Genomic DNA, 56,379 nt, shown 5'->3' on the forward strand with positions numbered 1-56,379 from the left:
TTGTCCATCGGCCCGCAGCTTCGATCCACGCTTCCTCCCCACGGTCGGTCGCCCTTCCGCAGTTGCGCTTCACTTCGTTCGCTGTGACCAGCTTACGGAGGGACTTCCACCCTCAAGAACGCGCCCATGCTGGGCGCACAACGCAAAAGGCCCGGCACTGGGCCGGGCCTTCGCAAGGTCGTGATGCCTTGCCGTCGCGATGCCTGGGATCAGGCGGCGACCGGACGCATCATCTTGTCGACGGTCTGCTGGAAGCGCTCGTTGAGCGGCTCGAAGGTCTCCTTCGACAGCTTGGTCGACATCTCGCCCAGCTTGGTGGACTGCTGCATCATCGCGTCCATGCTGGACTTCATGTAGTCGTTCTGCAGGTCGTACAGTTCCTGCAGGGTCTTGGCGCCCATCATCGCCTTGGCAGCGGCGACGGTGTCGTCGACCTGCGCCTTGGTGAAGGCGAGATGCTCGGCGTTCATGTTCTCGAACAGCTTCGCCGCGCTGTTGCTGGCCTGCACCCAGGCGTCGAAATTCTCGCGCCCGAAGCTGCCGAAGGTCTCGAAGCTCTTCATCGCGGCGTCCATGCGCTCGCGGCCGGCGCTGACGAACTGCTCGGCGGCGTCGGTCTGGGCCTTCATGATCTTGTCCATATTTTCTTTCCCAACGTTGACTGCGTCCTCGATGGCGACGTTCGCCGTTTCCTTGGCGGTCTTCGCACTGCTCTTCGCTGTGGCCATCACTCGCTCCTTGGTCGCTTCCGATCCGCGCCGGGATGCGCCCGGCATGGATCCTTTCTGGTGTCGACCGCATGGCAGGTGCCGGGCACTGCCGTTTGGCGGTCGCGACAAGACCCGCAGCCCCACCCCGGCTGAGCCGGCGGCGGATGCGCAACGGGCCGCACAAGGAGGGTGCCCTCTCTGCGGGACCGCTCATCGCAAAGTCATCGCGATCCCTGTGGCGGTGCGCCTGCCCGAAATCGAACGCAAAACCTATGCGGGAGGCGCCGCACCCTCATGCTGCACTGCAACATATTGGCAAAGTACGCCGCGCCGTCCAGGGGGTCAAGGCAATTTTTTTGCACTGCACAATGACGCCGCAACCTGCCGTCGCGGCGCCGCCCCGGCGAGCCCTTTACGCAGCGTCAGCCTCAGAACTGGGGGCCGATATCCAGCCCGTCGCCGTCGACCTGCAGGCGGAACCCACCGGCGTTGAAGCCCCGGCTGCCCCAGGGCGGCAGGGTCTGGCGCTGCGGCGGCGCATAGGGCACGCCGGTCGCGTCGGCCTTGAGCAGGTAATCGACGAAACGCACGCGGGCGATGTAGTTCGGCGAGCCGCGCGACCAGTTCGATGCCCAGGCGTTCCAGTGATAGGCGCCGTCGATGCAGGCGGCGGCCACCCAGTAATAGGCATCGGACCGCAGGAAGTCGCCATCCGGCGGCGCGTCGCGGAAACCGCTTGCCAGCAGCGCCCCCACCAGGTCGGCGAAGCTGTCGCGGTCGATGCGGTCCACGGCCTTCTGCGCATCCCAGGGGGCCAGCAGGTTGAAGCCCTCGACCATCACGTTGGCGAGATTGCCCTGGCCCATGACCCGGGCCTCGACCTCCGCCCCGGTGGCCGTCTGCGTCACGTCATAGCTGCGGACCTGGCTGTCCCAGGTGCCGTTGTAGACGAACCGCAGCCGCGACGGCGTGCCGGGCGCGCAGGCCGCCTTGATGTCCTGGCCGTCCAGATAGCTAAACCAGGTCAGCCGCTGGGCCACAGGATTGTCGACCGGCCCGGACGAGGCGCAGGCCGCAACCATGGCTACACCGAGGCAGGCGGCGAGCAACCGCCGGAGGATGGGCAGGCGGAAGACAGGCAGACCGGACAGCGCGACACGATGCGCTGCGGCAGCGAAGATCTGTGCGACACGGAACATGCTTGGCCTCACCGTTGGACGCAGCCCCCCCGACCCGAAGAAGTCCTAGCAGCCCGGCGCCGCGTTGGCCAACGCGATGGCGGTTCAGGCGATTCGTCCGAATCGGTGGCGACTCGCCGGCGGGCGCGCGGTAGCGGGCGACCATTTCGACTCCTTCTGGTCGCTTTTCGTTCCCTGTTCGTTTTCATAAACAAGAGCGATCTGGACTTGAGCGCCGATTCCTTTTTATTGTCAAAGTGTTGCTTGGGGATCTTGATGCATGAGTCCCAGGCAAGGCCGGAACGTCCGCGAATTGCGCGGGAATCCGGTATGCGCTCGGGTGAGTCGGTGGCGGCGGACCGGGCCGAGGGGGATAGACGCTGCCCATGCCTGCTGCGCGACCGAGTCGCGTGCAAGGCCGGGCGGCACGGCCGAATTGCGAATGGGGACCCGCCATGCGTCTGATCCGAGCGGCTGCTGCCGTGACCGCCGTGTTCCTGGTGACCGCGGTGTTCATGTCCGCGCCGGCGCAAGCCCGGAAATACGCCTCGATCATCGTCGATGCGGAAACCGGCGACGTGCTGCACGAGCGGCATGCCAGCGACCTGCGCTATCCCGCCTCCCTGACCAAGATCATGACCCTGATGCTGGCCTTCGACGCGCTGAAGTCCGGCAAGCTGAAGCTGGACCAGCGGCTTCGGGTCTCCCCCCATGCCGCCGCGCAGCCGCCGTCGAAGCTCGGCCTGCGGGCCGGGCAGAGCGTGAAGGTGCGCGACCTGATCCTGGCGCTGGTGACCAAGTCGGCCAATGACGCCGCCGTGGTCCTGGCAGAGGGGCTGGGCGGCACCGAATCCGGCTTCGCCCGCAAGATGACCGACCGCGCGCGCGGCCTGGGCATGTCGAAGACCACCTTCCGCAACGCCTCCGGCCTGCCCGATCCGCGCCAGCGCACGACGGCGCGGGACATGGCGAAGCTGGGCATCGCCATGATGCGCGACTATCCGGAGCAGTACCGCTACTTCTCCGTCCAGCGCTTCACCTGGAACGGCCGGACCTACAAGAACCACAACCACCTGCTGGGCCGCTACGAAGGCACCGACGGCATCAAGACCGGCTATATCCGCGCGTCCGGCTACAACCTCGTCGCCTCGGTGGAACGCAACGGCCATCGCCTGGTCGGCGTCGTCTTCGGCGGCCGTACCGGCGCCTCGCGCGACAAGCACATGATCAAGCTGCTGGACCGCGGCTTCGACCACTACAAGGGTGGCGACAGCCTGATCCAGGAGGCCTTCAAGTCGATCGAGATGCCGTCGCTGATCGCCAGCGCCCATGCCGCCACCCCGGCCATCGTGCCGGTCCCGCGGCCGCGGCCGACCTCCGGCGTCGGCCTGCTGGCCCATGCCCTGTCGCCGCGCGGCGAGATGGCCGACGGCTCCGCCTTTTCCGCCGGCATGAACCTTGGCCGCGAGGCCGCGGTCGGCCAGGTCGCGCAAGGCGACGCAGAGGACAGTCCCGGCCCCACCCGCCTGGTCGGCGTGCAGGCCGGCGGCGAGGCGGCGGCCATCGAAGCCGAAGCCTGGGCAATCCAGGTCGGTGCCTTCCGGGTGGCCGACAGCGCCCACCGCCGGGCCGCGGCCGCCGCCGCCCGCGCGCCGGGCCTGCTGACCAGCGACCAGGTGCGGATCATGCCGCTGGAGACCGGCAAGGGCCGGCTCTACCGCGCCCGCCTGGTCGGCCTCGACCGCAATGCGGCGATCAAGGCCTGCCGTCACCTGGCCAGCCGCGACTTCTCCTGCATCACCCTGGCACCCGGCGCCTCCTGAGAGGGGCGCGTCCTGAGAGACAGGCTAATGCGCTCCAAGAACTGGTCGAAACGGTGCTGCGAGACCAGGCCATCATCCTAGGCCTTGAGCCTAGGATCCATTCCGCCGAATGCGAGGTATGTCACGGCTTGCGGAATGGGTTCTCGGGTCAAGCCCGAGAACGACGAGTTTCCATCTAAGAGGGAACGCTCTGGGGCTGCGCTGCCAGGGCTACCGCCAGGGCGCCGCCAAGCCCGGCATTGGCGACCGCCAGCGCGGCATTCGTGGCCGTGGTGCGGCCGCCGGAGAGGCGATCCATTTCCGCCAGCAGGAAGGGCGTGACCGCGGGCCCGGCGATGCCCTCCGCCGCGGCGCGCGCCAGCGCGGCGGCGATCCAGCCGTCGAGCTCGGCCATCGCGATCCGCACCCCTTCCGGCGGCGGCTGCACCACCAGCACCGCAGCCGGCAGGGCCAGCAGGCGCTGTGCGCGCACCACGCCCGCCAGCTCGCCGATCTCCGCCACGGTGCAGGGCAGCGCGATGCCGCTGTCGGCGGCATGGAAGGCGGGAAACTCCGCGGTCCGGTAGCCGACCACCGGCACGCCGAACGCCTCCAGCGCCTCCATCGTCGCCGGCAGGTCGAGGATCGACTTGGCGCCGGCGCTGATCACCGCGATCGGCGTGTCGGCCAGCGCCGGCAGGTCGCCGGAGAGGTCCGGAAAGGCCGGCGGCGCCCCGTCCAGGTGCCGGTGCACCCCGCCGATGCCGCCGGTGGCGAAGACGGCGATGCCGCAGCGCGCCGCGGCCCAGGCGGTGGCGGCGACCGTCGTCGCCGCCAGGCTGCCGCCGGCCAGATGCATCGCCAGGTCGCGCCGCGACGCCTTGCGGGCCGCACCGGGCGCGCACAGGCGATCCACCAGGTCCTGCCCCGCGCCCACCTGCAGCCGGCCGTCGGCCACGGCGATCACCGCCGGTACGGCGCCGGCATCGCGCACGGCGGCGCGCATCTCCGCCGCCAGCTCGCCGTTGCGGGGATGCGGAAAGCCATGTGCGAAGATGGTCGATTCCAGGGCCACGACCGGCCGACCGTCGGCGAGCGCGGCGGCCACCTCCTCCGCCACGGCGAAGCCGTCCGGCCCCTGCGGCCGCGCCTGCCAGTCGTGGCCCGGCCGGCCGGCCTCCCCCGGATCGGTGGCCTGTCGGTGATGCACGGTCATGGGCGAGGTCCTATAGTGCGGCCGACCCTGCCATCGCCAGAACCGGTACGCACGTGCGTCTGACCCAGTCCCGCCTCCGGCAGCTGACGACCATTGCCATCATCGTCGTCCTATCCACCGCCGGCGGCGCCGTCTACGGCATTCTGGTGTCGCGGGCCGCCGGCGGCGATGCCGCCATCATCCTGGCCGGCGCCCTGCGCGGCGGCCTGACCGGCTTCACCATCTCGCTGCTGGCCTCCGTCCTGGAGGTCTACGTGGTGGGCGGCCCATTGGGCCGGAACCTGCGGCAGCTTCCCTTCCTCGCCTTCCTGGCGATCAAGAGCCTCGGCTACCTCGCCGTGATCGTGCTGGGCCTGCGGCTGGGCCAGGTGCTGGTGCCGATCGACGGCGACGAAAGCACGACTGCCTCCGGCTGGCTGCAGCAGATCCTCGTCTCCTTCCTGATCGGCTTCGTCTTCACAACGATCCTGGCGATCAACGAGCTGCTGGGCCCCGGCGTGCTCGGCCGGCTGCTGGCCGGGCGCTACCACCGGCCGAAGAGCGAGGAACGGATCTTCCTGATCGTCGATATCCGCGGCTCCACCCGGATCGCGGAGCGGATCGGCGACCATGCCTTCCTGTCCTTCCTCGATGCCGCCTTCTACGACATCACCGACCCGCTGCTGGAGCAGCGGGCGGAGATCTACAAGTATGTCGGCGACGAGATCATCGCCACCTGGCGGCTGGCGGACGGGTTGCGCGACGCGCGCTGCGTGCGCGCCTGCTTCGCCGCCGCCGACCGGCTGCAGCTCTATGCCGAAGCCTATCGCCGGCTGCACGGCGAGGTGCCGGCCTTCCGTGCCGCGCTGCATGCCGGCCCGGTGGTGACCGGCGAGCTGGGCCATGTGAAGCGCGAGATCGCCTATCTGGGCGACACCCTGAACACCGCCGCCCGGATCGAGCAGGAATGCAAGACCCGCGACCGCTTCTGCCTGATCTCCGGCCCGCTGCTGGAGCAGCTGCAGCTGCCGGAAGGGATCACCGCGACCCCGATCGGCGAGACGGCGCTGGCCGGCCGCACCGCGCTGCTGCCGCTGTTCAGCCTGGAGAAGAAGGTGCCGGGATCGTGAGCGCGGAGAACGCGGCATCGGACAAGACCGTATTGCTGCATGGCGGCACCGTCCGGACGATGGTTCCGGACGCCGGGCCGGCCGCGGCGATCCTGCTTCGCGACGGACGGGTTGCGGCGACCGGCACGGCCGAAAGCCTGCGGCGCAGCCTGGACGCGCCCTGCCGCGAGGTTGCGCTGGAAGGCCGCACCGTGTTGCCGGGCCTGATCGACAGCCACCCGCACCTGCTGCACTACGGCACCCTGCAGGCGCCGCTGGTCGACCTGGCCGACGCCACCTGCCATGCCGAGATCGTGGAGCGGATCGCCGCACGGGCCGCGGAGGTGCCGGCCGGCGACTGGATCATGTGCAGCCCGGTGGGCGAAGGACATTACTTCGTCGCCCGCTCCTGGCGCGACCTGGCGGAGGGCCGCCTGCCCGACCGCGCGGTGCTGGACCGCGCGACGGCGGCGCATCCGGTGATGATCCAGGCCTGGGCGCCGGTCACGCCGAACGTCATCGCCTTCAACTCCGCCGCCCTGGCCCGGCTGGAGATCGGGCCGGAGACCGCCGACCGGATCGGCGATGTCTGGATCGAGAAGGATCGCGACGGCCGGCCCACCGGCCTGCTGACCGGAAGCCTGACCAACTATTTCTGCAACGACGCCTTCGGGCAGGAGATCTGGCGGCGGATCCCCTTCCTGCAGGCGGAACTGATGCTGCCGGCCACCGAACGGGCGATGCACGACTACAATGCGCAGGGGGTCACCGCGGTCTACGAGAACCACATGATGGACCCGCCGCTGCTGGACGTGTACCGCCGGCTGCGGCGGGAGGACCGGCTGACCCTGCGGGTGATGCTGGCGCAGGAGGCGGAATCCTACGGCATGCCGTGGAGCCGGCCGCGGGCGCCGGCGGAATTCGTGCATCGGATCGAGGAGTCGGCCGGCCAGGTGCAGCTGACCGACCCGCTGCTGCGCTTCGACGGGGTGACCTTCACCCGCGACGGTTCCTGCTGGCCCGGCGGCATGCAGATGAAGGAGCCCTATCTGGGCCCCTATGGCGAGATGACCTCGGGCCGCGCCTATATCGCGCCGGAACGCGCGGAACAGGCGATGCGGCTCTGCGCCGGCCTGGGCATGCGGCTGAACACGATCGCGCTGGGCACCGCCGCGCAGGAGCAGAACCTGGCGCAGCTGGAGGCGGTGGCCGCCGATGCCGACATCGGATCGCTGGACTGGCTGCTGGTGCATGCGATGTTCGTGGAGCCGGAGCAGGCGCGCCGCTATGCCCGCCTGGGCATGAATGTCACCACCTGCCCCTCCTTCGTCTACGGCAAGGGGGAGCTGTTCCGCCGGCGGATGAAGGAAAATGTCCTGGCCGACCTGCTGCCGCTGCGCCGCTTCCTGGACAACGGCATGACGGTGGCCTGCGGCAGCGACTGGGGCCCGAAGAACGCCTTCCGGCAGATCGAGATCTCGCTGACCCACGCCTTCGGCGGCAGCGACCGCAACAATCTGGGCCCGGCACAGCGGATCACGCGGGAGGAGGCGCTGGCGATGTGGACCCGCGACGCCGCCCGGCTTCTGCGCTGGCAGGGCATCGGTGCCCTTGCGCCGGGCGACCATGCGGACCTTATCGTCGTGGACCGCGACCCCCTCACCTGCCCGGTGGAACAGATCGGCGGCACCCGTGTCGACCTCACCCTGCTGGGCGGCGAACCGGTCTACCGCTCCGGCGGCTTGCCGTTCTGAGGGGGCCGGATCCTGGTGGCGTACCGGCGTCCCCGGACCCGTTTCGTCGATGGCGTCCACACACCGCGTCGACGAATCTTCACTGCCGCCGTCGTCCTTGGGCGCGACCCAAGGACCGTGACGATACGGCGACGCTGCGCAGCATCACCGTCCTGCCACGATCCTCGGGTCGCGCCCGAGGACGACGGCGGCGGGGAGCCGCGGCGAGAAGATGTGTGATTGCCGTAGGGTCAGGCCCGAGGGCGACGGCAACCGGGGAGAACGGCAGGGAGGTACCGGCCTCCGGCGGCGAAAGCGAGCGCCCGCCCCCTCAGCCGCGCATCTCCTGCGGCAGGTCGATGCCGACCGCCTCCAGCGCCGCGATCATGGCGTTGCGCACCGCGGTCAGGGCGGCGTCATCCTCGGCCTCGCAACGGGCGACCAGCACCGGCTGGGTGTTGGAGGCGCGTAGCAGCCACCAGCCCTTGTCCAGGGTGACGCGGACGCCGTCGACGTCGGAGACATCGGCCCCCGCCTGGCGCAGATGGGCATCCAGGCGGGCCACCTTCTCGAACTTCTCGGTATCGTCGCAGGGGAAGCGCAGCTCCGGGGTGTTCGCCGGCTGCGGCAGGCTGCGGCGCAGATCGGCGACCTTGTCGGTGCCGGCGGCGACCTGGGCCAGGAAGCGCAGCGCGACATAGAGACCGTCGTCGAAGCCGTAGAAGCGGTCTGCGAAGAAGATATGGCCGCTCATCTCGCCGGCCAGCGGCGCCTTCATCTCCGCCATCTTCTGCTTGATCAGGGAATGGCCGGTTTTCCACATCACCGGTTGGCCGCCCAGCCGCGCGATCTCGTCGAACAGCACCTGGCTGGCCTTCACGTCGGCGATGATCGGCGCGCCGGGGGCCGCCTGCAGCACCTCGCGCGCCAGCAGGGCGACCAGCTGGTCGCCCCAGATGATCTCACCCCCGCCGTCGATCACGCCGATCCGGTCGCCATCGCCGTCGAAGGCGAAGCCGAGGTCCAGCCCCTCCCCCGTCACCGCGTCCTGCAGCTGCCGCAAATTGGCCGGCACCGTCGGGTCGGGATGGTGGTTGGGGAAGGTGCCGTCGATGGTGGCGTTCAGCAGGCGCTGAACGCCCGGCAGGCGCGCCGCCACGGCGCTGACCGTTTCCGCCGTCGCGCCGTTGCCCGGGTCCCAGGCGACCTTCAGCGGCCGCTTCAGGTCGATGTCGCGCAGCAGCCGGTCGATATAGGCGTCGAACACCGGCGCGTCGGCAGCGGAACCGCTGCCGCTGGCGAAATCGCCCGCGGCGATGCGGCGGCCCAGGTCCAGGATCGCCTGGCCGTAGACCGGCCCGCCCTTCGGCGAGCGCGGCCCGCGCATCATCTTGAAACCGTTATGGTCCGGCGGATTGTGGCTGCCGGTAACCATCAGCCCGGCATCGGCGTCCAGGTGATAGACGGCGAAATAGAGCATCGGGGTCGGGCCGCGGCCGATGCGCAGCACTTCGGCGCCGGCGGCGATCATGCCGTCCTCGACCGCGGCGACGAAATCGGGCGAGCTGAGCCGGCCATCATAGCCCAGGCAGATCCGGGGCGACGCCTTCTCCTCCGCGGTGGCGCTGGCGAAGGCGCGGCCGATGCTGCGGGCATCCTCGACCGACAGGGTCTCCCCCACCACGCCGCGGATATCGTATTCCCGCAGGATGGTGGGATGCAGCGCCGCGCCGCTCATTGCGCGGCCTCCGTATTGCCTGCCGCCGGGTCGACCTTCGGCCGGCCGATGGAGTGGTAGACGAAGCCGGCCTCCCGCGCCTCGTCCAGGGTGTAGATGTTGCGCAGATCGACCAGCAGCGGCACCCGCATCAGCTCACGCACCCTGGCCAGGTCGAGCGCCCGGAACTGATTCCATTCGGTGACGATCACCAGGGCGTCCGCATCGGACATCACCGCATAGGCATCGTCGCACCAGGCGACCCCGTCGATCAGCTTGCGCGCCTCCTCCATGCCCTCCGGGTCGAAGACGCTCACCTCCGCCCCGGCATTCACCAGGCCGGGCACGACCTCCAGGCTGGGGCTCTCCCGCATGTCGTCGGTGTTCGGCTTGAAGGTCAGGCCCAGCACGCCGATCTTCCGGCCCCGCACCGAGCCGCCGCAGGCGGCGACCACCTTGTCCACCATCTGCCGCTTGCGGGCATCGTTCACCGCGACCACCGTCTCCACGATCGACAGCGGTGCCTCCGCCCGCCGGGCCAGCGCCACCAGCGCCCGGGTGTCCTTCGGGAAGCAGGAACCGCCATAGCCCGGCCCCGCATGCAGGAACTTCGCGCCGATCCGCTTGTCCAGGCCGATCCCCCGGGCGACGTCCTGGACGTTCACCCCGACCTTTTCGCACAGGTCCGCCACCTCGTTGATGAAGGTGATCTTGGTCGCCAGGAAGGTGTTGGCGGCGTACTTGATCAGCTCCGCCGTCTCCAGGTCGGTGAACAGGACCGGCGTCTCGTTCAGGAACAGCGGGCGGTAGACCAGGCGCATCGCGTCGCGCGCGCGCTGGCTGCGGACGCCGACCACCACCCGGTCGGGCCGCATGAAATCCTCGATCGCGGAGCCCTCGCGCAGGAATTCCGGATTGGAAGCGATGTCGACATCGGCATCAGGCCGCGTCCTGGCGACCACCCGCGCGACCTCCGCGCCGGTACCGACCGGCACCGTCGACTTGGTGACGATCACGGTATAGCCGTCGACCGCGCGCGCGACCTGTTCCGCGGCGGCGTAGACATAGCTCAGGTCCGCCTCGCCATCGCCGCGGCGGGACGGCGTGCCGACCGCGATGAAGACCGCGTCCGCCTGCGCCACCGGTTCGGTCAGGTCGGTGGCGAAATGCAGCCGGCCCGCCTTCGTGTTGCGGGCCACGACCTCCTCCAGCCCCGGCTCGAAGATCGGGATCCGGCCCGCCTCCAGCGCGGCGATGCGGCTGGCATCGGTATCGACGCAGGTGACGTCATGGCCGAACTCGGAAAAACAGGCACCGGAGACGAGTCCGACATAGCCGGTGCCGATCATCGCCACGCGCATTGTGGCCCCCCAAGATTCTGCGCCGGACCCTGCCGCCAGAGCGGACGGCGCCGGGTTCCGACGCTGGTTGCCCCGCTACCTGCCGTACTTGCTGCCGTACAGCGCGTGCAGGCGCTGGCCCAGGAATTCCGCGACGGACGGGCCGATATCGGACCGCGCCAGGCCGAAGGCCAGGTTGGCGCAGAGAAACCCGGCCTTGTCGCCGCAGTCGAAGCGCTCGCCTTCAAACGCCAAAGCGTGGAACGGCGTCTCGCCGATCATCGCCGCCATCGCGTCGGTCAGCTGGATCTCGCCGCCGGCGCCGGCCTGGGTCTGCGACAGCCGGTCGAACACCTCCGGCTGCAGGATGTAGCGGCCGATCACCGCCAGGCGGGACGGCGCCTCTTCCGGGGCCGGCTTTTCCACCAGGGCCTTCACGCCGACCAGTTCGCCCGGCGCCGCGGCGGCACGCCCGCCCTCGGCGGTGATGATGCCGTAGCGGCTGGTCTCCTCCTGCGCGACTTCCATGGCAGCGACGATATTGCCGCCAACCTCCTCATAGGCCTCGACCATCTGCTTCAGGCAGGGGGTCCGGCTCAGGATCAGGTCGTCCGCCAGCAGCACGGCGAAGGGCTCCCGCCCCACCAGATGCGCGGCGCAGGCCACCGCATGCCCCAGCCCCAGCGGCTGCATCTGCCGGGTATAGGCGACCCGGCCGGGCGGCGGCACGAAGGCATCCACCTGCTGCAGGGCGCTGTCCTTGCCGCGCCGGCGCAGGGTGTCTTCCAGCTCGTAGGAATGGTCGAAATGATCCTCGATCACCGCCTTGCCGCGGCCGGTGACGAAGACGAAATGGTCGATCCCGGCGGCCTGCGCCTCTTCCAGCGCATACTGGATCAGCGGCTTGTCGACGACCGGGAGCATCTCCTTCGGCATCGCCTTGGTGGCGGGAAGGAAACGCGTCCCCAGGCCACCGACCGGGAACACCGCGGTACGGACCTTCTGCTTCATTGGCGTGGCGGCATTCCTGCTGGCGGGCCTGACGGCTGGATGGGCCTGGCGGCCGGTGGGTCTATCGGACCGGACGGTACCGGATCCGGATACGGGTGGCCACGCGGCCAACGGACCGCAACGCCCCGGCACGAACGGTTTTTACGCCCCCGCCCAAGCCCGTTGCAAGGTCGAAACCGTCAACGCATGCGGCCGCTTCAGGTTCCCAGAAGGACATCCTTCGCCTCGTTGATCTTGCCGGCCAGGTAGTTGGAGCCGCCATGGTCGGGGTGCAGCTTCTTCATCAGCCGGCGATGCGCCTCGCGGACCTCGTCCGGCCCGGCATCGGTTCCCAGGTTCAGGATCTCCCGCGCCTCGGCCGGCGACATGCGGCCGCGGCGGCCCCCGTCCGCACCACCGCCCTTCGCGCCGCCCCGGCTTCCGGACCGGTCCCGGTCCCCGGCCTCCGACCGATTGCCCGTACCGCCCCCGTCGCCCGCACCGCCATGCATGTGCCGCCAGTCGGGCCCGACCATGCGATCCAGATAGGCCTCCAGCAGGCTGACCGAGTCGGGATCCTCCACCTCGCATTCGCGCAACAGGACGATCAGTTCGTCGGCCTGCAGCGCCTCGATCCGGCGGCCGCGGAAGCGGCCCTGCAGCACCGTGCCCGACATCTCGCCGGTGTCATGTTCCAGGGTCATGCGCAGCCAGGCGGTCTGTACCTGCGACGAATTGCCGGCGCCGCCGGCGGCATCGTGCCAGCGCGGACCGCTGCCCGGCGCACCGCCTGCGCCTGGCCAGGTGCCGCCCGCCCCTGGCCGTCCCTGCCCGGCGCCGCCGAACAGGCTGCCCAACATGCCGAACAGGCCGCCGCCCATGCCCAAACCGCCCGGCGCCTTGCCGAAGGCCAGCAGCGCCCCCATGCCCAGAAGCCCGGCCAGCATCGGCCGGCCGAAGGCCAGCAGCGCCAGCGCAGCCGCGCCCAGCAGGGTGCCGCCGGTGATCCGGATCACCTTGGCCAGCTTCTTCGGGTCGGCGGTCAGCAGCACGCGCCCGGCCAGCAGCAGGGCGCCGATCAGGCAGAGGGCAAGGATGAACCAGGCCATGGGCGGGCCGCTAGCGCAGCTGGCCGGTCAGCAGCGCAACGTCGCCGCCATGCGCCTTGGCGAAATCCTCCAGCGCCGGGCGGCCGCCGGCGGCATAGACCGCGACCGCCGACAGCAGGTCGCGCAGCGCGCGGGCCGAACTGGCGTCGAAGCTGCAATAGGCGCCGCCGCTCAGATGAGCGATCTGCTGGAAGCCCATCCGGGCATAGGGCTCCGCGCCCTCCTGGAAGACGAAGCAGGGCACGCCCAGCACGCCCAGTTCGCCGGCCAGGTGGGCCAGGTCGTCGACCTTCTCCTCCATGCAGTCGCCGACATAGACCAGGGCGTTGACCCGGCGGCGGCGTGTTTCCGCCGCGCAATGCTTCAGGATACGGCCGATCTGGGTATAGCCGCCACGGCAGGACACCTTGCCCATATAGTCGACCAGCCGGGCGCTGTCGGAGACCCAGGGCGAAGACTTGCATTCGCTGTAGCCGCGGAAGAAGACCAGCTGGACGTCCAGCCCGCCCAGCGCGGCGGTTTCCAGGAACATCCGGTTCTGCAGGTGGCTGGCGCGGTCCCAGGTCGGCTGCCGGCTGGCGGTCGCGTCCATGCCGAATATCAGGCGGCCGCGGGTGCCGGCCGGCTTGACGTTCGGCGTGCGCGCCAGCTTGTCCAGGAAAGCATCGACCTCCGCGCCGCCGCTGTCGCGGCCACGTGTCGCGGCACCGTCGCGCCGCCGGTCGATATGCCGATCGCTTCCGGACATCCGTCACACAATCCAGGTCAAGCTGCGCCGGCAGCAGCCGGCCCTTCCAGACCTATTAGATTGGTACGATACGGACCCTGTCCAGTCGGTCAGGCTGCGCCTCTCTGGGGTTCCTGTTCGCCTGCGGAATCGAAGGCATTCTGCGCCACCGGCAGCTTGAGCCCGCGCAGCAGCGCGCGCACCTCGGATCGCGCGGCGACATGGCTCATCGTCATGTTCATGCCGGCCTCCGGCTCCGCCAGGTCGGAAAGGGTCAGGCCGGACAGGAACATCTCGCGGAAGATCACCCGCTCGCCGAAGCCCGGCACCAGGCGGAAGCCGATACGCTTCGCCAGCTTCTCCAGCACCCGGCCGACCCGCCGCTTGTTCTTGGCATCCAGGTTGGACAGCCGGTTGCGGATCACGATCCAGTCCAGGTTGGTGCCGGTGCGCAGCATGCGCTGCTTGCGCTGTTCGAAGACCATCTCGGAATAATGGCTCAGCTTGCTCTGCGCGATCTCCCGCGGGTTGACCTGCGCCAGCAGGTCCAGGTCGATGAAGCTGTCGTTCATCGGCGTCACCAGGGTGTCGGCATAGGAATGGCCAAGCGCCGCCAGGTAGGTGTGGTTGCCGGGACAGTCGACCACGATGAAGTCGTGCCGGTCGCTGAAGCGGGCGTGCCATTCCTCGAAGCGAGCGCCCTCCTCCGCCTCCGCCTCCGCCCGGTCCTGCGCTTCGGACCGGCGGATCGACACCCAGTCCGGCATCGGCAGCCGGACCTGCATCTGATCCATATAGGCCTGCCGGTTCTCCAGGTAGCGGCTCAGGGTGCGCTGCCGTCCGTCCAGGTCGATGGCTCCGACCCGGTAGCCGGCATAGAGCAGGCCGACCACAAGATGCACCGCGGTCGTCGACTTGCCGGAACCGCCTTTCTCGTTCCCCAGAACGATGGTATGCGCCATGCGACCGGTGCACCTCGCTTGATTTTCGCCCCGCCGGCGCCCGCACCGGATGGTGCCGCCGCGGGCGGGGCCGTCTGTGACAAAGCATTGCCGGCAGCCCGCAGACCCGGTCAAGTACCCGGCCGCAACGGGCGGTTTCACGCGTTTCCGCGGCGTCCGGGCGGCTGCCGGCAGAATCGGTGCACATTCCCGGCAGGCCTCGAATCGCACCGGCAAGAACAGTGCAGGTGCCGCAGGTTGGAGACAGGAATGGACGAAGTTGATGCCGTCGTGGTCGGTGCCGGCGTGGTGGGGTTGGCCGCGGCGCGGGCGCTCGCCCTGCAGGGGCGCGAGGTGATCGTGCTGGAGGCGGAAGATGCCATCGGCACAGGCACCTCGTCGCGCAACAGCGAGGTAATCCATGCCGGCATCTACTATCCCACCGGCAGCCTGAAGGCGGCGTCCTGCATCGCCGGGCGCCGCCGGCTCTACGCCTATTGCGACAGCCGGGGCATCCCCTACCGCCGCTGCGGCAAGCTGATCGTCGCCGCCGATGACGAGGAACTGCCGAAGCTGGAGGCCCTGGTCGTGAAGGCGGAGGAGAACGGCCTGACCGGGCCGGACGAGGCGCTGCGCATGATCGGCCATAACGAGGCGCTGGCGCTGGAACCTGAACTGGCCTGCATCGCCGCCGCCGTCTCGCCCTCCACCGGCATCATCGACAGCCACGGCCTGATGCTCTCCTACCAGGGGGAGATGGAGGCGTGCGGCGGCATGATCGCCTTCAACACGCCGCTGCTCCGTGCAGAAGCCACCGGCGGCGGCTTCGAGATCTCCGCCGGGGGCGACGATTTCCGCCTCCGCACACGGGTCCTGGTGAATGCCGCCGGGCTGCATGCGCAGGAGGTGGCGCGCCGGATCGACGGCCTGGCGGCAGGTACCATCCCGCCCGGCTACTACGCGAAGGGCTGCTATTTCAGTCTGGCCGGCCGCGCGCCGTTCAGCCGGCTGGTCTATCCGATGCCGGTCAAGGCGGGGCTGGGTGTCCACCTGACCATCGACCTGGGCGGCCAGGCCCGCTTCGGCCCGGACGCGGAATATGTCGACAGCCTGGACTATGACGTCGACCCGCGGCGCGCCGACAGCTTCTACGCCGCGATCCGGCGCTACTGGCCGGCTTTGCCCGACGGTGCCCTGCAGCCGGGCTATGCCGGCATCCGGCCGAAACTTCAGGCGCCGGGCGAGGATCCGAAGGACTTCCTGATTCAGGGCCCGGCGGACCATGGCCTGCCCGGGCTGGTCAACCTCTACGGCATCGAGAGCCCGGGCCTGACCGCCTCGCTGGACCTGGCCGACCGGGTGACCGCGGCGCTCGACTAAGGGCAGGTCGGCCCGGAAGCCAGGTGACGAACCGCTACGCTCGCTGTAGACCCTTGCAAAAGGGACGATGACACGGACAGGGGCGGACCATGGGGCGACCGGGCGGGGGAACCACCAGGCGGCGTTTCCTGCAGGGGCTGGGCGCGCTGGGCGGCGCGGCGGCGGTCTATCACGGCGCCGGCGCCCTGGGCCTGCTGAAGATGAAGAGCGCGCAGGCCGCGATGGCGGACTATCCCGCCGGTACCGGCACCGGCCATTCGGTGGTCGTGATCGGTGCCGGGGTGGCCGGCATCTGTGCCGCCTGGCATCTGGCCCGGGCCGGCTTCGCCGTCACCGTGCTGGAGGCGAATGCCCGCCCCGGCGGGCGCAATTTCACCATCCGCGACGGCGACAGCTTCGCCGAAGTGGGCGGCCCGGTGCAGACCGCCCGGTTCGTCCAGAACAGCTATCCGGACGGCACGCCGGTGCCGGTGCCGACCTACGCCAATTGCGGCGCCGGCCGCATCGGCGCCCACAGCGCGCTGGTGCTGGACTATTGCCGCCGCTTCGGCACCCGGCTTGAGCCCTACCAGTTCTACAGCGCCAGCGCGCTGCTGCAGAGCGATCGCGCCTTCGGCGGCCGGCCGATGCCGATGCGCCAGATCCGCCACAACCTGCGCGGCGAGATCGCGGAGATGCTGGCCACGAACGTGCAGCAGAAGGGCCTCGACGCGCCTCTGACGAAGGAGGACCGTGACCGCTTCCTGGCTATGCTGCAGCAGTTCGGCGACCTGCGCAGCCTGCCGGACGGCCGCTACCTGTTCGACCAGACCGAGCGCGCGGGCTTCCTGATCGACCCGATCGCCGGCCTGGAGGCGGGCGAGCCGATGCCGGCGGTGAGCCTGAGGGAGATCCTGCAGTCCGACTTCTGGAACCATAAGCTGTTCCAGCAGCTGTCCTACCGCTGGCAGGCCACCCTGGTGCAGCCGGTCGGCGGCATGGACATGCTCTGGCGCAACATGCTGCGGCAGGAAATGCCGGACGGCCGTATCCTGGCCGACAGGATGCGCCTGCAAAGCCCGGTTGCGGAGATCCGCAACCGCGACGACGGCGTCACCGTCGTCACCGAGGCCGGCGAACAGCTCGACGCGGCGTTCTGCATCTCCACCATCGCGCCGCCGCAGCTGGCGGAGCGGGTGCAGGGGCTGGAACCGCCGGTGGTCGCCGCCCTGGCCGACGTGCCCTACGAGCCCTGCGTGACCATGGCGGCGCAGTTCGACAACCGCTTCTGGGAGAGCGACAGCAGGACCACCGGCCGCATCCTGGGCGGCATCAGCTGGACGGACGGGGTCACCGACCAGCTCTGGTACCCGTCGTCGGAATTCTTCACCACGCATGGCGTGATGCGCATCTGCTACAATTTCGACAGGACCGCCGCCGCCTTCGGCGCCCTCAGCCCGTCGGAGCGCCTGGATGCCGCCATCGCCCAGGGCGAGAAGTTCCATCCCGGCCTGTTCGCCAGGCACATCATGCGCGAGTCCGCGGTCAGCGTCGCCTGGCACCGCATGCCCTATTTCATCGGCATCGGCGTCTACGAGGACTATTACGCCGATGGCGAGGTCGATCCGAACCGCGGCAACCTGGACCGCTACCGCTTCCTGAAGACCCGCTTCCCGGCGGGAAGGCTGCATCTGGCGGGCGACTATTTCAGCCTGGTGCCGGGCTGGATGGACGGCGCCCTGGAATCCGCGGAACAGGCCGTCAGCCAGATCGTCCACCAGGTCCGCAGCCGCTGAGCCGGGCGGGCCGCCCGACGAAATCGGCGCGGCCGCGATTGTCCTGACGCCGCAGACAACCCATGTAAAAGGGGCAGCCGAACACAGGCACAACCTTCAAGGACCGCGATTGCCCCAAACTGCGTCTGCGCCCCGCCTGCCGCGGGACGAGGACGGTCGACGCACGCTTCGTGCGTCGCTTGTCGCCCACGAAGGCGCTCAACCCGGAAAGAGCGTCGTTCAGATCTTCACCAGTATCGGTTTGTTTCTGGGGGCTTGTGCCGCGATGTATGTCGCGGCGGGGATCTCGGTCCCGCTGACCCTGGCGCTGGCGATCCCGACCGGCGCGCTGCTTGTCCGGGTCTTCATCGTGCAGCACGATTGCGGGCATGGTGCCTTCTTCAGGGGGCGGCGCGCCAACGCGGTGCTGGGCAATATCTGCGGCGTCCTGACCCTGACTCCTTACGCGAACTGGCGTCGCCAGCATGCCCGGCACCATGCCAGCTGGAACAACCTGGACCAACGCCAGTCGGGGCTGGACATCTATTCCGTGTGCCTGACGGTGTCGGAATACCGGGCGCTGCCTGGCTGGCAGCGGCGGCTCTATCGCGTCGGCCGGCATCCGCTGGTGATGCATCTGCTGCTGCCACCGCTGATCTTCCTGCTGCTCTACCGGGTCCCATTCGACACCCCGCCGCGATGGCGCCGGGAGCGCTGGTCCGTGTACCTCACGAACCTCGCCCTTCTCTGCCTGTTCGGCGGGCTGGCCGCGATCTTCGGCATCGGCACCGTGGCCCTGGTGCATCTGCCCGTCATCGCCGTCGGTGCGGTGATCGGGGTCTGGCTTTTCACCCTGCAGCACCGGTACGACGGCGCGCTCTGGTCGCGGGATCCCCAGTGGAGCCACGAGCGCGCGTCGCTGGAGGGGTCGTCCCACCTGCGGCTGCCCCGCATCCTGCAATGGTTCACCGGCAATATCGGCCTGCACCATATCCACCACCTGGCACCGCGGATCCCGAACTACCAGCTGCAGGCCTGCCACGACGCCCTGCCGGAACTGCGCCGTCAGAAGCCGCTGGACCTCTGGGGCGGGCTGAAGGCGATGCGGCTGTCGCTGTGGGACGAGGGCCGCAACCGGATGATCGGCTTCCGCGACATGCCTGACAGCCGGGCGACCGCAACAGCCGGCTGAATCACCATTTTCTCCTGACCCGGCGCACTGTCGGCGCCACCGGCTTTCCAGGCGCAGCGGTTTGTCTGTCGCCGGTGCCCCGTCTAGGGTCCCGATGCCGATGCCGCCGTGCCCAGGCTGGCGGCGCCACGACAGGGGATTCAGGGGATGGCGGAACGCTCTGGCACCGTGGTGCTGGATCCGGAGCAGCGACGGCTGTCGATCCTGGCGAACATCGCCGGCAATGCGGTCGAATGGTTCGACTTCGCGATCTACGGCGCGTTCGCGCTCACCATCGGCCGGGTCTTCTTTCCCTCCGACGATCCGACGACATCGCTGCTCGCTTCCTTCGGCACCTTTGCCGCGGGCTTCCTGGCGCGGCCGTTCGGCGGCCTGGTCTTCGGCCAGATCGGCGACCGGGTCGGCCGGCGCTGGGCGCTGCTGCTCTCCGTCGGCATGATGTCGATCCCCACCCTTCTGCTGGGCCTGCTGCCGGGCTATGAGACCCTGGGCATCGCGGCGCCGGCGATCCTGATCGGGCTGCGCATCCTGCAGGGCCTGTCCGCCGGCGGCGAATACATCACCTCGATCGTCTACCTGGCGGAAAGCGCGCCGCCGCGGTCGCGGGCGCTGGCCTCCAGCTGGTCGATCTTCGGCTCGGTCGTCGGCGCCCTGGCCGGCTCGGCGCTGGCCGCGCTGCTGACAGAGGCGCTGAGCCCCGAACAGCTGGACTCCTATGGCTGGCGGATCGCCTTCCTCGTGGGCTTCGGCATGGCCCTGCTTGGCCTGCTGCTGCGCCGCGCCCTGCCCGACATCGAGGCAGAGACGGAGAGCGAGGATTCGAAGGGATTGCCCATTGTCCAGGCGCTACGCCGGCATTTCGGCGACGTGATGCGGGTCGTCGGCCTGAACCTCGCCTATGGCATCGTCTGGTACGTCACCTTCGTCTACGTGGTCTCCTGGCTCACCGACCGGGTCGGCGAGCCGCAGAGCGAGGCACATACGATCAACACCGTCAGCATGATCGCCATGCTGCTGCTGACGCCGGTGATGGCGGCCCTGTCCGACCGCTTCGGCCGGCGCCCCTTCCTGCTGTTCGGCGCCGGTGCCCTGGCGGTCGCGGCCTGGCCGGCGTTCTGGCTGATGGACCATTCCAATGTCGCGATGATCCTCGCCGGCGAGCTGCTGCTGGTGACCCTGCTCGCCTTCTACACATCGTCGATGCCGGCGGTCTTCGCGGAGCTGTTCCCCTCCGCTGTCCGGATCACGGCGGTCGGCGCCGGCTACAACCTGTCCGCGGCCCTGTTCGGCGGCATGGTGCCGCTGGTCGCGACCTGGCTGGTCGGCACCACGGGCGACGATCTGTCGATCGCATGGCTGCTCAGCGGGGCCTGCCTGATCTCGTTCCTCGTCGCCCTGAAGGTGCCGGAGAGCGCCTTCGCGCCGCTGCCGGACTGAAGGCGGGCCGGCCTCAGGCCCCGTCTTCGGGATCGTCGATCGCGCTGACATGGGCGGCGACGATGCGCCAGCCGTCGGGCATGCGGACCCAGGTCTGCATCTGGCGGCCGATCCTGCCCGGGGCCGAGGGCCGCCGGTACAGGGTCGAGGCGGTGGCGAAATCGGTCCCGAAGGTGGTGATCACGGTCTGCTCCAGGCTCCGCTCCAGCCCCTTCGAGGGACGCGCCGCGCGGAATGCCGCGATCTCGTCATAGCCGTAGAGGTTCTCCGCCAGGCCATAGCGGATCGTCGTCGGCGAGACGTGGAACAGCTCGTCCAGCACGGCAACATCGTTGCCCACCAGCGCCTTCTCGTAGCGGGCGAAGGCACGCTCCACCTCGGCCCGCACCACGGGATCGTTGATCTTCATCGCTGCCCCCGACCTTCCACCGTCACGCCCGGCAACCGCGCCTTCGCTCCCGCTCCACCGGAGCCGGGCCCGTCGTGCTACAGCAGCCCGAGCTCCCGCAACTCCTGCACCATCTCCGCCGGCATCTCCTCGGCCCCCTCGGCCAGGCCGGTGCCGGACAGGTCCCGCGGCGCATGCCGGGGTTCCAGATAGCGCCAGCCCTGATGGGGCCGCCGCGGCTGCGGCTCGGTCTGGACCAGGTCCGGATCCAGCCGGATCGCGCAGCACCGTCCCCGCCCCTCAAGGGTCACCATGTCCAGCCCGAGGATCCGCTGCCGGGCGCGGGCGAAGCCGGCGATAACCCAGTACAGCGAGCCGCCGTCCAGCACCTCCTCCGCCCGCTTCGGCCGGAAGCGGGTGTGGTGCACCAGCGGCTGCCCGGCCGCCGTGCGCCGGGCGATCGATGCCTCCAGCTGCTCGATCCGGTCGACGCCGACGCAGAGCTTGAGGAGATGGACCGTCAAGGCTTGGTCCAGTTCAGCGGTAATATAGTGTTCAGGTCACGCTTCATTGTCTACAAGAGACCGACAATCATCAGCCAGAGAATCTCCAGCGGCAACAGGAACAGGATCGTGCCGGCAGCGATCAGCAGGGTGAACCGGGTGCCGACGGCCAGCGGAACCGCGCCCAGCTGCAACGCCACCACCATCGGCGCCGCCTGGTAGGGCAGCAGCGGGGTGGCGCAGCCCAGCATGATCGCGGTCAGCACGGTGTCGAGCGCCAGGCCGGCGGCATCCGCGATCTGCGCCGCCAGGGGGACCATGACCGCAGCCGCACCCGGCAATGTGGTGCCCAATGCAACGACGAGCGCGGTCGCGGTCACCGCGACGAAGCTGCCGACGGCTCCCAGCGCAGCCAGGTCGCCGATCGACAGCAGGCCTTCCGCCACCCGGACGCCCAGCCCGCTCTCCGCCACCACCGCGCCCAGGCCAAGGATGCCGACCACATAGAGCAGCGGGCCGAGGCCGAGGGTGGACAGGTCCTTGCCGTCCATCACCCCGATCAGGGGCAGGACGCAGATGCCGCCGGCCAGCATGGCGATCCAGGCGGGCGACAGGCCATGGGCCGTGTCGGTCATCCAGCCCACGATCGCCAGCAGAAGGATCAGGCCCAGGCGCCATTCGGCCGGCCGGGCGGGGCCGCGCAGCGGCGGCCGGTCGCTGCCCTCGCGCGGCGGGTCGCCATAGAGCAGCAGCACCAGCCCGGCAACCATCGCCACCCGCAGCAGCCCCATCACGGGGAAGAAGCGCCACAGCCATTCGCCATAGAGGAAGTGGTGGTCCAGGACCCGTTCCGCCGCGCCGACCAGCACCAGGTTGATCAGGTTGGCCGGCATCACGGCGAAGCCGGCGATGAAGGTGCCGAAGGCGCCGGCCAGGATCAGCCCCTCATAGCCGCGGCTGCCCTCCGGATAGCCGCTTGCCTTGGCCAGGGCCGCGACGATCGGGATCACCAGCACCGCCCGGCCCATCGCGGAGGGCATCGGGAAGGCGAGCAGCCCGGCGGACAGCACCACGCCGAACACCAAAGCGGCATAGCGGGTGCCGAACAGGGTCGCCAGCCGCAGGGCGATGCGGGCGCCGAGGCCGGTGCGGTCGACCGCGATGCCGAAGATCATGCCGGCAAAGACCAGCCAGAAGGCTGGCGACAGGAAGCCGGAGAAGGTCACCTCCGGCGGCGCCACCCCGATCACCGCCAGCGCCATGAACAGGAAGGCGGTCACCGGCTCCGGCAGGGCGCCGGTGCCCCAGAAGGCGATCGCGCCCAGGGTCAGCGCCGCCGCCGCCCACTGGTGCGGCGCCAGCCAGTCCGCCGGCCCGGCCAGCACCATCGCCAGCCCCAGCAGGACGACGAAGCCGCAGAACCAGAAGCGCCAGTCGCGCCCGCTCGTCACCGCCGCCAAGGCAGGCGGCTCCCGTTCCGCAGCGGGCGCGGCCGGATCAGGCGGCGCACTTCGCCTTCATCGCCCGTGCGACATTGGAGGCGGGCGGCCGGCCCAGCGCATCGGAGATGAACCAGGAGGTCTGGACCAGCTTCTCCAGGTCGATGCCGGTCTCCACCCCCAGCCCGTCCAGCATGTAGACGACATCGTCGGTGGCGACATTGCCGGTGGCGCCCGGGGCATAGGGACAACCGCCGAGGCCGCCGACCGAGGAATCGATGCTGGCCACCCCGACCTCCAGCGCGGCCAGGATGTTCGCCAGGGCCTGGCCATAGGTGTCGTGGCAATGGACGGCGATCTTCTCCAGCGGCACCTGAGCCGCACAGGCCTCCACCGCGGCCCGCACCTTGCCCGGCGTGCCGACCCCGATGGTGTCGCCCAGCGCCACCTCGTAGGCGCCCATGGCCGCCAGGGCGGCGGTGACCTCCGCCACCTTCGCCGGCGCGATCTCGCCCTCGAACGGGCAGCCGGCGATGCAGGAGACGAAGGCGCGCACCTTCACGCCGCGCGCCAGCGCCGCCTCGCAGACAGGCCGCAGGCGCTCCAGGCTCTCCGCGATGCTGCAATTGGTGTTGCGCCTGCAGAAGCTCTCGCTGGCCGCGGTGAAGATGCCGATCTCCTCCGCGCCGGCCGCCATCGCCGCCTCGAAGCCCTTCATGTTCGGCACCAGCACCTGGTAGTGGATGCCGGGACGGCGGCGGATCTGCGCCATCACCTGGGCATTGTCGGCCATCTGCGGCACCCATTTCGGCGACACGAAGCTGGTGGTCTCCAGATGGCTGACCCCGGCATCGACCAGCCGCTCGATCAGCTCCACCTTCACAGCCGTCGGAACGGTACCGGGCTCGTTCTGCAGGCCGTCCCGGGGGCCGGCCTCCCAGATCGTGACCTGCTTCGGCAGTCCGGAGATCGACATCGCCGCCATCCTCGTTCGCTGTCCTTCGGCAAGACCCGCCCGCCCGGTCAGGCGGCGGCCTCCGCCTCCTCGGCGAAGCGCACCAGCACATCGCCCTCCTGCACCTGCTGGCCGACGCTAAAGGGCATCGCCTCGATCACGCCGTCGCCGGGGGCGGCGATGGTATGCTCCATCTTCATCGCCTCCAGCACCAGAAGCGCATCGCCCTTCGCCACCGCGTCGCCGGCCGCCGCCGTCACTTTCACGATCTTGCCCGGCATCGGCGCCTTGAGGGTGCCGCCGGCGCCCTCCTCCAGATGCTCCACCTGCATCGGGTCGACCAGCAGGTAGCGCCGCATCTCGCCGCCGCAGGCGAGCCAGACCTGGCCGGGCAGCACGCAGGCGGCGCCCTGCAGCTGCAGGCCGTCCAGGACCGCGGCGAAGCTGGCCCCGCCCTGCCCCACACGCCATTGCAGGTCGAGCTCTGCGCCGTCGGCGGCCATGCGGATGCGCCACCGGCCGGGACCGCCATGGGTCACCCGCAATTCGCTTTCCGCCTCGCCGCGCTGGAAGGTCAGCACCTCCTCCGCCGGCAGGTTCATGCGCCAGCCGTCCGACCGCCCCCAGGGCGACCAGGGATCGGCGGTCGCCGCCATGCGCGCGGTGTCGGCGGCCGCGCGATGCGCCAGCAGGGCACCGGCCGCCAGCGCAAGCAGGCGGCCCTCCACAGCCGGATCGGGCGCCAGCAGCGCCTGCAGGTCGCGGTCGATCAGGCCTGTGTCGAAATGGCCGTCGCGGAACGCCTCATGCGCCAGCAGCCGGCGCAGGAAGCTGCCATTGGTGGTCACGCCGAGGACCGAACTGCCGGCCAGGGCGCGGCTCAGCCGGTCCAGCGCGGTGCGCCGGTCCGGCCCCCAGGCGATCAGCTTCGCGATCATCGGGTCGTAGTGCGGCGAGACGGTGTCGCCTTCCGCCACGCCGGTGTCGATGCGCAGACCCGGCGCGGCCTCCGGCAGGGCGAAGACCCGCAGCTCGCCGGTGGCGGGCACGAAGCCCTGCGCGGCATCTTCGGCATAGAGCCGCACCTCGACCGCATGGCCGTCGATCGCAAGGTCTTCCTGCGCGACCGGCAGCGCCTCGCCCGCGGCCACCCGCAGCTGCCATTCCACCAGGTCCTGCCCGGTGATCGCCTCGGTCACCGGATGCTCCACCTGCAGGCGGGTGTTCATCTCCATGAAATAGAACTGGTCGGCATCCAGTCCGCCGGCGCTGTCGGCGATGAACTCGACGGTCCCGGCGCCGACATAGCCCACGGCCTGGGCGGCGGCCACAGCCGCGGCGCCCATCGCGGCGCGCATCTGTTCCGGCATGCCCGGCGCGGGCGCCTCCTCGACCACCTTCTGGTGGCGGCGCTGCAGGGAGCAGTCGCGCTCGAACAGGTGGACGGCATTGCCGTGTGTATCGGCAAAGACCTGCACCTCTATATGCCGCGGCGCACTGACATATTTCTCCACCAGCACCGCCTCGTTGCCGAAGGCGTTGCGGGCCTCCCGCTGCGCGCCTTCCAGCGCGGCGGTGAAGCCGGCGGGCTCGTCCACCCGGCGCATGCCCTTGCCGCCGCCGCCGGCGACCGCCTTGATCAGCACCGGATAGCCGATCCGCTCCGCCTCCGCCGCCAGCAGGGCGGGATCCTGGTCGGCGCCGTGATAGCCCGGCACCACCGGCACCCCGGCGCCTTCCATCCGCGCCTTCGCCTTGTCCTTCAGGCCCATCGCCCGGATCGCATCGGCCGGCGGGCCGATGAAGACGATCCCCGCGGCGGCGCAGGCCTCGGCGAATTCCGCATTCTCCGACAGGAAGCCGTAGCCGGGATGGATCGCTTCGGCGCCGGTGCGCTGTGCCGCGGCGATGATGGCATCGGCACGCAGATAGCTTTCCGCCACCGGCGCGGGGCCGAGGCGCACCGCCTCGTCTGCCTGGCGCACATGCTGCGCATCCGCATCGGCGTCCGAATAGACCGCGACGCAGGCAATGCCCATGCGATGCGCGGTGCGGATCACCCGGCAGGCGATCTCGCCCCGGTTGGCGATCAGGATCTTCTGGAACATCTCAGCCCCGCTCGGACGACCAGGACGGCTTGCGCTTCTCCAGGAAGGCGGCGACCCCTTCCCGCCCCTCCTCGCTGACCCGCCGCTCCGCGATCGCGCGCGCGGTATAGCCGCGCACGTCCTGCGGGTCGACGAAGGCCACCTCGGCGATCAGCTCCTTGGTCGCGGCGATCGCCTCCGGCCCCGCCTGCAGGAACTGCTCCACCAGCGCGTCGCAGGCTTCATGCAGCGCCGCCTCGTCGGCCACCACCTTGTGCACCAGGCCCAGGCGCCAGGCCTCCTGCGCATCGAACCGTTCCGCGGTCAGGAAATAGCGCCGCGCCGCGCGCGGGCCGATGGCGTTCACCACGAAGGGTGAGATCACCGCCGGCAGCAGGCCCAGCCGCACCTCCGACAGGCAGAACACCGCGCGCTCCGCGGCGATGGCGATGTCGCAGGCGGCGACCAGGCCGACCCCGCCGCCAAACGCCGCGCCCTGCACGCAGGCGATGGTCGGCTTCGGGCAAGCGTCCAGCGCCGCCATCATCGACGCCAGGGCGCGGGCATCTTCCTCGTTCTGGTCCTCGGTGAAATGCGCCGCGCGCTGCATCCATTCCAGGTCCGCCCCGGCGGAAAAGCTCTTGCCGCGGGCGCGCAGGATCATCGCCCGCACGCCGTCCTGGTTGCCGACATCGGTGAAGATCTCGGTCAGGCGGGCGATCACGTCCTCGTTGAAGCAGTTATGCACCGCCGGCCGGTTCATCGTCACATAGGCGATGCCGTCGGTGGTGATCTCCAGTTCCACATATTCGCTGGAATCGGCGACGGTGGGTTCGCTCATGGCCGCTGCATCCTGAAGGTTACATCCGGAAGATGCCGAAGCGGGGATCCCCGATCGGCGCATTGTGGGCGGCGGACAGCGCGAGGCCGAGCACGGTCCGCGTATCCGCCGGGTCGATGATGCCGTCGTCCCAGATCCGGGCCGAGGCATAGGTCGGGTGGCCCTGCTCCTCGTACTGGGCGCGGATCGGCGTCTTGAACGCCTCCTCTTCGTCGGCCGACCAGCTTTCGCCGCGGCCTTCGATGCCTTCGCGCCGCACGGTCGCCAGGACGCTGGCCGCCTGCTCGCCCCCCATCACGGAGATCCGGGCATTCGGCCACATCCACAGGAAGCGCGGGCTGTAGGCCCGGCCGCACATGCCGTAATTGCCGGCGCCATGGCTGCCGCCGACGATCACGGTGAACTTCGGCACCTGGGCGGTGGCGACCGCGGTGACCAGCTTCGCGCCGTCCTTGGCGATGCCGCCGGCCTCGTACTTCTGGCCGACCATGAAGCCGGTGATGTTCTGCAGGAACAAGAGCGGGATCTTCCGCTGGCTGCAAAGCTCGATGAAATGCGCGCCCTTCAGCGCGCTTTCCGAGAACAGGATGCCGTTGTTCGCCAGGATGCCGATCGGATAGCCGTGGATATGGGCGAAGCCGCAGACCAGGGTGGTGCCGTACAGCTTCTTGAACGGGTCGAAGGCGCTGTCGTCGACGATGCGGGCGATCACCTCGTGTACGTCGTAGGGCACCCGGTTGTCGTCGGGCACGATGCCGTACAGCTCCGCCGGGTCGTAGCGCGGCGGCAGCGGCCTGCGCAACTCCCCGGTGGGTCGCTTCGGCAGGTTCAGGTCGCCCACGATGCGGCGCGCAATGGCCAGGGCGTGCAGGTCGTTCATCGCGTAATGATCGGTCACGCCGGAGGTGCGCGAATGCACGTCCGCGCCGCCCAGATCCTCCGCCGAGACGATCTCGCCCGTCGCCGCCTTCACCAGCGGCGGTCCGCCCAGGAAGATCGTGCCCTGCTTGCGCACGATCACCGATTCGTCCGACATCGCCGGGACATAGGCGCCACCGGCGGTGCAGGAGCCCATCACCACCGCGATCTGCGGGATGCCGGCGGCCGACATGCTGGCCTGGTTGAAGAAGATGCGGCCGAAATGCCCCTTGTCCGGAAACACCTCGTCCTGGTTCGGCAGGTTGGCGCCGCCGGAATCCACCAGGTAGATGCAGGGCAGCCGGTTCTCCAGCGCGATCTCCTGCGCGCGCAGATGCTTCTTCACGGTGATCGGATAGTAGGTGCCGCCCTTCACCGTCGCGTCGTTGCAGACGATCATGCATTCGCGGCCCGAGACCCGGCCGATGCCGGTGATGATACCGGCCGAGGGGATGCTCTCGCCATACATGCCCCAGGCGGCCAGCTGGCTGCATTCCAGGAACGGGCTGCCGGGGTCCAGCAGGTGATGCACCCGGTCGCGCGGCAGCAGCTTGCCGCGCTCCAGGTGCCGGGCGCGCGCCCGCTCGCCACCGCCCAGCGCGACCTCCGCCGCCTTGGCGCGAAGATCCGCCACCAGGGCGGACATGCGCTCCGCATTGGCGCGGAAGCCGTCGGCGGAGCGGTCGATTGCGGTCTCAAGCACGGTCATCGGTAGCGGTCACCATCTGGGACAGGGCCCGCCGGATCGGCCGGGCCGGGATTACAGGGCCGGTAACGTCGGGGCCGGCACCTTCGGGGCGGGCCGGCGGGTCCGGCATTATGCCGAAATCGTCTGACAATGCGACCGGGCGGCGAAAGCCGCCACAGGCCGCCGGCGGGAACAGGATTCCATTCGGATTCCGGCCACGGCGATCCGCCCCTGCGCTTGGAACCATCGCCGCCTCCAGCTTTTCCTGCACCGTATCCGGAACGGACGATGCGCCGCGAGAGCGACGGCCGCCGAGCCGTCCCCCGGAAACGGAATGGCCGGCAGGACGAGCCCGCCGGCCGCGACAGTACCGGAAGCAGGAAAGGCTCGATATGACCCGCAATCTGCTGAAGACCACCGCCCTCGGACTCGTCATGTCGGCGGGCCTCGCCACAGGCGCCATCGCCGCCAACGAGGGGCCGGACCCGACCATGAACAACACCCATGCCGCGGTGAAGATGGATCACCACAACGACACCGCGATCACCATCGAATCGCTGATGAACGACCGGGTGATGGCCGCCGGCGAGGAGGAGCTGGGCCGGATCATCAACGTCTATCAGGCCGACGAGACCGCGGACCCCTACATCATCGTCGATCGGGGCATGTCCTACGATCCGGCGGTGCGGTACGTGCCGATCCGCCATGACAGCATCGCGCGCGCCGACGCCGACAACAATGCGATCTACGTCACCACCACCCGGACCCAGTTCGACACCGCGCCGGCCTACAGCGCCGAGAGCGTGAATGCCGATCTGGACGCCTGGCCGGATCGTGTCGACGAGTTCTGGCAGGACAAGTATGCCAACGACCGCGGTGTGAACGTCACCGTGTCCGAGGCGGTCAATGTCCGTCCGAACGACCTGTCCACGCAGGCGCCGGGCTACCGGACGCCGGGTGCGACGCCGTCGAACTGACGCGCCGGCACACCGCATGGCAGCCCGTTCCGGCTGCCATGGTTTGACGCCCCCGGGCTCCGCCCGGGGGCGTCGTCGTTTCAGGGTCGCTTCGCCGCCCGCGCGGACATGCCGCGCGGGAACCAAAGCCTTCCCCGATGCTTCTTCAGACAGCGGCCGCGACGCATCGGATCGCGGCCCGGGGACGGAGGGACGGAGGCTCGACATGAACCGCAAGCAGATCGGAACCGCAGCCGGCGGCGCAATCCTGGCCGTGGGCCTGGCGCTGGGCGCGATCACCGCCGCCGACGGCATGGCGGGGGGCGAGGCCGCGCCGGAGGGCAGCATCGACGCGCTGGTGCTGATGAACGACCGGGTCGTCGGCATGGACGACAGCGCCTTCGGCTACGTCATCAACGCCTACGAACCGGGCGAGGCCGGTCAGGCCTACCTGATCGTCGACCGGGGGATCGCCTATGGCCGCACCGGCCGCTTCGTCCCGGTACCGCAGTCCAGCTTCGCGGTGGTCGATGCCGGCACCATCATGGTCGCCGCCGACGCGGAAGCCTTCGCGGCAGCGCCGGCCTTCGGCGAGGCGGAGATCAACGACCGCGCCCGCTGGCCGGAGACGACCGGCCGCTACTGGGCGGACCGCCCGGCGCATCGTAAGGAACCGCTCTGGATCTCCCAGGCGGTGCGCACCGGCACCACCGACCTGTCGATCCAGGCCAGCGGCTACCTGCCCGCCGATACCTGACGGTCCGGCCGCCGGCACCGGCAAACAGGGATTCAGGCCCGTCGGAATTGTCTCTACACTCCCGCGCGAAAAGCAACAGGAGGTAGAACCGACATGGCTTACACGCCCTTCGACCTGACGGGACGCACGGTCCTGGTCACCGGCGGCAATCGCGGTATCGGCCTGGGCATGGCCGAGGCGCTGGTGCAGTCCGGTGCCGGGGTGGTGATCTGGGGCAGCAATCCCGACAACAATGCCAAAGCCGAGTCCGCGCTGAAGGCGCTGCAGGGCAAGGGCCCGATCCTGACCCAGGTCTGCGATGTGTCGGACGAGGCGGCCGTGGACGCACGCATGGCCGAGGCGGTCAGGCAAGTCGGCCCGATCTACGGCTGCATCGCCAATGCCGGCATCTCCGGCGGCGCCAAGTCCTTCATGGAGATGACCACCGAGGAATGGCGGCGGATGCTGTCGATAAACCTCGACGGGGCCTTCTACACGCTGCGCGCGGCATCGCGGCACATGGTGGAGGCCGGCCAGGGTGGCTCGCTGATTTCCATGGCCTCCACCGCCGCGATCGAGGGCGCCGCCCGCAGCGAACATTATGCCGCGACCAAGGGCGGCCTGCTGTCGATGACCCGCGCCATCGCGGTGGAGCTGGCGCGCTATCGGATCCGCGCCAACTCCATCCTGCCCGGCTGGATCGAGACCGACATGACGGAGCGACTGACCAGCTACGACAAGTTCGTCGACAACGTGATGCCGCGGATCCCGGCGCGGCGCTGGGGCAAGCGGTCGGATTTCGGCGGCATCGGCGTCTACCTGATGTCCGACGCCGCCGACTATCACACCGGCGACCATTTCGTGATCGACGGCGGCTACACCCTGTTCTGACGGCCCCAGCGGCGGCCCGGCAGGCCGGGCCGCCGCACGCCGCTCCGCCCCCGCACCTTCAACTCTTGGCGGCCAGATCCCTGTCCAGCGCGTCGAGGCGGTCATGGCCCCAGTACATCTCGCCGTCGACGAAGAAGGTCGGCGTGCCGAAGGCGCCAAGTTCCTCCGCCTTCGCCACCGCATCGGCGACCGCCTTCTTCGCCGCCTCGTCGTTCTCCGCGACGACCAGGTCGGCCGGGTCGATGCCCAGCTCCTTCGCGATCCCTTCCAGATCGGCCGCATCGGAGATCGGCTGCCCCTTGCCCCAGAAGCGGTCGAACACAGCCCTGGCGAAGGCCTCGGCCTTCGCCGGGTCGCTGGCCTTCAGGTGGTAGAAGACCCGCAGCGGCACCTTCGGATTGGCCGGAAAGCTGTCGGGCTTGGTCACGATCGGCAGACCCATCTGCCGGGCGCAGCGGGTCCAGTCCTTCATCGAATACTGCATCTTCCGCGGCGCGACGCCCTGGCTGTTATGGCCGATCGCCTTCCACAGATGGCCGAGCGAGATCGGCAGCCAGTCCACCGACCGGCCATGCTTCTTCGCCACCTCATCCACCATCTGGGCGGCGATATAGGCATAGGGCGAGGAGAACTCGCTGATGAACAGGATCGGCTCGGCCATGGGTTCCTCCGTTTCTTGCGATGGCATCGGGTCGGCGCGGACTTTGCGCCGGCGGATCGCCGTTGAAAAGGGCGGCCCGGAGCGGCGCCACGGGTTTCCGTCAGCTGCCCTCTTCCTGTCCGTCGCGGGAGCCGGCGCCCCCTGCGCCGCCGCCCTCCGCTTCCCGCGATGACGGTCGCGGCGGCTCCAGCCCCGCCGGTGGCGGGGCCGCCACGCCCTGTCCCGGGGCGGGTCGCGCGGCGGGCGCGATCGCCGGGCGCCGCAGGAAGCCGACCAGCCGCCGCAGCACCTCGTAGCGCATCAGCGGCGCGGTCCGGGGGTCGAGTTCCAGGCCGACCCGCACGATGCGGCTGTCGGCCATCTCCTCCACCACCAGTTCGACCCGGTCGAGCGCCACCCGGTCGCCGACCACGATATGCCGCCGGCCGCGGCGCTCGACATAGCGGCCCAGGGTCGAGCCCCGATAGCGCGGCGGCACGGTCAGGCCATAGAGCGCGGCGATCTCGTCGACATTCACCGCGGCATCGAAGCTGAACTCGCCGAACACGCCGGCGCTGCCCCGCGTCCGCCGCCCGGCGAACAGCCGGTCCAGGAGGTAGAGATTCTCCGGCGCGGCGAGTGCCAGGACGGTGTCGCCCTCCTGCAGCCGCATCAGGGCGGAACGGTCGATCACCACCCCCTGGCGGATCACCCCGATCACCCGGGTGCGCGGCGGCAGCGGCACCTGGCGATAGGGATAGCCGGTGGCGATGGCGTCGCGACCGACACGGTAGCCCGCAATGTCGCGGTCGATGCCCTGCGCGATCTCCAGGTCCTGGCGGTCGACCGGGTCCTCCCGCGGCGGCAGTTCCAGGTCCAGGGCACGGCCCACCGGCGTGATGGTCCAGCCCTGCACCAGAAGCGAGAGCAGAACGACGACGAAGGCCAGGGTGAAATAGCTCTCCGCCCCCGGCAGGCCGGCCAGGACCGGGACGGTGGCCAGGAAGATCGGCACCGCGCCGCGCAGGCCCACCCAGGAGATGAAGGCGATCTCCTTGGCGCTGAAGCGGAACGGCAGCAGGCAGACGCCCACCGCCAGCGGCCGGGCGAGGAACATCAGGGCGGCCGCGATCGCCACGGCGATCCCCAGTTCGTCCAGCAACCGGGTCGGCGTCACCAGCAGCCCCAGCAGCAGGAACATGGTGATCTGCATCAGCCAGGCCATGCCGTCCATGAAGCGGCTGACCAGCTGCCGCCCGCGGTGGCGCCGGTTGCCGACGATCATGCCGGCCAGGTAGATCGCCAGGAAGCCGGAAGCGCCGATCGACTGCGCGAAGGCGAAGGTGAGCAATGCGGCCGCCACCGCCAGGATGGCGTAGAGGCCGGAGGCGATCTCCAGCCGGTTGACCAGCCAGACGATCGCCTGGCCGCCGGCGATGCCGATCGCGGCACCGCCCAGCAGGTCGGCGGCGAAGCTGGCGCCGACGGTCAGCCAGCCCGCGTCCAGAGGCTGCTGCATCAGGGCCACGCAGGTGGTGACCAGGAACACCGCCATCGGGTCGTTCAGGCCGCTCTCCACCTCCAGGGTGGCGTTGACCCGCTTCTGCAGCTCCATGCCGGAGACGTTCAGCAGGAAGAACACCGCCGCCGCGTCGGTGGAGGAGATCACCGCGCCGATCAGCACCGACTGCAGGATCCCGAAGCCGAACAGACCCCAGGCGATCGCCGCGACGATCGCGGTGGTCAGGAAGACACCGGCGCTGGCCAGGGTGATCGCCGGCCACATCGCCAGCTTGAAGGTGGCGCGCTTCGTGCGCATGCCGCCGTCGAACAGGATAACCGCAAGGGCGACCGAACCGATCCCATAGACCAGGTCGAAGTCCTGGAAGGCGATGCCGCCGGGCCCGTCCTCGCCGGCCAGCATGCCGAGGGCGAGGAAGACCAGCAGCAGCGGCGCCCCGACCCGGCTGGAGATCATCCCGGCAAAGATGCTGAGCAGGACCAGCGCCGAACCGAGCAGGATCAGATGGTCGAGACTGTCAGCCACGGCGGACCCCAGGATCAACAGAGAGACGCGACGGGCCGCCGAAGGTCACCCATCGCACATGCGGCCCGCAATACCGCCTTCGAATCCGGGCATTTTCGTGGCGCAATACCGACCAGCCAGCGCGGCAAGCACCCGGATCAGCCAAGTCTCGGCCTCACCGGTGATTGCTTGTTGTTCCGGCAGTATCGACCTCAACTTCCTTGTCGGAAAGCCTCTCTTGGGGCAGGCGCAGGCTATCGGATCGCTCTGGCAAGGAGTTGCGTGCCGCGCCTGATTTCCTCCGGCGTGAGCGCGGCATAGCCGAGCACCAGCCCGGCAACAACTTTCGGCGCGCCGAGCCCGCCGCCGTAGAGCGGCGCCACGCCGTAGACGCCGACTCCCTCGGCCCGCGCCGCTTCGACCAGCTCCGCCTCGCGAGAGGCGGGGATGTCGTCGAACCAGACGATCAGGTGAAGGCCCGCATCCGCCCCGGAAATCCGGATGCGGTCCCCGAGGGCTTCGGCGAGTGACGCAGTCAACGCCGCGCGTCGCTCGGCATATCGTCGTCTCACGCGGCGAATATGGCGCTCATAGGCACCGCCCTCGATAAAGGCGGCCAGCGCCTCCTGCCCGAGCGCCGAGGTGTGACGGTCCAGCAGACCCTTCGCCCGCACAAGCAATTGGGCGAGCGGCGGCGGCGCCACCAGCCAGCCGAGGCGCAGGCGGGGCGACAGGCTCTTCGAGGCGGTCCCGAGATAGATCACGCGATCGGGCGCCAGCACATGCAGCGGTGGCGCGGGGCGCGCGTGGTAGCGGAACTCGCCATCGTAGTCGTCCTCGATCACCCAGGCGCCCGAGCGCTCCGCCCAGGCGATGATCTCGCGTCGCCGTTCGGCAGACAGGACACCGCCGAGTGGAAACTGATGCGAGGGCGTCACGAATGCGAGCCGCGCCTTATCAATGGCGGCGAGTGCTTCCGTCCGGAGGCCGTCGTCATCTACCGGAACGGGGACGAGCCGTGCTCCGCAGGCGGCGAAGACGCTGCTCGCCATCGGATAGCATGGATGCTCGATGACCACCGAGTCCCCGGCATCGACGAGCACCCGGGCCAGGAGGTCGATCCCTTGCTGCGAGCCGTTCACGACGATGATCTGGTCGGCATCGCAGCGCAGTCCGCGCGACCGCCAGAGATAGGCCTTCAGAATCCGCCGCAATCCTGACAGCCCGGCGGGGGCATCATAGCCGAGCCGGTCAGGCCGCTTCAGCGCAACTGCGTCCAGCACGCGCTTCCAGCCGAGGATCGGGAAGTCGTTTTCGTGCAGGTCGCCATAGCGGAAGTCGATTGCGGCCCCCTCGACCCGCGGCTGTGGCGGCGGCAGCGCGGCAAGCCGACCGGACCAGGCAGAGACGGCAGGCGGCGGCTGAGCCTCGCGCCGTGCTGGCGCCGGTCGTGCCGGGTCCACCCTGCCCGCCACCCGGGTTCGGGCGCCCTGCGAGGCCTCGAGGAACCCCTCGGCGTGCAACTGCTCGTAGGCCGCAGTAACCGTACCGCGCGACACCCCAAGCTCGGCCGCTAGGGCGCGCGTCGATGGCAGGGCCTCCCCAGGCAAGTAGACGCCGTGCGTAATCTGCTCACGCAGATCGTCGGCGATGCGACGTGCGCGGCCGCCAGACTGCTGAGCAGATCCCACTGGACCAGCCAATCTCTGTGAAACTGGTCGTTCCATTCGGACCAGTTTTGCCTGATCTAGGCGGGGCAGCAAGGAGGCCCGCCATGTATGTACCGCCCCAGTTCCGCATCGACGACCGCGACGCGATCCAAACGGCGCTGCGCGCCGCCCGCCTCGCGAACCTGGTCACCTGCGGCACGGATGGCCTGATGGCAACGCCGCTGCCGCTGCTCCTGGACGAGACCGAGGGCGCATTCGGCACGCTCTATGGGCATGTGTCCCGAGCCAACCCGCAGTGGAAGACGGATGCGAGCGAGGCCATGGCGATCTTCATGGGCCCGGACGCCTACGTCACGCCGAGCTGGTACGCCACGAAGCAGGAGACCGGCAAGGTCGTGCCGACCTGGAACTACATTGCTGTGCATGCCTATGGCGCCATCGAGTTCTTTGACGAGGCCGATCGTCTGATCGATGTCGTGACACGCCTCACACGCCTGCACGAGGCCGATCGGCCCGAGCCATGGGCGGTCACGGATGCTCCGGCCCGGTTCATCGAGGCCCAGCTTCGCGGCATCGTCGGCGTCCGCATGCCGATCGCTCGGATCGATGCGAAAAGCAAGATGAGCCAGAACCGAAACGAGGCGGATCGTGTCGGAGTTGCTACCGGGCTTGCGGCCAGCGAGCGGGCCTCCGACCGCGAGGTCGCCGACCTAATCCCGACCTGAGATATCGTCGACCTGGGCCATCAACGCCGGGCTCGCCCTCTACCCAGACTCCCGCACAGCGGAAGACGGCGCGACCGTGCCGGAATCGGGTCGCCGGCCAGCCGGACACCGACGTTGACGAGCATACGTCTATCCCCGCAGCGCCCGACCGATGACGATCCGCTGCACGTCGGACGTGCCTTCGTAGATCTGGCAGACGCGGACGTCGCGGTAGATCCGCTCCACCGGATAGTCGGACAGGTAGCCATAGCCGCCATGCACCTGGATCGCGGCGGAGCAGACCCGCTCCGCCATCTCCGAGGCGAACAGCTTCGCCATGCTGGCCTCCTTCAGGCAGGGCTGGCCGGCATCCTTCAGGCGCGCGGCGTGGTGCACCATCTGGCGGGCGACCTCGACCTCCGTCGCCATGTCGGCCAGGCGGAAGGCCACCGCCTGATGCTCCACGATCGCCTGGCCGAAGGCCTCTCGCTCCTCCGCATAGGCGAGGGCGGCATCGAGCGCGGCGCGGGCCATGCCCACCGCCTGCGCGGCGATGCCGATGCGGCCGCTCTCCAGGTTGGCGAGCGCGATGCGATAGCCGTCCCCCGGGGCGCCGAGCATCTGGTCGGCGGTGACGGACACCCCGTCCAGCACGATCTGGCAGGTGTCGGAACAGCGCTGCCCCAGCTTGCTCTCCACCCGGGCGACCTGGAAGCCGGCGGCATCGGTGGGCACGGCGAAGCAGCTGAGGCCGCGCTTGCCCGCCTGCGGGTCGGTGACCGCGAAGACCAGCGCCAGGCCGGCGATGGAGCCGGAGGTGATGAACTGCTTGGTGCCGGAGATCCGCCAGCCATTGCCGTCGGCCTCCGCCCGGCAGCGCAGCGCCGAGGCGTCGGATCCCGCCTGCGGCTCGGTCAGGCAGAAAGCGCCGATCGCCTCGCCGCGCGCCAACGGCGGCAGCCAGGTCTGTTTCAGCCCGTCCGGGGCGTATTGCAGCAGCGCCGCGCAGACCGGGGAATTGTTCACCGACATGATGGTGGAGATCGCGCCATCGGCGGCGGCCACCTCCTCCAGCGCCAGGACATAGGACAGGAAGTCGGTGCCGGCACCGCCCCACTGCTCCGGCACGGTCATGCCCATCAGGCCGAGGCCGCCCATCTCCGCCAGCAGGTCGCGCGGCGGCTCGCCGCTGCGGTCGCGCTCCGCGGCGCCCGGCGCCAGCCGTTCGGCGGCGAAGGCGCGGGCCATGTCGCGGATCATGCCCTGGTCTTCGCTGAGCAGGCTCATGAACGGCCCTCCTCCGCCGGCGGCCGCCGGGCGGTCACCTCGATCTCGATCAGGATCTCCGGCTCGATGAAGTCGCAGATCACCGCCGTCGCGGCCGGTTTCGCGTGGGACAGGTATTCGCCGAAGATCGGCGCGACGGCGCGGAAGTCGTGGCGGCTGGCGAGGTAGTAGTTGACCCGCACGACGTCATCCAGCGAGGCGCCGGCCTCGGTCAGCGCCGCGCCGATATTCTTGAACGCCTGGTGGGTCTGGCTGGCGACCGTCGGCTCGATCCGCATCCGGGTATAGTCGTAGCCGGTGGTGCCGGAGACGAAGACCCAGTCGCCGGCCGGATCCGGCCAGACCACCGCGCGGCTGTAGCCGGCGATCGCCTCGAAGGTGGAGCCGGAGGTGATCCGCCGGCGGTTGTCGTCGGGCAGCGGCGGCGGTGCCTCGCGCCCCCCCCCTCCGCCGCCGCTCAATGCAGCAGCTCCACGGCAACCGCCGTCGCCTCGCCGCCGCCGATGCAGAGCGAAGCCATGCCGCGGCTGCCGCCATGGCGCTTCAGCGCGGCCAGCAGGGTGACGATCAGCCGCGCGCCGGAACAGCCGATCGGATGGCCCAGCGCACAGGCGCCGCCATGCACGTTCACCCGGTCGGCGGACAGGTCCAGATCGCGGATTGCCGCCATCGCGACGACGGCGAAGGCCTCGTTGATCTCGAACAGGTCGACATCGCCAAGCTTCCAGCCGGTCTTTTCCGACAGCTTGCGCAGCGCGCCGACCGGCGCCGTGGTGAACCAGGCAGGCTCCTGCGCATGGCCGGCATGGCCGACCAGGCGGGCGATCGGGGTCAGGCCGCGGGCCTCCGCCTCGCCCAGGGTGGTCAGCACCAGGGCCGCGCCGCCGTCGGAGATCGAGGAGGAATTGGCCGCCGTCACCGTGCCGTCCTTGGCGAAGGCCGGCTTCAGCTGCGGGATCTTCGCCGGGTCCGCCTTCAGCGGCTGTTCGTCGTCGCGCACCTCCTGGCTGCCGCCGCGGCCGGTGACGGTCACCGGCACCACCTCGTCGGCGAAGGCGCCGCCCTCGATCGCGGCGCGCGCCCGGCGCAGGGATTCGATGGCATAGGCGTCCTGCGCCTCGCGGGTGAACTGGTAGCTGCGCGCGGTATCTTCGGCGAAGGTGCCCATCAGCCGGCCGGGATCGTAGGCATCCTCCAGCCCGTCCAGGAACATATGGTCCTTCACCTCGCCATGGCCGAGGCGGAAGCCGCCGCGTGCCTTGGGCAGCAGGTAGGGGGCGTTGGTCATGCTTTCCATGCCGCCGGCGACCATCAGGCTGCCGGAACCGGCGCGGATCATGTCCGCGGCCATCATCGTCGCCTTCATGCCGGAGCCGCAGACCTTGTTCAGGGTCTCGCAGGGCACCGCGTCGGGCAGGCCGGCGCCCTTGGACGCCTGCCGCGCCGGCGCCTGGCCCAGGCCCGCGGGCAGGACGCAGCCCATCACCACCTCGTCGACCTGATCGGCGGCGACCCCGGCCCGCTGCAGCGCCGCGGCGATCGCCGCACTGCCCAGCTCGGTGGCGCTCTTGTCCTTCAGGGCGCCCTGGAAGCCGCCCATCGGCGTGCGTGCCGATCCGACGATGACGATGTCCGACTTTTCCATACCGGTTCCTCCGCATGCCCGAACGCTGCTGCGCGACACCTCGCCGTGGTGTCACGCGGTTGCGATATCTTGTGCCACACTCACATGAAGAATACATCCGCGGCCAGCGTCGACCGCCCTGCCCCCGCGGCAGGTGCGACAGGCCGCCGAACCCGATGCGGGAGGAACCCAGCGATGTCGGAAGCCCGTGACAGCCAGCCGTCCCTGGCCACCCCCTATGCAACGCATGAGGTCACCAACCAGCCGCCCCCGCTGGAGGACATCAACCTGTTCAGCAGCGATACCGCCCTGCGCGAAGGCGTGGCGCGCGAAGGCGCCGGTTGGGCGGTGGACGACCTGACCGCCTTCGGCGCCAAGGTCGGCAGTGCGGAGATGATCGAGGCCGGGCATCTGGCGAACCGCCACACGCCGGAGCTGAAGGCCTTCGACCGCTTCGGTCATCGCCTCGACAGGGTTGATTTCCACCCCGCCTACCACAAGGTGATGGCCGCCAGCATCAAGCAGGGGCTGCATGCCTCCCCCTGGTCGGAGCCGCGCCCGGGCGCGCAGGTGAAGCGGGCGGCCGGCATGATCCTGATGTCCCAGGTGGAGGTCGGCCATCTCTGCCCCGTCAGCATGACCTATGCCAGCGTGCCGGTGCTCCGCCGGCAGCCCGATCTCGGCGGCGCCTGGCTGCCGAAGATCCTGAGCCGCGACTACGACCCGCGCTTCCTGCCGGCGCCGCAAAAGAAGGCGCTGCAGATCGGCATGGGCATGACGGAGAAGCAGGGCGGCTCCGACGTCCGCACCAACGCGACCCAGGCGGTGCCGCTGGACGGCGGCGGCCCCGGCACGGCCTATGCCATCACCGGCCACAAATGGTTCATGTCGGCGCCGATGTGCGACGCCTTCCTGATCCTGGCGCAGGCGCCGGCCGGCATCTCCTGCTTCCTGCTGCCGCGCTTCCTGCCCGACGGCAGCCTCAACGCGATCCGCATCCAGCGGCTGAAGGAAAAGGTCGGCAACCGCTCCAACGCCTCGTCGGAGGTGGAGTTCGCCAACGCCACCGGCTGGCTGGTGGGCGAAGAGGGGCGCGGCGTGTCCACGATCATCGAGATGGCGTCGTACAGCCGCCAGGAATCGGCGCTGGCCAGCACCGGCCTGATGCGCCAGGCCGTCGTGCAGGCGGTGCACCATGCCCGCCATCGCCGGGCCTTCCAGCGGCACCTGATCGACCAGCCGCTGATGACCAACGTGCTGGCCGACATGGCGCTGGAGGTGGAGGCGGCGACGGCGCTGATGCTGCGCCTGGCGCGCGCCGTCGACGCGCAGGAGGACGATCCGCTGGAACAGGCGCTGCGCCGCATCGTCACCCCGGCCGCGAAATACTGGATCTGCAAGCGTGCGCCGATCCTGGCGGCCGAGGCGATGGAGGTGCTGGGCGGTAACGGCTATGTCGAAGATGGCATCCTGGGCCGCATCTACCGCGAGATGCCGGTGAACTCGATCTGGGAAGGATCGGGCAACGTGATGTGCCTGGACGTGCTGCGGGCGATGCAGCGCAACCCGGAATCCCTGGAGGCCCTGCTGGCCATGCTGCGTGACGCCGCCGGCGCCGACCGGCGCCTGGACGGCGCGATCGCGCGGATCGAGGCCTATCTGGCGGCACCGGCGGAAATCGAGGCGCAGGGGCGCCGCTTCGTCGAGCTGCTGGCGGTCACCCTGCAGGCCGCGCTGCTGGTGAACCATGCTCCGGCGGCGGTGGCCGACGCCTTCTGCGCCAGCCGCCTGGCGGACGACTGGGGCCATGCCTACGGCACATTGCCCGGCGGCACCGACCAGCGGGCGATCGCGGAACGGGCCTTCGCCGCATGACCCGCAGCACGGGTGCAGGCGCTTGCAGGGCCCGCCTCTGGCGCCGGGGCCTTGCATGCGCGGCATTGCTGGCGGCATTGGGCGCCGGATCGATGGCTGCCCCCGCGGCGCAGGCGGACGGTGCCGCCGACCGGGACGCCATCCGCAAGCGGCTGGAGGACTGGACGGCCGACTTCAATGCCGGCCGGGCCGACCGGGTCTGCGACCTGTTCGCGCCGGACCTGCGCGCGAACTATCGCGGCCAGCCGGAGAAGCGGTTCGGCACCCTCTGCCCGGCGCTGAAGGACGCGCTGGCGGACGAGCGCCTGGCCTACCGTTACGAACTGGACCTGCACGAGATCCTGGTGGACCAGGACATGGCAGCCGTCCGCCTGACCTGGCACCTGACCGTCACCGACCGCGCCAGCGGTACCAGCGAGCATTCCAGCGATGTCGGCCTGGACATCTTCCGGCGGCAGCCGAACGGCACCTGGCGCATTGCCCGCTTCATCGCCTATGGCGAACCGGCGGATGACTGACCGGCGCATCGGCTGCATGTCCCAAAGCAATACCGCGACTTATTTTCAGCAACGGAATGCTTGTTATCGGAGATAATATTTACATCTCTGGCTAGTTGTCAGAGCGCACATTATTTCCAGATTGGCACCTCTTCCTTCCAGCCATTTACCGATTGTTCACCCGTCGAATTTACAACAATTTCCCGAGTAATCCGCTCGGGAGCCCAACGATGCCTCTTCGCCCCGCCACCGCCCTGGCCATGGCCGCTCTGGCTTGCGTCCTGGCCGGCCCTCCCACGAGCCAGAGCCTGGCCGCCACGGATCAGCCGCCGGCGGCCAGCCTCGAGATTCCCGCCGCGCTGGTCGACGACCTGAGGAAAGTGGTGCAGCAGGAGGTCGCGCTGATCTCGCTGCGGTCGCAGAACGGCCGCCATGCCGGCATCGCCCAGGCGGAGATCGACGCGCTGGACAAGCAGTGGCGGGACGAGACCAAGGCCGCCACGCAGCCGCTGATCGCACAGCTGATGGGCAGCCCGCTGTCGAGCTACCTGATCGACATGAAGGCCCGCTCCCTGGGCCTGTTCGTCGAGATCTTCGTGATGGACGAGAAGGGCCTGAATGTCGGCCAGTCCAGCATCACCAGCGACTATTGGCAGGGCGACGAGGACAAGTACCTGAAGACCTTCGCCATCGGTCCGGACGCCGTCCACTACGGCGAGGTCGAGTATGACGACACCTACAAGATCCAGAAGCAGCAGGTGAGCTTTCCCATCGTCGACCCGGCAGATGGCAAGGCGCTGGGCGCCGTGACCTTCGAAATCAACCTGACGGAACTGGAGCGGCGGTCATGAGCAGCCAGGGCGGGATCCGCAATCTCAAGATCCGGACGAAGATCGCTCTCGCCTTCGCGGTGATGGTGGTCGTGGCCCTGGCGGCCGGCGGCATCACCTTCTGGAGCGGGGCGCAGATCGGCAGTGCCGTGACGGCCAAGGACGAGGCCTTCGCCAAGCAGGAACGGGCCCTCAACATCGTCCTGCTGATGCGCGGCCAGGAAGGCGCGATCCGCGGCCTGCTGAACACCGGCGACCGCGACTTCATCGACGACCTGGAGGAGCACCGCGGCGCCCTGACGGCACTGCTGGCCGAGGCGGTCCAGGCCAGCGCCGACGAGGTGCAGCGCCAGCGCCTGCAGGAGATCTCGACCCTGGCCGACCGCTGGTACAACGAGTTCGCCGCCCAGCAGGTCCGCCTGATGGGCCATCCCGACACCGTGACCCAGGCCCGGGCGATCGAGTTCTCCGGCGCCCCTGCCATGCTGCTGCTGCAGATCGCCGCGCTCATCGACGAGGTGCGCGCCGCCGAGGCCATGCAGATCGAGGCTGCCAAGGAAACCCAGGACACCGCGTTCGAGATCATGGACATCGCCATGGCCGTCGCCGCGCTGCTGTCGATCTTCTTCGCCGCCCTGTTCGGCATGCTGCTGGTCCGCGCTGTGGCCCGCCCTGTCGTGCAGATGACGGACGTGATGACCGAACTGGCCGGCGGCCAGCTGCAGGGCGAGATCCCGGCCACCGGGCGCGGCGACGAGATCGGCGCCATGGCCCGCGCGGTTGAGGTGTTCAAGGAGAATGCCATCGAACGCGAGCGCCTGGCGGCACAGGAGGCGGAAGCCCTGCAGGCCCGCGAGGCCCGAGCCCGCCGGATGGAGGAACTGACCGGCAACTTCGACGAACAGGTCCGCAGCAGCCTGGAGGTGGTCGCGGCGGCGGCGACCGAACTGCAGGCGACGGCGGAGACCCTGCTGTCGACCGCAAACCTGTCGCAGGACCAGGCGGCTGCCGTGTCGGCTGCCTCCGACGAGGCCGCTGCCAGCGTGCAGACTGTGGCCGCGGCAACGCAGGAGCTGTCCCACTCCATCGAGGAGATCAACCGTCAGATGGCGCAGTCGACCGATGCGACCAACCGTGCCGTACAGACCGCCGAGCATACCAGCGAGACGGTGCGCCGGCTGTCTGACGGTGCCCGCAAGATCGGCGATGTCGTCACCCTGATCTCGGAGATCGCGGAGCAGACCAACCTGCTGGCCCTGAACGCGACCATCGAGGCGGCGCGCGCCGGCGATGCCGGCAAGGGCTTCGCCGTGGTGGCCTCGGAGGTGAAGCAGCTGGCCAGCCAGACCGCGAAGGCGACGGAGGAGATCTCCCAGCAGGTCGGCGCGATCCAGGGCGACACCAAGGGCGCCGTCGATGCCATCGAGGCGATCCGCAACGTGATCTCCGAGGTCAACGAGATCGCCACCGCCATCGCCTCCGCAATGACGGAGCAGCGCGCCGCGACGGAGGAGATCAGCCGCAACATCCAGCAGGCCGCCGACGGCAGCCGGGAGGTCTCCTCCAACATCGTCGGCGTCAGGGACGGGGCGGACCGCACCCTGGAGGCCGCCGGCAACGTGAAGACCGCGGCCGGCGACCTGTCCAGCAATTCAGAGAGCCTGCGCGCCGACGTGGTGCGCTTCCTGACCGACGTCCGGGCCGCCTGACGGCTGCGCCGGCAGATGGATCGGATGCCGCAAGGCTTGAGGAGCGGCACGCCCGGACCGTACCGCTGCGTGCCCCCCGGGGTGGCCCCAGGAGAGTAGGAACGGTCCTACGGTTCGTGAGCGTTGTCCCGGGCCTAACCCGGGATCCACTCCGCAAGCCTCGAAGCGCCTGGCAGGCTGTCGGAATGGGTTCTCGGGTCAAGCCCGAGAACGACGCACTTTCATCATGACCGGGAAGACTCTGGGCCTCACCATCGCTCTCCTCGCGGCGGGCGGACAGCTCGAACCCGACACCGGCATGTGGCCGGTCGGGCCGGGCGGCCTCAGGCCGTGGCGCCGAACAGCTCGCGGCCGATCAGCATGCGGCGGATCTCCGAGGTGCCGGCGCCGATCTCGTAGAGCTTGGCGTCGCGCAGCAGGCGGCCGGTCGGGTACTCGTTGATATAGCCGTTGCCGCCCAGCAGCTGGATCGCGTCCAGCGCCACCTGGGTCGCCTTCTCCGCCGCGTAGAGGATCGCCCCGGCGGCGTCCTGGCGGGTGGTCTGGGCGCGGTCGCAGGCCTTCGCCACCGCATAGACATAGGCCCGGCAGGCGTTCATCGACGTGTACATGTCGGCGATCTTGCCCTGCACCAGCTGGAACTCGCCGATCGACTGGCCGAACTGCTTGCGCTCGTGCACATAGGGCAGGACCACGTCCATGCAGGCCTGCATGATGCCGATCGGGCCGGCCGCCAGCACCGCACGCTCGTAGTCCAGACCCGACATCAGGATCCGCACCCCTTCGCCCTCGGCGCCGATGCGGTTCTCCTCCGGCACCTCGCAGTCCTCGAACACCAGCTCGCAGGTGCTGGAGCCGCGCATGCCCAGCTTGTCCAGCTTCTGCGCGGTGGAGAAGCCCTTGAAGCCCCTCTCGATCAGGAAGGCGGAGATGCCGCGCGGGCCGGCCTCCGGATCGGTCTTGGCATAGACCACCAGCACGTCGGCATCGGGGCCGTTGGTGATCCACATCTTGTTGCCGTTCAGGACGTAGCGGTCGCCCCGCTTCGCCGCCCGCAGCTTCATGCCGACCACGTCGGAGCCGGCACCGGGTTCCGACATCGCCAGGGCGCCGACATGTTCGCCGGTCATCAGCTTCGGCAGGTAGCGGCCGCGCTGGTCGTCATTGCCGCAGCGGCGGATCTGGTTGACGCAGAGGTTGGAATGGGCGCCGTAGCTCAACCCGACCGAGGCAGAGGCGCGGCTGACCTCTTCCATCGCCACGACATGTTCCAGATAGCCCAGGCCGGTGCCGCCGAGCTCCTCCTCCACGGTCATGCCGAGCAGGCCGAGCGCGCCCATCTCCGGCCAGAGGTCGCGCGGGAATTCGTTGCTGCGGTCGATCTCCTCCGCCCGCGGCGCGATCCGGTCGGAGGCGAAGCGCGAGACGGTGTCGCGGATCTGGTCCGCCATGTCGCCCAGGTCGAAATCCAGGCTGGGCATCTGGTTGGCTAGCATTCTTTCCTCCCGCTCACGCGCTTGACTGAAGCGGTCCTACTCCGCCGCCCGTATCGCCGGCAACAGGGGACCGACCTTGCCGTCGCAATGGTCCTGCGCCCGCACCGCCGCCAGCGCCGTCATGTTGACCAGGCCCCGGGCGGTGATCGACTGCGTCACCGCATGCACCGACTTCTGCAGCCCCATCAGTACCGGCCCGACGGTGATCCCCTCCGTCAGGTGCCGGATCAGGTTCACCGCGATGTTGGCGGCATCGACATTGGGCATGATCAGCAGGTTCGCGGTGCCGCTCAGCGGGCTTTCCGGGAACAGCTTGCGGCGGATCGCCTCGCTCAGCGCGCTGTCGCCCTTCATCTCGCCATCCACCTCCAGATGCGGCGCGTGGCGGTGCAGCAGCGCCGTGGCGCGGCGCATCTTCACGCAGGAGGGATCGTCGCTGGAGCCGAAATTGCTGTGGCTCAGCAGGGCGATCTTCGGCGTGATGCCGAAATAGCTGACATGGTCGGCCGCCAGCAGGGTCAGTTCGAAGATCTCCTCCGCCGTGGGGTTCGGCGTGACATTGGTGTCGGCGATGAAGATCGTGCCGCGGCCGGGGATCACCAGCACCTGCATGCAGGAGGGCTGCGTCACGTTGGGGCGCAGGCCGATGATGTCGACCAGGCGGCGCAGATGCCGGTGATGCTGGCCGAAGGTGCCGCAGATCAGGGTGTCGGCATCGTCGCGGCGCACCATCATGGCACCGATCAGGGTCGGGTTGGTGCGGATCGCATAGCGCGCCATGTCGGGGTCCGTGCCCTTGCGCGCCATGATCGAATGATAGTCGCGCCAGTAATCGTCGTAGCGCCAGTCATTGTCCGGGTCGATCAGCTGCACCTCGTCGTCCAGCCGCATCCGCAGGTGCAGCTTGGCAATGCGGCTTTCCACCACCGACCGGCGGCCGATCAGGATCGGCTGCGCCAGGCCCTCGTCCAGCACGGTCTGGACGGCATGCAGCACGCGCCATTCCTCGCCCTCGGCAAAGGCCACGCGCATCGGCCGCGAGCGCGCGCGCTCGAACACCGGCTTCATCAGGAAGCCGGTCTTGTAGACATATTCGCCCAGGGTCCGGCGGTAGGCGGCCATGTCCTCGATCGGCCGGCTGGCGACCCCGCTGGCCATCGCCGCCTCCGCCACCGCCGAGGAGACCTTGACGATCAGCCGCGGGTCGAACGGCTTGGGGATCAGGTATTCGGGGCCGAAATCCAGGCCCCTTTCCGCGCCGTAGGCGCTGGCCACCTCGTCGGAGGTCTCTACCAGCGCCAGTTCGGCGATGGCATGCACCGCCGCCTTCTTCATCTCCTCGTTGATCGTGGTGGCGCCGACATCCAGCGCGCCGCGGAAGATGAAGGGGAAGCAGAGCAGGTTGTTGACCTGGTTGGGGAAATCCGACCGGCCGGTGGCGATCACCGCGTCGGGGCGCGCCTCCTTCGCCAGGTCGGGCATGATCTCCGGCCGCGGATTGGCGAGCGCCAGGATCAGCGGCCGGTCCGCCATCCGCTTCACCATCTCCGGCTTCAGGATGTCGGGGCCCGACAGGCCCAGGAACATGTCCGCGCCGCCGATCGCGTCATCCAGGGTCCGCCAGTCGGTCTCCCGCGCATAGCGCGCCTTGAACGGGTCCATCAGCTCGGTGCGGCCGGCATAGACCACGCCGGCCAGGTCGACGACGGTGATGTTCTCCTGCCGCAGGCCCAGCGCCACCAGCATGTCCAGGCAGGCCAGCGCGGCGGCGCCGGCGCCGGTGCAGACGAGGCGGATCTGGGTGATATCCTTTTCCACCACCCGCAGGCCGTTGATCGCCGCCGCGCCGACGCAGATCGCCGTGCCGTGCTGGTCGTCGTGCATGACCGGGATGTTCATCCGCTCCTTGCACTTCTGCTCCACGATGAAGCATTCCGGCGCCTTGATATCCTCCAGGTTGATCGCCCCGAACGTCGGCTCCAGCGCACAGATCGCATCGACCAGCCGGTCGGCATCGGTTTCCGCCAGCTCGATATCGAACACGTCGATGCCGGCGAACTTCTTGAACAGGACCCCCTTGCCCTCCATCACCGGCTTCGAGGCGAGCGGGCCGATATTGCCCAGGCCCAGCACGGCAGTCCCGTTGGTGATGACGCCGACCAGGTTGCCGCGGACCGTGTACTGGGCGGCGTTCAGCGGGTCCTGCTGGATCGCCAGGCAGGCGGCGGCGACGCCGGGACTGTAGGCCAGCGACAGGTCCGCCTGGGTCCCCAGCGGCTTCGTCGGCGTGACCGACAGCTTCCCCGGCCGCGGTTCGCGATGATAGGCAAGCGCCCGGCTGTCCAGGTCCTGCGCCATGACCCTCTCCCGATCTTCTACTTATGAAAAATCAACGGCTTGCCGTCGTTTTTTTGGATATGACGCGAGCGTCATGCCATAAGCCGTATTGGCTTCGGCCAAGACGCAGTATCGCGCGGCGGCACCGGCCGTGACAAGCGGGGAGAATGGCGCTCTGCGGCAGGTTCCAGGCCAGCCATGGGGCGCTCTGCCCCGGGCACAGGGGCCTGCGGGCAGCGCAGGCGGGATGGGGAGAGGGCGAGGCTCAAGGCGGCTCTGCAGGCAGGTCGCGGGGCGGTCGTCGCCTGGCAGCGAAGCGGCCGCCCGCTCTCCGAGCATTGGGGGAGCGTCAGGGGACAAGGCGGGCCCGCCTCCTGCACCTCTGCCTTCGGCCCGCGATGCATCGACGTCGATCAGCCGAACATCTTCTCGCCGAGTGAATTGATAAAGCCGGAGAAATCGAACCCACCGCCGCCGACATCGTCGAGCTGCCCGACCGGGATCCGGTCGATGGGAGTGCGGTCGACGGAAATCTCGCTCGCGGCGCCATCTCCGCCATCCTGTTCGGTCCGCTCCATGTCATGCCCCTTTCCCTGTAGCCTGACATCGGGGCCGGTCGACGATCCCGATGCCAATGGATGTGATGGGATGCAGATGGCGTCGACGGCCGCTGTCCTCAACGCGGCGACATGCAGCGACACCGATCGCCCGGATCCGGTCACCAGGCGGGCGGTGACGGAGAGGGCGATAGGGGACCGGATCTCCGGCAGGAATGTCAGGGGAGAGAGTGTGTGGTGCGGTCGAGAAGACTCGAACTTCCACCCCGTTTCCGGGACAGCGACCTCAACGCTGCGCGTCTACCAATTCCGCCACGACCGCACGTGCGGCAGGCGTGATTGTCCGACACCTGCCGTGGAAAGGAAAGGGCTGATAGCAAATCGGCCGTTCCCCCGCAAGGGCGGAATGCGGCGGCCGACCAGGCGCCCCACGGGCGCGGCGCCGACCTGCGTCCTGAGCCGCTACTGGTTCACCGTCTCGGTGATCGAGATCGCCACATTCTCGCCCGAGACGACGATCTCACCGCGGGCGATCAGCTTGTTGTTGGCGAAGATCCAGGCATGGTCGTCCAGCTTCGCGTTCAGCTCGATCACGGCGCCGCGGCCCATCTTCAGCAGCTGGTTGATCGGCATCGTCGCCTTGCCGAGCACCACGGAGATCTCGACATCGACATCTTCGACAGCCGTATTGGCCATGGAGCACTCCTCCGCACTAAGTTGACGGAGTGTAGCACCGCCGCCATGACCACGCGAACCGCCGGAGACGAGCCGATGTCCAGCCCCGCCCCCTTGCCGCCGGAAGACAGGCTGCTGTCCGACACGGGCCTGACGGCGCCGGCGCCGGCCCTGCCCGGGGTGGCCTGGCGGATCGACTATGCGCCGGTGCCCTATGAAGCGGCGGTGGCGGCGATGGAGGCGCAGGTCGCCGCGATCCGTGCCGGCACCGCGCCGGAGCTGATCTGGCTGCTGCAGCATCCGCCGCTCTACACCGCCGGCACCTCGGCGCGGGAAGCCGACCTGCGGGATCCGGACCGGTTCCCGGTCTACAAGGCCGGGCGCGGCGGCCAGTACACCTATCACGGCCCCGGCCAGCGGGTTGCCTATGTGATGCTGGACCTGTCGCGGCGCGACCGCGATCTGCGCGGCTTCGTCTGCGCCGTGGAGCAATGGGTGATCGACACCCTCGCCCGCTTCAACGTCACCGCCGAGCGGCGGCAGGGCCGGGTCGGCGTCTGGGTGGACCGCCACCGGCAGGACCCGGCGCAGCCCGCCGGCCGCGAGGACAAGATCGCCGCGATCGGCGTGCGGGTGCGCCACTGGGTGACCTTCCACGGCATGAGCCTGAACGTCGACTGCGACCTGGACCATTACGGCGGCATCGTCCCCTGCGGCATCGCCGAACATGGCGTCACCTCGCTCTGGGACCTGGGACTGACGCCGACCATGGCCGATGTCGATGCCGCGTTGCGCGACACCGCAGGCGCGCTGGGCCGCCCGGCAACCTGCGCCGCACTGCCGGTCGCGACATGAACATCCTCGCCCTGAATTTCGGCCATGACGCCGCGGTCGCGGTACTGGACGAGCGGCAGATCAGGAACTGCCTGATGCGGGAACGCAGCACCCGCGTGAAGCATCATATGGGCCTTTCGATCGACCTGATCGACAGGGCCCTGGAGGATGCCGGCCTGACGGTGGCCGATATCGACTATTGCGCCATCGTCTCATCGCAGTGGATCGAAGTGATACTGCCGGCGGAGATCCCTCTCGACATCCGCTTCACCCTTCACCCCGGGCATCCGGAGTCGCACGATCCTGCCACCGCGGCGCAGTATGGCGCACGGGCACAGGCCGCACAGTCGATCGACCCCGTCATTCGCAGCCTGCTCGCTGCCCAGGATGCCCGCAGCAAGGCTTTCATCACCACGATATTTCCGGAGGGGCGCGACTACGACGCCACCGCATGGCGCCACATCCCCCTCCCAGACACCTACATCTTTCCCGAGGACTGGAAGCGGTGCCGGACCCTGGCAGAGATCGCCCGCCAACGGATCGACCTCGCGGCATTGCAACCCCGGCTGCGCCAGTTCGACCTGCCGGTCACCGTCACCCTGCATGGCCGCGAGATCCCAGGATACTGCGTCCACCACCATCTGGCACACGCGGCTTCCAGCTTTCACCAGTCCGGCTTCGAGGAAGCGGGAATCCTGTCGAACGACGGGGCCGGCGCCACCGACTATCTGTCGGGACTGTTCCTCTACGGCAGCGGCGGACGCATCTATCCACTGTTCCCGCACTACAACACGGTCGGGTCGATCTACCTGCTGATCTCCCGGCACCTGAAGCTCGGCGGGTGGGACGCCTCCGGCAAGCTGATGGGCCTGGCCTCCTACGGCGAACCGGCCTTCTTCCGGCCGGACTTCGTCGGCAATCGCTACGACCGGGGTCTCGACAGCTCAGAGGGCTACGAGGAATGGTTGTCCCACTGCGAGCGGCAGGCACATGCGCAGGGCTACGATGTCGGGCCGCTGGCCCGCCCGGCCGTCGCCACCGCTCCGATCAACGCCGACATCGCGGCCAGCTCGCAGAAGCTGCTGGAACAGACCCTCCTGTCGTCGGCCCGCTGCCTGCACCGCCTGCTGGAGAATTCGGGTCTGCCAGCGACGCAGATCTGCCATACCGGCGGTACCGCGCTCAGTTGCCCGGCAAACACTCTGATTGCCCATGCGAGCGGCTTCGACCGGCTGTTCGTGGACCCCGGATGCAACGACAGCGGCCTCGCGATCGGGGCCGGCCTGTTCCTGCGCCACCAGATCCTCGACCTGCCGCCCGGCCGCATAGCGACCACGCCCTATCTGGGGCCTTGCCGCCAGGCAGCCGAGGTCGACAGGGCCTATGACACCTTCCGCGGCGACCTGGTCGAGATCGCGGTGGAGGATGCCGCCACGGACGCGGCGGACCGACTCGCCCGCAACGAGGTGGTGGCATGGTTCGAGGGGCGCAGCGAGATCGGACCACGCGCCCTCGGCCACCGCTCGATCCTGGCGGACCCGCGTCACGGCGCGAACCTGTTGCGGGTGAACGCCATCAAGGGCCGGGAAAGCTGGCGGCCCTTCGCGCCGGCTGTCCTGGCGGAGGAAGCCGCGAACTGGTTCGCCGGCGCCCCACTGCCCTCGCCCTACATGCTGCTGACGGCCGAAGTGCTCCGCCCCGACCTGGTTCCGGCGATCACCCATGTGGACGGCACGGCGCGCCTGCAGACCGTGGATGCGTCCTGCGGCGCCTTCCATGAATTGCTGCAGGCCTTTTTCCGGCTGACCGGCGTGCCGATCGTGATCAACACCTCCTTCAACGGCCCGGGCGAGCCGATCGTGGAGACGCCGGCGCAGGCCATGGCCTTTCTTGCGTCGACGGAGCTGGACTGCCTGTATGTCGACGGCCGCAGCTTCATGCGGCGGTCCGGCGCGGAGACCCGCCGGGAAGCATCCTGACGGCTGCCGCCTGCCGAGGCGACCGGCTCAGGCGTCCGGCCGACGCACGAAGCTGGTCAGGTCGACCGCGCCGCCCTCATCGAAGGGCAGCGAGGGTTCGACCCGGACATTGCTGACGGCGGAAGCCGGCGGGCCGATCCACAGTTCCTGCACCACCAGGTCGACCTGGGCCGCATTGCCGTGCAGCAGCAGCTCCACGGAACCGCTGCGGCGGTTGCGCACCCAGCCGGTGAGCGCGCGGTCCACGGCCAGGTTGCGCACCCAGTCGCGGAAGCCGACGCCCTGGACGCGACCGCTGACCTCCACGCGGACGGTCTTCACCGATTGCATCGCGGTGCTCCTTCCGGACTGCTGGCGCGAAGGGCTGTCACTCGAATTCCAGGATGACCTCGTCGACCGCCAGGCTGTCGCCCGGCTTCGCCTTGATGACGGAGACGGTGCCGTCGCGCTCCGCGCGCAGCACATTCTCCATCTTCATGGCTTCCACGACCGCCAGTGGCTGGCCGGCCTTCACCTGGTCGCCCTCGCCCACGTCGATGGAGACCACCAGGCCCGGCATCGGGCAGAGCAGGAATTTCGAAAGATCCGGCGGCTGCTTCACCGGCATCAGCTCCGCCAGCTCCGCCGCCCGCGGGGTGCGGACGAAGGCCTTCACCTCCGCCCCCTGCAGGGTCAGGCGCCAGCCCTCGCGGTGGCGGCGCACCAGCAGGGCCAGTTCCAGCCCGTCCATCTGGCCGGAGAAGATCGTCTGCCCGGGCCGCCAGGGGGCGGAAATCATCACCGGCGGCGCGCCCGCCACCGACACCCGGTGCGCCCAGCCCTGGGCCGCCGGCTCGGCGCTGATCTCGACCTCGTAGCGGTCCTCGTCCAGCCAGACCACGAAGCGGTCGCGGCCCTGCAGCTCCGGCGGCGCCTCGGTGCCGACGGTGCGCGCATAGGCGCGGCCGATCCGCTCCAGATGCGCGGCGACGGCGGCCAGGGCGTGGCGGGTCTCGGTGCCAAGCGCGGCGCCCTCGAAGCCGTCCGGCCATTCCTCGGCGATGAAGTTGGTGGACAGCCGGCCTTCCTGGAAGCGCGGATGGTTGGCCACCGCGTTCACGAAATCCACGTTGTGGGAGATCCCCTCGATCCAGGTGCGGTCCAGCGCCGCCCGCATCACGTCGATCGCTTCCGCCCGGTCGCCGCCATAGGCGCAGAGCTTGGCGATCATCGGGTCGTAGAACATGGTGATCTCCGACCCCTCCTCCACGCCGGTATCGACGCGCACGCCTTCCAGGTCGGGGAAGCGGCAGCGCGACAGCCGGCCGATCGACGGCAGGAAGCCGCGATAGGGATCCTCCGCATAGATGCGGCTCTCGATCGCCCAGCCGTTCAGCTTCACGTCGGACTGCGCCAGGCTCAGCTTCTCGCCATTGGCGACCCGGATCATCTGCTCCACCAGGTCGATGCCGGTGATCAGCTCGGTCACCGGATGCTCCACCTGCAGGCGGGTGTTCATCTCCAGGAAGTAGAAGTTGCGGTCGCGGTCGACGATGAACTCCACCGTGCCGGCGGACTGGTAGTCCACCGCCTTCGACAGGGCGACGGCCTGCTCGCCCATCGCGGCGCGGGTGGCGGCATCAAGGAACGGGCTCGGCGCCTCTTCCACCACCTTCTGGTGGCGGCGCTGGATGGAGCATTCGCGCTCCCCCAGGTAGATCACGTTGCCGTGGCTGTCGCCCAGGACCTGGATCTCGATATGGCGGGGTTCCTCGACATATTTCTCGATGAAGACGCGGTCGTCGCCGAAGGAGGAGCGCGCCTCGTTCATCGCCGACTTGAAGCCTTCGCGCACCTCGTCGTCGGAGCGGGCGATGCGCATGCCCTTGCCGCCGCCGCCGGCAGAGGCCTTGATCATCACCGGATAGCCGATCTCGCCCGCGATCTTCACCGCCTCGTCGGCATCCGCGATGACGCCGAGATAGCCGGGCACCGTGTTCACGCCGGCCTTGCTGGCAAGCTTCTTGGATTCGATCTTGTCGCCCATGGCGCTGATCGCCTTGCGGCCCGGGCCGATGAAGGCGATGCCGGCCTCTTCCAGGGCAGCGGCGAACTTCTGGTTCTCGGACAGGAAGCCATAGCCGGGATGCACCGCCTGCGCGCCGGTATCCTTGCAGGCCTGCACGATGCGGTCGATGACCAGGTAGCTCTCCGCCGCGGCGGCCGGGCCGATATGCACCGCCTCGTCGGCCATCCGCATGTGGACCGCGCCGTCATCGGCGTCGGAATAGACCGCCACGGTGGCGATCCCCATCCGCTGGCAGGTGCGCATCACGCGGCAGGCGATCTCGCCGCGATTGGCAATCAGGATCTTGGTGAACATCGCGAGGGGCCCTTACAGCGGGATATTGTCGTGCTTCTTCCACGGATTCTCGAGCTGCTTGCTCTCGAGCATCCGCAGGCCCTTGGCGATCCGCCAGCGGGTGCCGTGCGGCATGATCACGTCGTCGATGAAGCCGCGATTGCCGGCGACGAAGGGGTTGGCGAACTTGTCCTGGTAGTCCGCCGTGCGCCGGGCGATCTTTTCCGGGTCGTTCAGCTCGCTGCGGTAGATGATCTCCACCGCGCCCTTGGCGCCCATCACCGCGATCTCCGCCGTCGGCCAGGCATAGTTCAGGTCGCCGCGCAGATGCTTGGAGCTCATCACATCGTAGGCGCCGCCATAGGCCTTGCGGGTGATCACGGTGATCTTCGGCGTGGTGGCCTCCGCATAGGCGAACAAGAGCTTCGCGCCATGCTTGATGATGCCGCCGAATTCCTGCGCCGTGCCCGGCAGGAAGCCCGGCACGTCGACGAAGGTGACGATCGGGATGTCGTAGCAGTCGCAGAACCGGACGAAGCGCGCCGCCTTGCGGGAGGAGGCGATGTCCAGGCAGCCCGCCAGCACCATGGGCTGGTTGGCCACGATGCCGACGGTGCGGCCGTCGATCCGCGCCATGCCGATGATGATGTTCTTGGCATAGGCCGGCTGCAGCTCGAAGAAATCGCCGTCATCCACCACCTTGTGGATCAGCTCGAGCATGTCGTAGGGCTTGTTCGGGTTCGCCGGCACCAGGCTGTCGAGCGACATCTCCTGCCGGTCCGACGGATCGGCGGTCGCCTGCCGCGGCACGTCGTGGCGGTTGGACAGCGGCAGGAAGTCGAAGAAGCGGCGCACCTGGTGCAGCGCCTCGACATCGTTCTCGAACGCGACATCGGCCACGGCCGACTTAGTGGTGTGGGTGATGGCGCCGCCGAGCTCCTCCTGGGTCACCACCTCCTGCGTGACCGTCTTCACCACGTCCGGTCCGGTAACGAACATGTAGGACGAATCCTTCACCATGAAGATGAAGTCTGTCATCGCCGGGCTGTAGACGGCGCCGCCGGCGCAGGGACCCATGATCACGGAGATCTGCGGCACCACACCGGAGGCATTGACGTTGCGCTGGAACACCTCGGCATAGCCGGCCAGGCTGTCGACCCCTTCCTGGATGCGGGCGCCGCCGGAATCGTTCAGGCCGATCACCGGCGCGCCGACCTGGATCGCCTTGTCCATCACCTTGCAGATCTTTGCCGCATGCTGCGACGACAGCGCGCCGCCGAACACGGTGAAGTCCTGGCTGAAGACGAAGACCAGGCGCCCGTTGATGGAACCGTAGCCGGTGACCACGCCGTCGCCGGGGACCTTCTGCTCCTCCATGCCGAAATCGCTGCAGGTATGTTCGACGAACATGTCCCACTCCTCGAAGGAGCCGGGGTCGAGGAGAAGCTCCAGCCGCTCGCGGGCGGTCAGCTTTCCCTTGCCGTGTTGCGCCGTGATGCGGCGCTCGCCGCCGCCCATCCGGGCCTCGGCGCGCTTCTCTTCGAGCAGCTTGACGATATCGCGCATTCTTCCGCTTTTGTTTGTGTGTTGGCCGGGCGGGGTGGGACGGGAGACGGATCGTGACGCGCCGCAGCGGCGCAGATCATGCCCGCGATTGCGCGCGTCCCCCCAGATCATGGGTTCGATAGCATGATGCCGCGGCGGTGGCCAGATTCGCCCGCGGCGGGCGGCGGCTTCCGGGACTGCGCCCCGCCGGACAGAGGCCGGCCGGTCAGCGCCCGTCGAGCAGCAGCAGGAAGCGCGCGGTCTGGGCCATGTCCTCGGCGATCGCGCGGCGTCGCTGCTCCGCCTCGCGGTCCGTGCCCCAGACCTCCGCCTGGTACAGCTCGTCCAGGAAGGCCGCGCGGAACGCGGCTTCCGGATCGAGCCGGCCCGCATCGAGGGCCAGGGTCACGACAGCCGAACCGGAGACCGCCACCAGGGTCTGCAGCGCGCCCAGCGCCAGGTCGCTGCGCGCCGCCAGCCGCGCGCTCAGCACCGCCGCCACCTCGGGTCGCTGGCTGACCGCCGAGATGCCGGAGGTGGTCTGCATCGGATGGCCGACATGCTCGGCGAACCAGTCGAGCAGCGGCTGCCATTCCGCCCTCTGCCGCGCCACCAGTTCGGCCGGATCCGGTGCCCAATACGCCAGGGTATCGGTGTCGGTGTAGCGGACGAGCTCTGCGACATAGCGGTCGCGCTCGCCGGCGACCCGGTCGATGCCGGTATTCGCCAGCCGGGTCAGCGGCATGCTCAGCGGATCCACCTTGTCGCCCTGCGCCCGCCATTCCTCGGCGATCGCCTCCGCCAGGTCCGGGGTCGGCAGAACCAGGTTGCGCCGCGTCGTGGTCGGCAGCGGCCGGTCATCGAGGCGGATGGCATGGCCGTCCGCATCGGGATGGACGGTAACCGTCTTGTAGAAACGCTTCGTCATGACGCTGCTTTGCCATGGCCGGGCCGGCCAGTTCAATCGCCTTGCGGCCGCTATGCCCCGCTCACTGCGGGGCCGAGGCTGCGGTCGGCCAGGATCCGGTCAACCAGCG

The 56,379-nt window shown here is 69.2% G+C and carries 48 protein-coding genes and 1 tRNA gene (1 of these 49 only partly in view); 17 read left to right on the forward strand and 32 right to left on the reverse strand.

Features of this window, described 5'->3' with window-relative positions:
- Positions 1 to 209 precede the first annotated feature (209 nt).
- Both ACFOGJ_RS10140 and ACFOGJ_RS10145 read right to left on the reverse strand, forming a co-directional pair.
- Entirely contained in the window at positions 210 to 728 is a 519-nt protein-coding gene (locus ACFOGJ_RS10140) for a phasin family protein (RefSeq protein WP_379899879.1), read from the reverse strand.
- A gap of 410 nt (positions 729 to 1,138) precedes the next feature.
- Positions 1,139 to 1,909, reverse strand: coding sequence for a hypothetical protein (locus ACFOGJ_RS10145; RefSeq protein ID WP_379899881.1), 771 nt, complete (start codon positions 1,907 to 1,909; stop codon positions 1,139 to 1,141).
- 434 nt (positions 1,910 to 2,343) lie between these two features.
- Between ACFOGJ_RS10145 and ACFOGJ_RS10150 the strand changes: the two genes are divergently transcribed.
- Positions 2,344 to 3,711, forward strand: coding sequence for a D-alanyl-D-alanine carboxypeptidase family protein (locus ACFOGJ_RS10150; protein WP_379899883.1), 1,368 nt, complete (start codon positions 2,344 to 2,346; stop codon positions 3,709 to 3,711).
- A gap of 175 nt (positions 3,712 to 3,886) precedes the next feature.
- Here the strand turns inward: ACFOGJ_RS10150 and ACFOGJ_RS10155 are convergent, their stop codons facing one another.
- Positions 3,887 to 4,906, reverse strand: coding sequence for a pseudouridine-5'-phosphate glycosidase (locus ACFOGJ_RS10155; protein ID WP_379899885.1), 1,020 nt, complete (start codon positions 4,904 to 4,906; stop codon positions 3,887 to 3,889).
- Between the two features lie 53 nt (positions 4,907 to 4,959).
- Between ACFOGJ_RS10155 and ACFOGJ_RS10160 the strand changes: the two genes are divergently transcribed.
- Together ACFOGJ_RS10160 and ACFOGJ_RS10165 are read left to right on the forward strand one after the other, a co-directional pair.
- The gene (locus ACFOGJ_RS10160) at positions 4,960 to 6,015 is read left to right on the forward strand and encodes an adenylate/guanylate cyclase domain-containing protein (RefSeq protein WP_379899887.1); all 1,056 of its coding nucleotides are present in this window, start codon (positions 4,960 to 4,962) and stop codon (positions 6,013 to 6,015) included.
- Entirely contained in the window at positions 6,012 to 7,748 is a 1,737-nt protein-coding gene (locus ACFOGJ_RS10165) for an amidohydrolase (RefSeq protein ID WP_379899890.1), read from the forward strand. The genes ACFOGJ_RS10160 and ACFOGJ_RS10165 overlap by 4 nt, the downstream gene beginning before the upstream one ends.
- A 310-nt stretch (positions 7,749 to 8,058) precedes the next feature.
- On the opposite strand, the gene pgmG is transcribed toward ACFOGJ_RS10165, so the two are convergent.
- From pgmG to ACFOGJ_RS10195, 6 genes are all read right to left on the reverse strand, one after another.
- Entirely contained in the window at positions 8,059 to 9,465 is a 1,407-nt protein-coding gene (pgmG, locus tag ACFOGJ_RS10170; protein WP_379899892.1) for a phosphoglucomutase/phosphomannomutase PgmG, read from the reverse strand.
- Positions 9,462 to 10,805, reverse strand: coding sequence for a UDP-glucose dehydrogenase family protein (locus tag ACFOGJ_RS10175; RefSeq protein WP_379899894.1), 1,344 nt, complete (start codon positions 10,803 to 10,805; stop codon positions 9,462 to 9,464). The genes pgmG and ACFOGJ_RS10175 overlap by 4 nt, the downstream gene beginning before the upstream one ends.
- 75 nt (positions 10,806 to 10,880) lie before the next feature.
- Positions 10,881 to 11,795 carry a UTP--glucose-1-phosphate uridylyltransferase GalU gene (gene galU, locus ACFOGJ_RS10180; protein ID WP_379899896.1) on the reverse strand — a complete coding sequence of 305 codons (915 nt, stop codon included), beginning with the start codon at positions 11,793 to 11,795 and terminating at the stop codon, positions 10,881 to 10,883.
- A gap of 197 nt (positions 11,796 to 11,992) precedes the next feature.
- Positions 11,993 to 12,883: a hypothetical protein gene (locus tag ACFOGJ_RS10185; protein WP_379899898.1), complete on the reverse strand. Its 891-nt coding sequence runs from the start codon at positions 12,881 to 12,883 to the stop codon at positions 11,993 to 11,995.
- 10 nt (positions 12,884 to 12,893) lie between these two features.
- A complete protein-coding gene (locus tag ACFOGJ_RS10190; RefSeq protein ID WP_379899900.1) occupies positions 12,894 to 13,631 on the reverse strand; it encodes a VWA domain-containing protein in 738 nt (245 codons plus the stop codon).
- Positions 13,632 to 13,720: 89 nt separating this feature from the next.
- Positions 13,721 to 14,572: a division plane positioning ATPase MipZ gene (locus ACFOGJ_RS10195; RefSeq protein WP_379899902.1), complete on the reverse strand. Its 852-nt coding sequence runs from the start codon at positions 14,570 to 14,572 to the stop codon at positions 13,721 to 13,723.
- A gap of 249 nt (positions 14,573 to 14,821) precedes the next feature.
- On the opposite strand from ACFOGJ_RS10195, the gene ACFOGJ_RS10200 reads away from it, so the two are divergent.
- From ACFOGJ_RS10200 to ACFOGJ_RS10215, 4 genes are all read left to right on the forward strand, one after another.
- Positions 14,822 to 15,931 carry an NAD(P)/FAD-dependent oxidoreductase gene (locus tag ACFOGJ_RS10200; RefSeq protein WP_379899904.1) on the forward strand — a complete coding sequence of 370 codons (1,110 nt, stop codon included), beginning with the start codon at positions 14,822 to 14,824 and terminating at the stop codon, positions 15,929 to 15,931.
- Between the two features lie 89 nt (positions 15,932 to 16,020).
- The gene (locus tag ACFOGJ_RS10205) at positions 16,021 to 17,706 is read left to right on the forward strand and encodes a flavin monoamine oxidase family protein (RefSeq protein ID WP_379899906.1); all 1,686 of its coding nucleotides are present in this window, start codon (positions 16,021 to 16,023) and stop codon (positions 17,704 to 17,706) included.
- A gap of 265 nt (positions 17,707 to 17,971) precedes the next feature.
- Positions 17,972 to 18,877: a fatty acid desaturase gene (locus ACFOGJ_RS10210; protein WP_379899908.1), complete on the forward strand. Its 906-nt coding sequence runs from the start codon at positions 17,972 to 17,974 to the stop codon at positions 18,875 to 18,877.
- A 147-nt stretch (positions 18,878 to 19,024) separates the two neighbouring features.
- A complete protein-coding gene (locus ACFOGJ_RS10215) occupies positions 19,025 to 20,314 on the forward strand; it encodes an MFS transporter (RefSeq protein WP_379899910.1) in 1,290 nt (429 codons plus the stop codon).
- Between the two features lie 13 nt (positions 20,315 to 20,327).
- On the opposite strand, the gene hpxZ is transcribed toward ACFOGJ_RS10215, so the two are convergent.
- The 7 genes from hpxZ to ACFOGJ_RS10250 form a co-directional block, all read right to left on the reverse strand.
- Positions 20,328 to 20,723, reverse strand: a complete 396-nt coding sequence (gene hpxZ / locus ACFOGJ_RS10220) for an oxalurate catabolism protein HpxZ (RefSeq protein ID WP_379899912.1) — start codon at positions 20,721 to 20,723, stop codon at positions 20,328 to 20,330.
- A gap of 77 nt (positions 20,724 to 20,800) precedes the next feature.
- Entirely contained in the window at positions 20,801 to 21,226 is a 426-nt protein-coding gene (locus ACFOGJ_RS10225; protein ID WP_379899914.1) for a DUF1489 family protein, read from the reverse strand.
- A gap of 50 nt (positions 21,227 to 21,276) precedes the next feature.
- Positions 21,277 to 22,656: an SLC13 family permease gene (locus ACFOGJ_RS10230; RefSeq protein WP_379900030.1), complete on the reverse strand. Its 1,380-nt coding sequence runs from the start codon at positions 22,654 to 22,656 to the stop codon at positions 21,277 to 21,279.
- A 46-nt stretch (positions 22,657 to 22,702) separates the two neighbouring features.
- Positions 22,703 to 23,620, reverse strand: a complete 918-nt coding sequence (locus ACFOGJ_RS10235; protein ID WP_379899916.1) for a hydroxymethylglutaryl-CoA lyase — start codon at positions 23,618 to 23,620, stop codon at positions 22,703 to 22,705.
- A gap of 47 nt (positions 23,621 to 23,667) precedes the next feature.
- Entirely contained in the window at positions 23,668 to 25,707 is a 2,040-nt protein-coding gene (locus ACFOGJ_RS10240) for an acetyl/propionyl/methylcrotonyl-CoA carboxylase subunit alpha (protein WP_379899918.1), read from the reverse strand.
- 1 nt (position 25,708) lies between these two features.
- Positions 25,709 to 26,527, reverse strand: coding sequence for an enoyl-CoA hydratase/isomerase family protein (locus ACFOGJ_RS10245; protein ID WP_379899920.1), 819 nt, complete (start codon positions 26,525 to 26,527; stop codon positions 25,709 to 25,711).
- Between the two features lie 19 nt (positions 26,528 to 26,546).
- Positions 26,547 to 28,154: a carboxyl transferase domain-containing protein gene (locus tag ACFOGJ_RS10250; protein WP_379899922.1), complete on the reverse strand. Its 1,608-nt coding sequence runs from the start codon at positions 28,152 to 28,154 to the stop codon at positions 26,547 to 26,549.
- Between the two features lie 371 nt (positions 28,155 to 28,525).
- On the opposite strand from ACFOGJ_RS10250, the gene ACFOGJ_RS10255 reads away from it, so the two are divergent.
- The 3 genes from ACFOGJ_RS10255 (at position 28,526) to ACFOGJ_RS10265 (ending at position 30,716) form a co-directional block, all read left to right on the forward strand.
- Positions 28,526 to 29,110, forward strand: a complete 585-nt coding sequence (locus ACFOGJ_RS10255) for a hypothetical protein (protein WP_379899924.1) — start codon at positions 28,526 to 28,528, stop codon at positions 29,108 to 29,110.
- A 205-nt stretch (positions 29,111 to 29,315) separates the two neighbouring features.
- Positions 29,316 to 29,846, forward strand: coding sequence for a hypothetical protein (locus ACFOGJ_RS10260; protein ID WP_379899926.1), 531 nt, complete (start codon positions 29,316 to 29,318; stop codon positions 29,844 to 29,846).
- Between the two features lie 93 nt (positions 29,847 to 29,939).
- Positions 29,940 to 30,716, forward strand: a complete 777-nt coding sequence (locus ACFOGJ_RS10265; protein WP_379899928.1) for an SDR family NAD(P)-dependent oxidoreductase — start codon at positions 29,940 to 29,942, stop codon at positions 30,714 to 30,716.
- A 58-nt stretch (positions 30,717 to 30,774) separates the two neighbouring features.
- Here ACFOGJ_RS10265 and ACFOGJ_RS10270 read toward each other — a convergent pair whose 3' ends face one another.
- The 3 genes from ACFOGJ_RS10270 to pdxR form a co-directional block, all read right to left on the reverse strand.
- Positions 30,775 to 31,377: a 2-hydroxychromene-2-carboxylate isomerase gene (locus tag ACFOGJ_RS10270; RefSeq protein WP_379899930.1), complete on the reverse strand. Its 603-nt coding sequence runs from the start codon at positions 31,375 to 31,377 to the stop codon at positions 30,775 to 30,777.
- Between the two features lie 100 nt (positions 31,378 to 31,477).
- The gene (locus ACFOGJ_RS10275) at positions 31,478 to 33,403 is read right to left on the reverse strand and encodes a potassium/proton antiporter (RefSeq protein WP_379899932.1); all 1,926 of its coding nucleotides are present in this window, start codon (positions 33,401 to 33,403) and stop codon (positions 31,478 to 31,480) included.
- A gap of 233 nt (positions 33,404 to 33,636) precedes the next feature.
- A complete protein-coding gene (pdxR, locus tag ACFOGJ_RS10280; protein WP_379899934.1) occupies positions 33,637 to 35,109 on the reverse strand; it encodes a MocR-like pyridoxine biosynthesis transcription factor PdxR in 1,473 nt (490 codons plus the stop codon).
- Positions 35,110 to 35,156: 47 nt separating this feature from the next.
- Between pdxR and ACFOGJ_RS10285 the strand changes: the two genes are divergently transcribed.
- Entirely contained in the window at positions 35,157 to 35,777 is a 621-nt protein-coding gene (locus ACFOGJ_RS10285; RefSeq protein ID WP_379899936.1) for an FMN-binding negative transcriptional regulator, read from the forward strand.
- Between the two features lie 129 nt (positions 35,778 to 35,906).
- Here the strand turns inward: ACFOGJ_RS10285 and ACFOGJ_RS10290 are convergent, their stop codons facing one another.
- Genes ACFOGJ_RS10290 through ACFOGJ_RS10300 form a run of 3 tightly spaced genes read right to left on the reverse strand, consistent with a single transcriptional unit; the run spans position 35,907 to position 38,688 of the window.
- Positions 35,907 to 37,043, reverse strand: a complete 1,137-nt coding sequence (locus ACFOGJ_RS10290; protein WP_379899938.1) for an acyl-CoA dehydrogenase family protein — start codon at positions 37,041 to 37,043, stop codon at positions 35,907 to 35,909.
- Positions 37,040 to 37,504: a RidA family protein gene (locus ACFOGJ_RS10295; RefSeq protein WP_379899940.1), complete on the reverse strand. Its 465-nt coding sequence runs from the start codon at positions 37,502 to 37,504 to the stop codon at positions 37,040 to 37,042. Before ACFOGJ_RS10295 ends, ACFOGJ_RS10290 begins: the two co-directional genes overlap by 4 nt.
- The gene (locus tag ACFOGJ_RS10300) at positions 37,501 to 38,688 is read right to left on the reverse strand and encodes an acetyl-CoA C-acyltransferase (protein ID WP_379899942.1); all 1,188 of its coding nucleotides are present in this window, start codon (positions 38,686 to 38,688) and stop codon (positions 37,501 to 37,503) included. Before ACFOGJ_RS10300 ends, ACFOGJ_RS10295 begins: the two co-directional genes overlap by 4 nt.
- Positions 38,689 to 38,862: 174 nt before the next feature.
- Here ACFOGJ_RS10300 and ACFOGJ_RS10305 point away from each other — a divergent pair, with 174 nt between their 5' ends.
- The 4 genes from ACFOGJ_RS10305 (at position 38,863) to ACFOGJ_RS10320 (ending at position 43,578) form a co-directional block, all read left to right on the forward strand.
- A complete protein-coding gene (locus ACFOGJ_RS10305; protein ID WP_379899946.1) occupies positions 38,863 to 40,542 on the forward strand; it encodes an isovaleryl-CoA dehydrogenase in 1,680 nt (559 codons plus the stop codon).
- Positions 40,543 to 40,634: 92 nt separating this feature from the next.
- Complete coding sequence (locus ACFOGJ_RS10310; protein ID WP_379899948.1) at positions 40,635 to 41,060, forward strand: YybH family protein; 426 nt, start codon at positions 40,635 to 40,637, stop codon at positions 41,058 to 41,060.
- A gap of 209 nt (positions 41,061 to 41,269) precedes the next feature.
- A complete protein-coding gene (locus ACFOGJ_RS10315; RefSeq protein ID WP_379899950.1) occupies positions 41,270 to 41,890 on the forward strand; it encodes a hypothetical protein in 621 nt (206 codons plus the stop codon).
- A complete protein-coding gene (locus tag ACFOGJ_RS10320) occupies positions 41,887 to 43,578 on the forward strand; it encodes a methyl-accepting chemotaxis protein (protein ID WP_379899952.1) in 1,692 nt (563 codons plus the stop codon). The genes ACFOGJ_RS10315 and ACFOGJ_RS10320 overlap by 4 nt, the downstream gene beginning before the upstream one ends.
- Positions 43,579 to 43,901: 323 nt before the next feature.
- Here the strand turns inward: ACFOGJ_RS10320 and ACFOGJ_RS10325 are convergent, their stop codons facing one another.
- The 5 genes from ACFOGJ_RS10325 to ACFOGJ_RS10345 all read right to left on the reverse strand — a co-directional run bounded on the left by ACFOGJ_RS10325 (position 43,902) and on the right by ACFOGJ_RS10345 (position 48,664).
- On the reverse strand, positions 43,902 to 45,074 hold the full coding sequence (locus tag ACFOGJ_RS10325; RefSeq protein ID WP_379899954.1) for an isovaleryl-CoA dehydrogenase: 1,173 nt from the start codon (positions 45,072 to 45,074) through the stop codon (positions 43,902 to 43,904).
- A 36-nt stretch (positions 45,075 to 45,110) separates the two neighbouring features.
- Positions 45,111 to 47,432, reverse strand: coding sequence for an NADP-dependent malic enzyme (locus ACFOGJ_RS10330; protein WP_379899956.1), 2,322 nt, complete (start codon positions 47,430 to 47,432; stop codon positions 45,111 to 45,113).
- Positions 47,433 to 47,824: 392 nt separating this feature from the next.
- Positions 47,825 to 47,989, reverse strand: a complete 165-nt coding sequence (locus tag ACFOGJ_RS10335) for a hypothetical protein (protein WP_379899958.1) — start codon at positions 47,987 to 47,989, stop codon at positions 47,825 to 47,827.
- A gap of 214 nt (positions 47,990 to 48,203) precedes the next feature.
- Positions 48,204 to 48,290, reverse strand: a tRNA-Leu gene (locus ACFOGJ_RS10340).
- 140 nt (positions 48,291 to 48,430) lie between these two features.
- The gene (locus ACFOGJ_RS10345) at positions 48,431 to 48,664 is read right to left on the reverse strand and encodes a FliM/FliN family flagellar motor switch protein (protein WP_379899960.1); all 234 of its coding nucleotides are present in this window, start codon (positions 48,662 to 48,664) and stop codon (positions 48,431 to 48,433) included.
- 159 nt (positions 48,665 to 48,823) lie between these two features.
- On the opposite strand from ACFOGJ_RS10345, the gene lipB reads away from it, so the two are divergent.
- Positions 48,824 to 49,498 carry a lipoyl(octanoyl) transferase LipB gene (gene lipB, locus ACFOGJ_RS10350; RefSeq protein ID WP_379900032.1) on the forward strand — a complete coding sequence of 225 codons (675 nt, stop codon included), beginning with the start codon at positions 48,824 to 48,826 and terminating at the stop codon, positions 49,496 to 49,498.
- Complete coding sequence (locus ACFOGJ_RS10355) at positions 49,495 to 51,456, forward strand: carbamoyltransferase C-terminal domain-containing protein (RefSeq protein WP_379899962.1); 1,962 nt, start codon at positions 49,495 to 49,497, stop codon at positions 51,454 to 51,456. The genes lipB and ACFOGJ_RS10355 overlap by 4 nt, the downstream gene beginning before the upstream one ends.
- Positions 51,457 to 51,483: 27 nt before the next feature.
- Here ACFOGJ_RS10355 and ACFOGJ_RS10360 read toward each other — a convergent pair whose 3' ends face one another.
- The 5 genes from ACFOGJ_RS10360 to ACFOGJ_RS10380 all read right to left on the reverse strand — a co-directional run.
- Positions 51,484 to 51,786 carry an acylphosphatase gene (locus ACFOGJ_RS10360; RefSeq protein WP_379899964.1) on the reverse strand — a complete coding sequence of 101 codons (303 nt, stop codon included), beginning with the start codon at positions 51,784 to 51,786 and terminating at the stop codon, positions 51,484 to 51,486.
- A 37-nt stretch (positions 51,787 to 51,823) separates the two neighbouring features.
- The gene (locus ACFOGJ_RS10365) at positions 51,824 to 53,818 is read right to left on the reverse strand and encodes an acetyl-CoA carboxylase biotin carboxylase subunit (protein WP_379899966.1); all 1,995 of its coding nucleotides are present in this window, start codon (positions 53,816 to 53,818) and stop codon (positions 51,824 to 51,826) included.
- Between the two features lie 12 nt (positions 53,819 to 53,830).
- The gene (locus ACFOGJ_RS10370) at positions 53,831 to 55,363 is read right to left on the reverse strand and encodes an acyl-CoA carboxylase subunit beta (protein ID WP_379899968.1); all 1,533 of its coding nucleotides are present in this window, start codon (positions 55,361 to 55,363) and stop codon (positions 53,831 to 53,833) included.
- 205 nt (positions 55,364 to 55,568) lie between these two features.
- A complete protein-coding gene (locus ACFOGJ_RS10375; RefSeq protein ID WP_379899970.1) occupies positions 55,569 to 56,270 on the reverse strand; it encodes an ATP12 family chaperone protein in 702 nt (233 codons plus the stop codon).
- 50 nt (positions 56,271 to 56,320) lie between these two features.
- Positions 56,321 to 56,379, reverse strand: the 3' portion of a protein-coding gene (locus tag ACFOGJ_RS10380; RefSeq protein ID WP_379899972.1) for an HAD-IA family hydrolase. The gene runs 676 nt beyond the window's last position; the window shows 59 of its 735 coding nt (coding positions 677-735); its start codon lies off the right edge, out of view; the stop codon is at positions 56,321 to 56,323.

This window comes from Marinibaculum pumilum (assembly GCF_042646425.1).
Classification (GTDB): Bacteria; Pseudomonadota; Alphaproteobacteria; order Ferrovibrionales; family Ferrovibrionaceae; genus Marinibaculum; species Marinibaculum pumilum.

Excerpts from the sequence above, each read along its gene's own strand:
- ACFOGJ_RS10140 (WP_379899879.1), bottom strand. The coding sequence starts at position 728 with ATGGCCACAGCGAAGAGCAGTGCGAAGACCGCCAAGGAAACGGCGAAC.
- ACFOGJ_RS10145 (WP_379899881.1), bottom strand. The coding sequence starts at position 1,909 with ATGTTCCGTGTCGCACAGATCTTCGCTGCCGCAGCGCATCGTGTCGCG.
- ACFOGJ_RS10150 (WP_379899883.1), top strand. The coding sequence starts at position 2,344 with ATGCGTCTGATCCGAGCGGCTGCTGCCGTGACCGCCGTGTTCCTGGTG.
- ACFOGJ_RS10155 (WP_379899885.1), bottom strand. The coding sequence starts at position 4,906 with ATGACCGTGCATCACCGACAGGCCACCGATCCGGGGGAGGCCGGCCGG.
- pgmG (WP_379899892.1), bottom strand. The coding sequence starts at position 9,465 with ATGAGCGGCGCGGCGCTGCATCCCACCATCCTGCGGGAATACGATATC.
- ACFOGJ_RS10175 (WP_379899894.1), bottom strand. The coding sequence starts at position 10,805 with ATGCGCGTGGCGATGATCGGCACCGGCTATGTCGGACTCGTCTCCGGT.
- galU (WP_379899896.1), bottom strand. The coding sequence starts at position 11,795 with ATGAAGCAGAAGGTCCGTACCGCGGTGTTCCCGGTCGGTGGCCTGGGG.
- ACFOGJ_RS10185 (WP_379899898.1), bottom strand. The coding sequence starts at position 12,883 with ATGGCCTGGTTCATCCTTGCCCTCTGCCTGATCGGCGCCCTGCTGCTG.
- ACFOGJ_RS10190 (WP_379899900.1), bottom strand. The coding sequence starts at position 13,631 with ATGTCCGGAAGCGATCGGCATATCGACCGGCGGCGCGACGGTGCCGCG.
- ACFOGJ_RS10195 (WP_379899902.1), bottom strand. The coding sequence starts at position 14,572 with ATGGCGCATACCATCGTTCTGGGGAACGAGAAAGGCGGTTCCGGCAAG.
- ACFOGJ_RS10200 (WP_379899904.1), top strand. The coding sequence starts at position 14,822 with ATGGACGAAGTTGATGCCGTCGTGGTCGGTGCCGGCGTGGTGGGGTTG.
- ACFOGJ_RS10205 (WP_379899906.1), top strand. The coding sequence starts at position 16,021 with ATGGGGCGACCGGGCGGGGGAACCACCAGGCGGCGTTTCCTGCAGGGG.
- ACFOGJ_RS10210 (WP_379899908.1), top strand. The coding sequence starts at position 17,972 with ATGTATGTCGCGGCGGGGATCTCGGTCCCGCTGACCCTGGCGCTGGCG.
- ACFOGJ_RS10215 (WP_379899910.1), top strand. The coding sequence starts at position 19,025 with ATGGCGGAACGCTCTGGCACCGTGGTGCTGGATCCGGAGCAGCGACGG.
- hpxZ (WP_379899912.1), bottom strand. The coding sequence starts at position 20,723 with ATGAAGATCAACGATCCCGTGGTGCGGGCCGAGGTGGAGCGTGCCTTC.
- ACFOGJ_RS10235 (WP_379899916.1), bottom strand. The coding sequence starts at position 23,620 with ATGTCGATCTCCGGACTGCCGAAGCAGGTCACGATCTGGGAGGCCGGC.
- ACFOGJ_RS10240 (WP_379899918.1), bottom strand. The coding sequence starts at position 25,707 with ATGTTCCAGAAGATCCTGATCGCCAACCGGGGCGAGATCGCCTGCCGG.
- ACFOGJ_RS10245 (WP_379899920.1), bottom strand. The coding sequence starts at position 26,527 with ATGAGCGAACCCACCGTCGCCGATTCCAGCGAATATGTGGAACTGGAG.
- ACFOGJ_RS10250 (WP_379899922.1), bottom strand. The coding sequence starts at position 28,154 with ATGACCGTGCTTGAGACCGCAATCGACCGCTCCGCCGACGGCTTCCGC.
- ACFOGJ_RS10255 (WP_379899924.1), top strand. The coding sequence starts at position 28,526 with ATGACCCGCAATCTGCTGAAGACCACCGCCCTCGGACTCGTCATGTCG.
- ACFOGJ_RS10260 (WP_379899926.1), top strand. The coding sequence starts at position 29,316 with ATGAACCGCAAGCAGATCGGAACCGCAGCCGGCGGCGCAATCCTGGCC.
- ACFOGJ_RS10265 (WP_379899928.1), top strand. The coding sequence starts at position 29,940 with ATGGCTTACACGCCCTTCGACCTGACGGGACGCACGGTCCTGGTCACC.
- ACFOGJ_RS10270 (WP_379899930.1), bottom strand. The coding sequence starts at position 31,377 with ATGGCCGAGCCGATCCTGTTCATCAGCGAGTTCTCCTCGCCCTATGCC.
- pdxR (WP_379899934.1), bottom strand. The coding sequence starts at position 35,109 with ATGGAACGACCAGTTTCACAGAGATTGGCTGGTCCAGTGGGATCTGCT.
- ACFOGJ_RS10285 (WP_379899936.1), top strand. The coding sequence starts at position 35,157 with ATGTATGTACCGCCCCAGTTCCGCATCGACGACCGCGACGCGATCCAA.
- ACFOGJ_RS10290 (WP_379899938.1), bottom strand. The coding sequence starts at position 37,043 with ATGAGCCTGCTCAGCGAAGACCAGGGCATGATCCGCGACATGGCCCGC.
- ACFOGJ_RS10300 (WP_379899942.1), bottom strand. The coding sequence starts at position 38,688 with ATGGAAAAGTCGGACATCGTCATCGTCGGATCGGCACGCACGCCGATG.
- ACFOGJ_RS10305 (WP_379899946.1), top strand. The coding sequence starts at position 38,863 with ATGTCGGAAGCCCGTGACAGCCAGCCGTCCCTGGCCACCCCCTATGCA.
- ACFOGJ_RS10310 (WP_379899948.1), top strand. The coding sequence starts at position 40,635 with ATGGCTGCCCCCGCGGCGCAGGCGGACGGTGCCGCCGACCGGGACGCC.
- ACFOGJ_RS10315 (WP_379899950.1), top strand. The coding sequence starts at position 41,270 with ATGCCTCTTCGCCCCGCCACCGCCCTGGCCATGGCCGCTCTGGCTTGC.
- ACFOGJ_RS10320 (WP_379899952.1), top strand. The coding sequence starts at position 41,887 with ATGAGCAGCCAGGGCGGGATCCGCAATCTCAAGATCCGGACGAAGATC.
- ACFOGJ_RS10325 (WP_379899954.1), bottom strand. The coding sequence starts at position 45,074 with ATGCTAGCCAACCAGATGCCCAGCCTGGATTTCGACCTGGGCGACATG.
- ACFOGJ_RS10330 (WP_379899956.1), bottom strand. The coding sequence starts at position 47,432 with ATGGCGCAGGACCTGGACAGCCGGGCGCTTGCCTATCATCGCGAACCG.
- ACFOGJ_RS10335 (WP_379899958.1), bottom strand. The coding sequence starts at position 47,989 with ATGGAGCGGACCGAACAGGATGGCGGAGATGGCGCCGCGAGCGAGATT.
- ACFOGJ_RS10345 (WP_379899960.1), bottom strand. The coding sequence starts at position 48,664 with ATGGCCAATACGGCTGTCGAAGATGTCGATGTCGAGATCTCCGTGGTG.
- ACFOGJ_RS10355 (WP_379899962.1), top strand. The coding sequence starts at position 49,495 with ATGAACATCCTCGCCCTGAATTTCGGCCATGACGCCGCGGTCGCGGTA.
- ACFOGJ_RS10360 (WP_379899964.1), bottom strand. The coding sequence starts at position 51,786 with ATGCAATCGGTGAAGACCGTCCGCGTGGAGGTCAGCGGTCGCGTCCAG.
- ACFOGJ_RS10365 (WP_379899966.1), bottom strand. The coding sequence starts at position 53,818 with ATGTTCACCAAGATCCTGATTGCCAATCGCGGCGAGATCGCCTGCCGC.
- ACFOGJ_RS10370 (WP_379899968.1), bottom strand. The coding sequence starts at position 55,363 with ATGCGCGATATCGTCAAGCTGCTCGAAGAGAAGCGCGCCGAGGCCCGG.
- ACFOGJ_RS10375 (WP_379899970.1), bottom strand. The coding sequence starts at position 56,270 with ATGACGAAGCGTTTCTACAAGACGGTTACCGTCCATCCCGATGCGGAC.